At 44.0% G+C, this 57,671-nt stretch carries 50 protein-coding genes (1 of these 50 running past the window's edge); 16 read left to right on the forward strand and 34 right to left on the reverse strand.

Translation table 11 applies throughout. The annotated features are described in order from the left end of the window. Positions 1-134 precede the first annotated feature (134 nt). Positions 135-740 carry a peroxiredoxin gene (locus tag LHL20_RS14165; protein ID WP_159623246.1) on the reverse strand — a complete coding sequence of 202 codons (606 nt, stop codon included), beginning with the start codon at positions 738-740 and terminating at the stop codon, positions 135-137. Between the two features lie 291 nt (positions 741-1,031). Here LHL20_RS14165 and LHL20_RS14170 point away from each other — a divergent pair, with 291 nt between their 5' ends. Then, a complete protein-coding gene (locus LHL20_RS14170; RefSeq protein ID WP_159623248.1) occupies positions 1,032-1,226 on the forward strand; it encodes a bacterioferritin-associated ferredoxin in 195 nt (64 codons plus the stop codon). Between the two features lie 95 nt (positions 1,227-1,321). Here the strand turns inward: LHL20_RS14170 and LHL20_RS14175 are convergent, their stop codons facing one another. The 5 genes from LHL20_RS14175 to LHL20_RS14195 form a co-directional block, all read right to left on the reverse strand. After that, positions 1,322-4,168: a TonB-dependent receptor domain-containing protein gene (locus LHL20_RS14175; protein WP_226433798.1), complete on the reverse strand. Its 2,847-nt coding sequence runs from the start codon at positions 4,166-4,168 to the stop codon at positions 1,322-1,324. A gap of 328 nt (positions 4,169-4,496) precedes the next feature. Then, the gene (locus LHL20_RS14180; protein ID WP_202264409.1) at positions 4,497-5,549 is read right to left on the reverse strand and encodes a FecR family protein; all 1,053 of its coding nucleotides are present in this window, start codon (positions 5,547-5,549) and stop codon (positions 4,497-4,499) included. 1 nt (position 5,550) lies between these two features. Then, positions 5,551-6,156 (reverse strand): RNA polymerase sigma factor, encoded by a 606-nt coding sequence (locus LHL20_RS14185; protein WP_159623252.1) that lies wholly within the window; start codon positions 6,154-6,156, stop codon positions 5,551-5,553. A 98-nt stretch (positions 6,157-6,254) separates the two neighbouring features. Next, positions 6,255-8,843 (reverse strand): TonB-dependent receptor plug domain-containing protein, encoded by a 2,589-nt coding sequence (locus tag LHL20_RS14190; RefSeq protein WP_202264406.1) that lies wholly within the window; start codon positions 8,841-8,843, stop codon positions 6,255-6,257. A 308-nt stretch (positions 8,844-9,151) separates the two neighbouring features. Beyond that, entirely contained in the window at positions 9,152-9,502 is a 351-nt protein-coding gene (locus tag LHL20_RS14195) for a Grx4 family monothiol glutaredoxin (RefSeq protein WP_202264405.1), read from the reverse strand. 341 nt (positions 9,503-9,843) lie between these two features. On the opposite strand from LHL20_RS14195, the gene sodB reads away from it, so the two are divergent. The 4 genes from sodB (at position 9,844) to LHL20_RS14215 (ending at position 15,574) form a co-directional block, all read left to right on the forward strand. After that, on the forward strand, positions 9,844-10,425 hold the full coding sequence (gene sodB, locus LHL20_RS14200; RefSeq protein WP_159623258.1) for a superoxide dismutase [Fe]: 582 nt from the start codon (positions 9,844-9,846) through the stop codon (positions 10,423-10,425). 278 nt (positions 10,426-10,703) lie between these two features. Further along, entirely contained in the window at positions 10,704-12,626 is a 1,923-nt protein-coding gene (locus LHL20_RS14205; RefSeq protein ID WP_226433761.1) for a PrkA family serine protein kinase, read from the forward strand. Positions 12,627-12,722: 96 nt separating this feature from the next. Next, the gene (locus LHL20_RS14210) at positions 12,723-14,003 is read left to right on the forward strand and encodes a YeaH/YhbH family protein (protein WP_226433762.1); all 1,281 of its coding nucleotides are present in this window, start codon (positions 12,723-12,725) and stop codon (positions 14,001-14,003) included. A gap of 20 nt (positions 14,004-14,023) precedes the next feature. Continuing rightward, positions 14,024-15,574, forward strand: coding sequence for a SpoVR family protein (locus tag LHL20_RS14215; RefSeq protein WP_226433763.1), 1,551 nt, complete (start codon positions 14,024-14,026; stop codon positions 15,572-15,574). A 39-nt stretch (positions 15,575-15,613) separates the two neighbouring features. On the opposite strand, the gene LHL20_RS14220 is transcribed toward LHL20_RS14215, so the two are convergent. From LHL20_RS14220 to prmB, 3 genes are all read right to left on the reverse strand, one after another. Continuing rightward, positions 15,614-16,789: an MFS transporter gene (locus LHL20_RS14220; protein WP_226433764.1), complete on the reverse strand. Its 1,176-nt coding sequence runs from the start codon at positions 16,787-16,789 to the stop codon at positions 15,614-15,616. 152 nt (positions 16,790-16,941) lie between these two features. Further along, on the reverse strand, positions 16,942-18,039 hold the full coding sequence (gene aroC, locus LHL20_RS14225) for a chorismate synthase (protein WP_226433765.1): 1,098 nt from the start codon (positions 18,037-18,039) through the stop codon (positions 16,942-16,944). Positions 18,040-18,048: 9 nt separating this feature from the next. After that, on the reverse strand, positions 18,049-18,984 hold the full coding sequence (gene prmB, locus LHL20_RS14230) for a 50S ribosomal protein L3 N(5)-glutamine methyltransferase (protein ID WP_159623268.1): 936 nt from the start codon (positions 18,982-18,984) through the stop codon (positions 18,049-18,051). 87 nt (positions 18,985-19,071) lie between these two features. Here prmB and smrB point away from each other — a divergent pair, with 87 nt between their 5' ends. Further along, entirely contained in the window at positions 19,072-19,692 is a 621-nt protein-coding gene (gene smrB, locus LHL20_RS14235; RefSeq protein WP_226433766.1) for an endonuclease SmrB, read from the forward strand. Between the two features lie 28 nt (positions 19,693-19,720). Here the strand turns inward: smrB and LHL20_RS14240 are convergent, their stop codons facing one another. The 12 genes from LHL20_RS14240 to LHL20_RS14295 form a co-directional block, all read right to left on the reverse strand. After that, positions 19,721-19,846: a DUF3149 domain-containing protein gene (locus LHL20_RS14240; protein ID WP_159623272.1), complete on the reverse strand. Its 126-nt coding sequence runs from the start codon at positions 19,844-19,846 to the stop codon at positions 19,721-19,723. Between the two features lie 303 nt (positions 19,847-20,149). Then, the gene (locus LHL20_RS14245; RefSeq protein WP_264180946.1) at positions 20,150-21,412 is read right to left on the reverse strand and encodes a sensor histidine kinase; all 1,263 of its coding nucleotides are present in this window, start codon (positions 21,410-21,412) and stop codon (positions 20,150-20,152) included. A gap of 32 nt (positions 21,413-21,444) precedes the next feature. Then, positions 21,445-22,785: a sigma-54-dependent transcriptional regulator gene (locus LHL20_RS14250; protein WP_226433768.1), complete on the reverse strand. Its 1,341-nt coding sequence runs from the start codon at positions 22,783-22,785 to the stop codon at positions 21,445-21,447. Between the two features lie 85 nt (positions 22,786-22,870). Then, positions 22,871-24,079: an ABC transporter permease gene (locus LHL20_RS14255; RefSeq protein WP_226433769.1), complete on the reverse strand. Its 1,209-nt coding sequence runs from the start codon at positions 24,077-24,079 to the stop codon at positions 22,871-22,873. 11 nt (positions 24,080-24,090) lie between these two features. Further along, positions 24,091-25,404: an ABC transporter permease gene (locus tag LHL20_RS14260; protein ID WP_226433770.1), complete on the reverse strand. Its 1,314-nt coding sequence runs from the start codon at positions 25,402-25,404 to the stop codon at positions 24,091-24,093. Between the two features lies 1 nt (position 25,405). Further along, positions 25,406-26,140, reverse strand: coding sequence for an ABC transporter ATP-binding protein (locus LHL20_RS14265; RefSeq protein WP_159623284.1), 735 nt, complete (start codon positions 26,138-26,140; stop codon positions 25,406-25,408). A 16-nt stretch (positions 26,141-26,156) separates the two neighbouring features. Further along, a complete protein-coding gene (locus tag LHL20_RS14270) occupies positions 26,157-27,410 on the reverse strand; it encodes an efflux RND transporter periplasmic adaptor subunit (RefSeq protein ID WP_226433771.1) in 1,254 nt (417 codons plus the stop codon). A gap of 349 nt (positions 27,411-27,759) precedes the next feature. Continuing rightward, positions 27,760-30,177 (reverse strand): PAS domain-containing hybrid sensor histidine kinase/response regulator, encoded by a 2,418-nt coding sequence (locus LHL20_RS14275; protein ID WP_226433772.1) that lies wholly within the window; start codon positions 30,175-30,177, stop codon positions 27,760-27,762. A gap of 96 nt (positions 30,178-30,273) precedes the next feature. Further along, positions 30,274-31,752, reverse strand: a complete 1,479-nt coding sequence (locus LHL20_RS14280) for a M20 family peptidase (RefSeq protein WP_226433773.1) — start codon at positions 31,750-31,752, stop codon at positions 30,274-30,276. Positions 31,753-31,793: 41 nt separating this feature from the next. Beyond that, complete coding sequence (locus LHL20_RS14285; protein WP_159623292.1) at positions 31,794-32,432, reverse strand: transglycosylase SLT domain-containing protein; 639 nt, start codon at positions 32,430-32,432, stop codon at positions 31,794-31,796. Positions 32,433-32,499: 67 nt separating this feature from the next. Further along, positions 32,500-34,098, reverse strand: coding sequence for a glutamate--cysteine ligase (gene gshA / locus LHL20_RS14290; protein ID WP_226433774.1), 1,599 nt, complete (start codon positions 34,096-34,098; stop codon positions 32,500-32,502). Between the two features lie 74 nt (positions 34,099-34,172). Next, complete coding sequence (locus LHL20_RS14295) at positions 34,173-37,025, reverse strand: M16 family metallopeptidase (RefSeq protein WP_226433775.1); 2,853 nt, start codon at positions 37,023-37,025, stop codon at positions 34,173-34,175. A gap of 258 nt (positions 37,026-37,283) precedes the next feature. Here LHL20_RS14295 and LHL20_RS14300 point away from each other — a divergent pair, with 258 nt between their 5' ends. The 3 genes from LHL20_RS14300 to LHL20_RS14310 are packed head-to-tail and all read left to right on the forward strand — an operon-like array spanning position 37,284 to position 39,592. Further along, positions 37,284-37,856: an Hpt domain-containing protein gene (locus LHL20_RS14300; RefSeq protein ID WP_226433776.1), complete on the forward strand. Its 573-nt coding sequence runs from the start codon at positions 37,284-37,286 to the stop codon at positions 37,854-37,856. 9 nt (positions 37,857-37,865) lie between these two features. Beyond that, positions 37,866-38,654, forward strand: coding sequence for a pseudouridine synthase (locus LHL20_RS14305; protein ID WP_226433777.1), 789 nt, complete (start codon positions 37,866-37,868; stop codon positions 38,652-38,654). A 5-nt stretch (positions 38,655-38,659) separates the two neighbouring features. Continuing rightward, on the forward strand, positions 38,660-39,592 hold the full coding sequence (locus tag LHL20_RS14310) for a ketopantoate reductase family protein (RefSeq protein WP_226433778.1): 933 nt from the start codon (positions 38,660-38,662) through the stop codon (positions 39,590-39,592). Positions 39,593-39,612: 20 nt separating this feature from the next. Here LHL20_RS14310 and lysS read toward each other — a convergent pair whose 3' ends face one another. Both lysS and prfB read right to left on the reverse strand, forming a co-directional pair. After that, complete coding sequence (gene lysS / locus LHL20_RS14315) at positions 39,613-41,175, reverse strand: lysine--tRNA ligase (RefSeq protein WP_226433779.1); 1,563 nt, start codon at positions 41,173-41,175, stop codon at positions 39,613-39,615. Positions 41,176-41,199: 24 nt separating this feature from the next. Next, a protein-coding gene (gene prfB, locus LHL20_RS14320) for a peptide chain release factor 2 (protein ID WP_226433780.1) occupies positions 41,200-42,298 on the reverse strand; the annotation gives its coding sequence in 2 pieces (ribosomal slippage) (positions 41,200-42,222 and positions 42,224-42,298; 1,098 coding nt in all). 296 nt (positions 42,299-42,594) lie between these two features. On the opposite strand from prfB, the gene LHL20_RS14325 reads away from it, so the two are divergent. After that, positions 42,595-42,813, forward strand: a complete 219-nt coding sequence (locus tag LHL20_RS14325; RefSeq protein ID WP_159623308.1) for a hypothetical protein — start codon at positions 42,595-42,597, stop codon at positions 42,811-42,813. Positions 42,814-42,850: 37 nt separating this feature from the next. Here the strand turns inward: LHL20_RS14325 and cdd are convergent, their stop codons facing one another. Then, the gene (gene cdd / locus LHL20_RS14330) at positions 42,851-43,267 is read right to left on the reverse strand and encodes a cytidine deaminase (protein WP_226433781.1); all 417 of its coding nucleotides are present in this window, start codon (positions 43,265-43,267) and stop codon (positions 42,851-42,853) included. Positions 43,268-43,480: 213 nt separating this feature from the next. Here cdd and LHL20_RS14335 point away from each other — a divergent pair, with 213 nt between their 5' ends. Both LHL20_RS14335 and LHL20_RS14340 read left to right on the forward strand, forming a co-directional pair. After that, a complete protein-coding gene (locus LHL20_RS14335; RefSeq protein ID WP_226433782.1) occupies positions 43,481-44,545 on the forward strand; it encodes a flavin reductase family protein in 1,065 nt (354 codons plus the stop codon). Between the two features lie 77 nt (positions 44,546-44,622). Further along, on the forward strand, positions 44,623-45,678 hold the full coding sequence (locus tag LHL20_RS14340) for a fatty acid desaturase family protein (RefSeq protein WP_226433799.1): 1,056 nt from the start codon (positions 44,623-44,625) through the stop codon (positions 45,676-45,678). Between the two features lie 90 nt (positions 45,679-45,768). Here LHL20_RS14340 and LHL20_RS14345 read toward each other — a convergent pair whose 3' ends face one another. Together LHL20_RS14345 and LHL20_RS14350 are read right to left on the reverse strand one after the other, a co-directional pair. Next, positions 45,769-46,209 (reverse strand): DUF2177 family protein, encoded by a 441-nt coding sequence (locus LHL20_RS14345; protein WP_226433783.1) that lies wholly within the window; start codon positions 46,207-46,209, stop codon positions 45,769-45,771. 97 nt (positions 46,210-46,306) lie between these two features. Further along, positions 46,307-46,717 (reverse strand): hypothetical protein, encoded by a 411-nt coding sequence (locus LHL20_RS14350; protein ID WP_226433784.1) that lies wholly within the window; start codon positions 46,715-46,717, stop codon positions 46,307-46,309. A 183-nt stretch (positions 46,718-46,900) separates the two neighbouring features. On the opposite strand from LHL20_RS14350, the gene LHL20_RS14355 reads away from it, so the two are divergent. Next, complete coding sequence (locus LHL20_RS14355; protein WP_226433800.1) at positions 46,901-47,752, forward strand: DUF417 family protein; 852 nt, start codon at positions 46,901-46,903, stop codon at positions 47,750-47,752. Between the two features lie 65 nt (positions 47,753-47,817). On the opposite strand, the gene LHL20_RS14360 is transcribed toward LHL20_RS14355, so the two are convergent. Further along, positions 47,818-49,002 carry an endonuclease/exonuclease/phosphatase family protein gene (locus tag LHL20_RS14360; RefSeq protein ID WP_226433785.1) on the reverse strand — a complete coding sequence of 395 codons (1,185 nt, stop codon included), beginning with the start codon at positions 49,000-49,002 and terminating at the stop codon, positions 47,818-47,820. 60 nt (positions 49,003-49,062) lie between these two features. Then, entirely contained in the window at positions 49,063-49,332 is a 270-nt protein-coding gene (locus LHL20_RS14365) for a hypothetical protein (protein ID WP_226433786.1), read from the reverse strand. Positions 49,333-49,591: 259 nt separating this feature from the next. Between LHL20_RS14365 and LHL20_RS14370 the strand changes: the two genes are divergently transcribed. Beyond that, a complete protein-coding gene (locus LHL20_RS14370) occupies positions 49,592-50,638 on the forward strand; it encodes a PLP-dependent cysteine synthase family protein (protein WP_226433787.1) in 1,047 nt (348 codons plus the stop codon). A gap of 43 nt (positions 50,639-50,681) precedes the next feature. On the opposite strand, the gene LHL20_RS14375 is transcribed toward LHL20_RS14370, so the two are convergent. Continuing rightward, a complete protein-coding gene (locus LHL20_RS14375) occupies positions 50,682-51,170 on the reverse strand; it encodes a DUF2167 domain-containing protein (protein ID WP_226433788.1) in 489 nt (162 codons plus the stop codon). Between the two features lie 197 nt (positions 51,171-51,367). On the opposite strand from LHL20_RS14375, the gene LHL20_RS14380 reads away from it, so the two are divergent. Then, positions 51,368-51,940: a hypothetical protein gene (locus LHL20_RS14380; protein WP_226433789.1), complete on the forward strand. Its 573-nt coding sequence runs from the start codon at positions 51,368-51,370 to the stop codon at positions 51,938-51,940. Positions 51,941-52,009: 69 nt separating this feature from the next. Here the strand turns inward: LHL20_RS14380 and LHL20_RS14385 are convergent, their stop codons facing one another. Beyond that, positions 52,010-52,684, reverse strand: coding sequence for an FMN-dependent NADH-azoreductase (locus tag LHL20_RS14385; protein WP_226433790.1), 675 nt, complete (start codon positions 52,682-52,684; stop codon positions 52,010-52,012). Between the two features lie 138 nt (positions 52,685-52,822). On the opposite strand from LHL20_RS14385, the gene LHL20_RS14390 reads away from it, so the two are divergent. Continuing rightward, positions 52,823-53,677, forward strand: a complete 855-nt coding sequence (locus LHL20_RS14390) for a LysR family transcriptional regulator (protein WP_226433791.1) — start codon at positions 52,823-52,825, stop codon at positions 53,675-53,677. Positions 53,678-53,684: 7 nt separating this feature from the next. Here LHL20_RS14390 and LHL20_RS14395 read toward each other — a convergent pair whose 3' ends face one another. From LHL20_RS14395 to argS, 4 genes are all read right to left on the reverse strand, one after another. After that, on the reverse strand, positions 53,685-54,680 hold the full coding sequence (locus LHL20_RS14395) for a GGDEF domain-containing protein (protein ID WP_226433792.1): 996 nt from the start codon (positions 54,678-54,680) through the stop codon (positions 53,685-53,687). Positions 54,681-54,845: 165 nt separating this feature from the next. Continuing rightward, positions 54,846-56,384, reverse strand: coding sequence for an acyl-CoA carboxylase subunit beta (locus LHL20_RS14400; RefSeq protein ID WP_226433793.1), 1,539 nt, complete (start codon positions 56,382-56,384; stop codon positions 54,846-54,848). A 72-nt stretch (positions 56,385-56,456) separates the two neighbouring features. After that, positions 56,457-57,026, reverse strand: coding sequence for an NADPH-dependent FMN reductase (locus LHL20_RS14405; RefSeq protein ID WP_159623334.1), 570 nt, complete (start codon positions 57,024-57,026; stop codon positions 56,457-56,459). Positions 57,027-57,200: 174 nt separating this feature from the next. Then, positions 57,201-57,671 carry the final stretch of an arginine--tRNA ligase gene (argS, locus tag LHL20_RS14410; protein ID WP_226433794.1) on the reverse strand. 1,260 nt of this gene lie beyond the right edge of the window, so only the last 471 of its 1,731 coding nucleotides appear in the window; the start codon falls outside the window, past its right edge — the gene reads right to left on this strand; the stop codon is at positions 57,201-57,203.

Here is a 57,671-nt window from a genome sequence, read left to right on the forward strand (position 1 = left end):
CATAAAAAAATCCGATATCAGTTACCTGATACCGGATTTTGAAGCCTTGAAAAGATCGGTCAACCGATCATTAAATTCTTAACTGATCGGCATTAGCCCGTAGGCGCTGTTTTTTTATCTTTGCAAAAGCTGTCTTATAGTTTATCAGCTTCTTCAGACAAGTACTTAGCTACACCTTCAGGTGATGCATCCATACCCGCTTTACCTTCAGTCCAACCCGCTGGACATACTTCACCGTGCTCTTGGTGGAACGCTAATGCATCAACCATGCGTAGCATTTCGTCAACGTTACGACCAAGTGGAAGATCGTTCACAACTTGATGACGTACAAGACCATCTTCGTCAATTAGGAAAGAGCCGCGGAATGCTACGCCATCTTCTGGGTGCTCTACGTCATATGCTTGACAGATTTCGTGCTTAACATCAGCAACCAATGTGTATTTAACTGGACCAATACCACCTTGATTTACTGGTGTATTTCTCCACGCATTGTGAGAGAACTGAGAATCGATTGATACACCAATCACTTCAACACCGCGCTTTTTGAATTCGTCAAAACGCTTATCGAAAGCAATAAGTTCAGATGGGCATACAAACGTAAAATCTAGTGGGTAAAAGAAAACAACCGCTTTTTTACCTTTGATAGCTTCACTTAGCGTGAATGAGTCAACGATTTCACCACTTCCCAACACTGCTGCAGCAGTAAAATCTGGCGCTTGACGGCCTACTAGTACACTCATGAGTCTCTCCATTTAAATTGGATTGTAATAATAAGAAGCGGCCAAATAGCGTGGCCACTTTTTGAAATAAAATTTTGATGATTGGGTTATAGGTCCGAAACCTAAAATAACAACATGAAAACGTATCTTTTTTTACTGATCGTACCAATTTCAATCAAATAAGCGTTATGTACCAGAATGACTGTACACTTCTCACTCAAAAATTAAATTTATCTCGGCCCACAAACTTTACTTGCCAAACAGATGAATAACAATTATTATCATTTACAGATTCATTTGGAGTACGTTTTAATGTTTGTTTGTATGTGTTATGGGGTAACTGATAAAAGCATTCGCGCAGCTGTTGAAGAGAATGGCGTGGGAAATATGCGTGAGTTACGTCAGCACTTAGAGCTTGGTTCACAATGTGGAAAGTGTATTCAAATGGCACAACAGATTATCGACCAGACAATCATCGATGAATCTCTTTTCAAAGATGTGGGTTAATTACCACCTTATTCCGCGCTACTTTTTCAAACGGTTTCATTTCTATCAAAAGCCAAAATTCTAATGGCGCTGCTAGCGCTTGCGACTATTTGTAACTACTTAAAGTTATATTCCAACCCTAAATAGTAAAACGCACCATTGATGCCACTTGGCGACGTAGGTGGATACAAAGCACCAACTTCACCGCTAAACGGATTTACATCTGGAAGCGAATCAAATAAATTCTGTGCCCCCAATGTTGCACGTACGCTTTCACTGAGCTGCCAAGCGACTTGAGCATCGAACGTAGTAAGTGCGCCACCTATAATATCCATACCCGCCGATGCATCTAGGTGGTCTTCGTAAAACTCGCCATAATAATTGAAACGCCACGTAAAGGCCCATTTGCCTCTAATCTGTTCAAGCGTAATGTTACCTCGATGCGCGGGTAAGTTATCTTCTAACATGCGAATGCGCGCGCCGGTAAGGTTGGGTTGCATTGAAATAACCCCGTCGATTAGCGCAGGGTACAGTGTAACGCGCTCTACCTGAGTGTCAGTCCAGTTGTAGGCTAAAAGTAGTGTATTTTGCCAATCATTTAGCGCAAATCCGTAGTTCACTACAACGTCAATACCTTGGGTGCGCGTGTCAAAATCGTTAGTGAAATACTTTGCGGCGTTGTATTTCACAGCATCAGGACGACCTTGCGCAATCAAGGCGTTGATGTCCTGCTCTGTCAGAGGAATAGCAGATGTTGTACTGATGCGATCGGTCAAGCGAATATTGAAGTAGTCGATAGTGGCAAAGAATTGCTCATTAAATTGCATTACACCACCTAAACTAAAATTAACTGACTCCTCAGGCGTTAGAGGTGTCGCACCAAGCTGAATAGATATCAGATCGGTTGGTGGAAGAGTAGCTTGGTCCTCTAAGCCATTTAATCCATAAGCGGTGGTCACATTAATTACATTACTTTGCCCCACAGTAGGTGCTTTGAAACCAGTGTTTATTGACCCACGTAGTGCAAACCTATCGTCGATTTTGTAGCGCGTACTAAACTTGCCATCAAACGTTGACCCAAAATCACTAAAGTGCTCGACACGGGTTGCCACAGCGAACTGCCATGCTTCTGTTAAATAGAACTCCAGATCCGCATATAGGGCCCAATTATTTCGACTCCAATGCCCTGCCGATTGTGGTTGGTATCCTGGGAAGCCATTGGAGCCAATAGAAAATCCTTGAACAAGACCAAGTGGTGGCTCTAGCGCGAAGGGCCCAGCAATATAACTAGCCTCATCACCTGCTTTTTGAAAATACGTTTCTTTGCGCCACTCTAAGCCCACCGCGATACTGACAGGATCTTCAAAAATAGTTTGAATAAGCTTGGCAAAATCTAGGTTTACCGTTCGCTCCACTTGCGACACACTGCCAGGAGAAAACTCAGTAGGAGACTGAGGACCCAGTGACGGATTTACGGTATTTGCAATTGTATATTCTATATCGCTGTAACCCAGTGTCGCACTTGCGTCCATTGCCCAGCCTTGGGACAGTTCTTTACGCACACCAAACACAAGTGCGCCGTCAGTTATCGTTCCGCCAAAGCGCGGGGTAAACCCACCTGGAAACCATTCGTTAAAGGCGAAACAATTGGCGCCAAGTGCTGTTGAATTGTCGGCAATGAGTAAATAGTTAGGGTCGCTCAACACATTGGCATTGCCTAACGTAATTGATGGGCAGGTAATACCATTATCAAGCCCATCTAAATCAGCCACAATGAGTCGTCTTTCGCCTGTGGTGCTATCGGTACGGCTAAATACCCCTTCTCGCGTTTGTGGGTTTCTAAAGTAAAAGCCTCCCTCAATATCGCGCTGAGCCCCTGTGGCAAAACTGTACAGTTCGCTTCCAGACGCAAGTGTTACACCTGAGTTGACGGCAAACTTAATATCTTCATTAACATCAAGCGCCCCCCATATTTGGGAAGGACTTGAGATAAAATTGTTGCCCTGAGCAATGAGTTCAGCAGCATCACCCCGTTGAACGGAGCGAGATGTACCTTTTTGTTGACGGTATTCAACAGTAGCGTTAATAAAGCCATTATCACCTAGAGCAAAACCTTTGTTGCCTTGGAATTGAACCAGTTCACCGTCGCCTTCGCTATAAAGTCCGCTACGAAGTGCAATGCTGCCGCCGTGATTATCATCTTTTAATACAAAGTTGATTACACCAGCGATGGCATCAGAACCGTATTGTGCTGACGCGCCATCTCTTAATACTTCCACTTGCTGTAACGCATAAGCTGGAATGACCGATATGTCTGGTCCCTGTGCACCATCTGATAGGCCACCGCCAAGAAACGTGATAACCGCAGAGCGATGACGCCGCTTTCCGTTTAGCAACAATAAGGTGTGATCAGACGACATGCCTCTTAAATTAGCCGGTCTAACCAAACTACTTGCATCGTTGATAGGCTGGTCGTTAACGTTGAGCGATGGCACCATAACACTTAACATCGCAAGCACATCCGCATTGCCCTGAGAACTCAGCGCTTGCGATCCGATAATATCGAGTGGGACAGGTGAGTCGACGACACTTCTAGGAGAACTTCTTGTTCCTACCACGGCAATTTTCTCTAGTGCGTTACCCGTGTCTTCAGGTGCTGACTCTTCTTCCTTTTTTTGGGGAGCCTTTGCAACCAATGACGCGCGAGATCGTATACTAAGTGCCCCAGACTCATCAGTTACAACAGCAAGTTCAGTACCTTCTAAAAGCTGAACGAGTGCTTCATTAAGTGTAAAAGTGCCCTCAAGTGCATTAGTTTTTACACGCTTAGCCAAATCAAACGGGAACAACAACGTGGTATTCGCTTGTTTCGCCAATTCTGTGAGCGCTTCATTAGCATCTTGCGCGGGTATAGAGAAAGAAAAAGCATTGCTCTGAGTCGAAGGTGAATCTGTGCCCTGTATTTGCTGTGAAAACGCACTATGAGCCGAGCTTAGACAAACAAGAGAAGCCAACAAAGGCAAAATGCGATTTGTTTTCCTACTCTGCTTTTGACTGTATTTTGCGGTGGTGAGCGGAATATTACGCGACGAGCACACGCTAGCCCCATTTCTTTCTGAAATCGGGCTGACAGTATGCGCTATTAATTGCTTGTATTTTGCAATATTGCTATGTCGCAAGAGTAAAATCGGTGTGCTTATTATTTTAATTATATTGTCACATTAGTCGACACTATGCCAACTAAGAATGCCAACCAAGAATGGCCAAAAAACGCCTTGTTTTCAGGCGCCTTTAACCTTTTACTGCTGTAAGCTGGATACTATTTTCAGTGATTCTCTCATGCTCAATACTAAAACTGCTTTTAAGTGCAGACAATAGACCGTCAATGTCACCCACTTTGAAGTAACCTGCAACACGGCGCTTGCGTAAGCTTTCATCTGAAATACTAAACCTCATTGGCGTATAACGACCTATTTCGGCTAGAACAGCTTCTAGAGGCTCGCCTTTGAATACGATCATGCCCTGCTGCCATGCCAAATCATCATCAATATCGTTTTGAGACAGATTCTCACGAGCCTCGACTTTGCCTTGAACCGTCGCTTTCTCTCCGGCGAACATTAAGAGGCCTTCTTCAGTAATCGACTTCTTGCCAAAAAGCAGGTCATTGGAGGAGGTACTGAAGCGATCTTTCACTAATACTTTACCCTCAGTCACAACAAGTTCGAATGCATTATCATCTACATATTGCATGTTGAACGCTGTGCCTACCGCAGTCACCGTATTGCTACCAGCCGTTACAGAGAAGGGGCGCTGCTTATCATGGGCAACCTCAAAATGCGCCTCACCCCGCAACAACACGATGTTACGTGCATTTGAGCTAAAATCGACGGTGACAATAGAATTGGTGTTTAAATGAAGTTTGGACCCATCAGCCAAAACAACATTTTTCTGCTCCCCTACTCCGGTCTGTACTTTCTCACTGATATTGGCAAACTGTGGCGCAGATTCAAACCAAGTGCGCTGAACAATAACACTTAGCGCCACAGCCATAACAAAGAATGTGGCAGCCATTCCCCACATCATTTGCTTCGCCATACCTTTGTGCTGTTTTGCTCCGCGCGTATGAGATTGTGGGAACAAACCACTCAATTCGTTTAATACCGACATATCATCCCACAGGCTTGCGGCATCTAGCAGCGCTTGACGGTGCGAGTTGCTCTCGGTTAACCACTCGTCTAACTGATTTTTCTCTTCGTCGTGCAAACCGCGGTCGAGACGACTCACCCACAAGCATGCCTGCTCTTGGATATCTTCTTTGCTGGAAAACTGGCGAATATTGTTCATGTTAACTACGGCTTATGTCCTGAGTCGCATTGGCAGTGACACGGGGAATTTCACTGTCTTTTGACAGCTCGGCAAGATACCTTGAGCACATCATTAAACCTTTGGCGACATGCTTTTCGACTGTGCTTTCACTTAGCCCCACAAGTTCAGCAATCTCTTTCTGTCGCATGCCATACACTTTTTTAAGAAGAAAGACGCGTTTTACATCCGCAGACAAGGTATCTGTGGCTCGGCAAAAGTGAATAAAGCGCTCTTTGCTCTCTACATTTTTTTCTAAACTGTGCCCTACTAATTCGTATGGCAAATTATCCATATCATCTAACGGTTGCTTATTTTTATTTTCCGCTTTAGCAATATGATTCAGCGCCAAATTGCGCGCTGTTTTGAGCATGTAAGTACGCTCGTACTGTATTTCTTGTTTTAATTCGGCCTCGTAGCTTTTTATGAAAGCTTCTTGAACGATATCTTCAATGTCGTCGGCGCCAACAATAGAACCTACCGCACGCATTAATTTCGAGCGGTATTTTAAAAAGGTTTCAGCTACTGTCGACTTTCTCGTCATAATTTTAAAATTTTTGTGTTTCGATTTGCTTACAACGGCATTCATAATGCCATGTTTTGGTTTTTTTTCACGTTTTTATCGGCGGCTATTACGCAAACATAGGCCGAAAATATATAAGGGGGCCTAAGCCCCCTTGCTATTACTTAGAAAGTGTAAACACCTCTTAGGTAATAGAACCCACCGTTAATACCGATAGGTGATGTTGTCGGATACGCTGAGCCGGCAATCTGAGCATAGGTGATACCACCTGCATCAGTATTGTTTTCGTCAGGGTATTCATCAAACGCGTTCTTCGCACCTACAGTTACTGTGAACTCTTCAGTGAAGTTATATGCCACTTCAAAGTCGAACGTGATTTCAGAACCTACTTTGTCAATTGGCAATGCAGAGTCTAGGTGATCTTCGAAGATGCTACCGTAGTAGTTCATCCGCGCAAGGAAACGCCAGTCGCCATTAGTGTGGTTAGCCGTTGCACTGTAACGTACTGCTGGAAGGTTGTCTTCTAGCATGCGAATACGGAAGTCAGAGATATTGTCCGACGCGCGGTCAACTTCTGTCGATGTCCAGTTATATGCAAGTGAGAACTTGGTTTCACCGCCCATCATATCCATCGAATAATTCGCTACAACATCAACACCTTCAGTTGTAGTGTCAAAATCGTTGGTGAAGAAGCTGATTTCAGAGAAGCTAGATGCATCGCTGATACCTTGAGCAAGTAGCGTTGCAATATCTTCTTCAGTCAGTGCAATACCCGACGCTGTACTAATACGGTCAGTTAGCTCAATGTTGTAGTAGTCAGCGGTAATGAACAGACCATTATCGAAGTCAGCAACAACACCGAATGTGATGCTCTCAGACTCTTCAGGTGTTAACTGCTCACCACCTTTAAGTTGAGACACTGGATCCGTTGGAGGAAGCGTTGCACGGTCAATCAACTGGCCGCCAGTACCGAATGCTGTAGTAACGTTACGTACGTTGCTTTGACCAAGTGTTGGCGCTTTGAAGCCTGTAGAGAACGCACCACGGAACGCGATGTTTTCAAGGGCCTGCCAGCGGAATGCAATTTTACCTTTTGTGGTGTCACCAAAGTCAGAGAAATCTTCATAACGCAATGCACCAGCAAGCATGAAGTTTTCAGTGATATAGGCTTCTGCATCGATGTAAAGCGCAATGTTGTTGCGCGACACACGGCCTTGACTATTGGCCGCTAAGCCAGGGAAACCATTTGAGCCAATGCCAAAACCTTGTGTCGCCAACGGACCTATTTCATAAGATGCAGTATCGCCCGCAAAGCTTTCGTAACTTTCGTTTCTATACTGGAAACCAGTTGCAACGAATAGCGGTTCGTACAAACCAATATCGAACGGTTTTGTAAAATCAATATCAAGCGTTTGTTCAGATTGCGTGTATCGACCAGGGCTGAACTCAAACGGTGTATCTGGACCTAACGACGGGTTGATAGTGTTGCTAATAGCAAAATCAACTTCGTTTTGGCCTAAGTTTAAGCTCACGTCATAGGTGATATCGTTGTCTAACTCGCCTCGTGTACCGAATACCAACGACATGTCAGTTACTGTCCCACCAAAACGTGGTGTGAAACCGCCAGGTAGAATTTCGTTAAACGCGAAACAGTCAGGGTTATTCTGAACTTCGTTTATGTAACGTGGGTTTTCTAAAACGTTGTCCCCTACTACGATATCTGTTGGACAGTTACCCGACATATCGCCTGTTAAGTCGCCAACAAGTAAAAGTTGTTCGCCTGCTTCGTTTGTACCACCGTCGTTTACACCGCCGCGATTGTGAGGGTTACGAAAATAGAAACCACCTTCAACTTCACGCTCAGCAAAATTACCAAACATGTAAGCTTCCGCAGTGTTAGATAGCTCTAACCCTAGGTTAGCGAATAACTTGATGTCGTGTTTAATTTCAGGAGAACCCCAGATTTGCGCAGGGTCAGCAACAAACGTGTTGCCCGCGTCAATCAGACCAGCAGCATCTGCACGCTGAACACTACGCGACGTATCGTCTGCTGTGCGGTATTCCGCAGATAAGTTAACAAAACCTTTGTCAGATAGTGGTAAGCCAATGTTACCCGCCATCTGAATCATGTCGCCGTCGCCTTCGTAATATGAGCCATAGCGAGCTTCAAATGAACCGCCTTCAGACGCATCATTTAGCACGAAGTTGATTACACCAGCGATAGCATCAGAACCGTACTGAGCCGCTGCACCGTCACGTAGTACTTCTACTTGCTTTAATGCTGCTGCTGGAATAACTGAAATATCAGGGCCTTGAGCACCATCAGACAAACCACCACCCAAGAATGTAATTACCGCAGAACGGTGGCGACGTTTACCATTTACCAATACCAACGTGTGGTCCGACGCCATACCGCGAAGGTTAGCTGGACGAACTAGTGTTGATGCATCGTTGATTGGCTGGTCATTAACGTTGAACGAAGGAACAACGGTTTGCATCATAGATACCATATCAGTGGCACCCTGCTGCTTAAACTCTTCGTCTGAAATGATGTCAATTGGCACTGCTGAATCAGCAACTGAACGAGGCGCTGCACGAGAGCCTACTACAGCGATTTGCTCATAATCTTCAGCTTTAGCACTGTCTTCTGCTTCTTGCGCGTAGACTGGTGCCGTAGCCATTACTGAAAACGCAGCTGATGCAGCTAGTACGCCGCGCACGTTTTTGGTCAATAAAGACAAGGATGTATTCATGGTGGTTTCCCGAATTTTCTCTTTTACCTTGTTTGTTTTTTTGTGTGCCAAACATAGGTTGAGAGTGGTTGTTATTTTGTACCTTCAACACTGACTGATACGTCGTCAGTTGACTTTTTATAGAACGCAAGATGCTAAAAAACAAACCTTTTTTGATAAAATAAAAATATTTTTTCATTACATAGAGGATTTGTTTTTGTGACCTGTCTATATAGTTTTACGGGAATTTATGTGCGGTATTTTCGGGGCGTTTTAACCAAAAAAGCCGACTAAAAGCCGGCTTTTCAATCAAGTAATTAGAACTTCACTTATTCTGCTTCTTTGTACTTTGCAGCGGTCTCTTTAATAAGAGGTTGAAGTTCATTTTGCTGGAACATTTCGATAATAATATCGCAACCACCAACAAGCTCACCTTCTACCCACAACTGTGGAAAAGTAGGCCAATTAGCATATTTTGGTAGTTCAGCGCGGATATCTGGGTTCTGCAGAATATCCACATAGGCGAATGGTTCACCACATGACATTAGTGCCTGTGACGCTTGTGATGAGAAGCCACAACTTGGCAGCTTAGGAGAGCCTTTCATATAAAGAAGAATCGGATTTTCTTCAATTTGCTGCTTAATTCTATCTAACGTTGATTGGCTTTCAGTATTATCCATCGGATCCTCTCAGCGGAAAAAGTGTGTTCCCTAGAAGTGGGAATGCTAAAACAATTTATCAAGTGCACAATACCATAATTTTGCTATGCACACGTTTAACTTTCGTTAACTGGTGAGTCATTCGCTCACAAGGTACAAGTGATCTAATTGTGTGAATTTGAGTAATGTATATCTAAGAACGAAAAAATTCACATTTTTGTCATTGAGTTATAGGACTTTATCCCCACATCTGCGTTATGCTAATAACGTATTAATTCGGGCTTATCCCCTAAACGCATGGGACGAACAGGCATCGCACATGCGTGAGTAATTAAGAATACTAAACCAACATGGAGACCGTCATGGCTTTTGAATTACCAGCATTACCATACGAACAAAATGCACTAGAACCGCATATTTCTGCTGAAACGCTTGAGTACCACTATGGCAAGCACCACGCTACTTATGTAACTAAGCTTAACGGCCTAGTTGAAGGTACTGACATGGAAAACAAAAGCCTAGAAGAAATCATCAAATCTTCTGAAGGCGGTGTTTTCAACAATGCAGCACAAATCTGGAACCACACCTTCTACTGGCACAGCCTAAGCCCAAATGGTGGCGGTGAGCCAACTGGCGCACTTGCTGATGCAATCAATGCAAAGTGGGGTTCTTTCGCAGACTTCCAAGCTGCATTTAACGACAAAGCAGTGAACAACTTTGGTTCAAGCTGGACGTGGCTTGTTAAGACTGCTGATGGCAGCTTAGACATCGTAAACACTAGCAACGCGGAAACGCCAATCTCTGGCGACGAGTTAACGCCAATCCTAACGGTTGACCTTTGGGAACACGCTTACTACATCGACTACCGCAATGCGCGTCCTAAGTACCTAGAAAACTTCTGGGCACTAGTAAACTGGGAATTTGCGAACAGCAACTTCGCATAATCTAGCGCGTTAGTTACTTAACGATTTGAAAGCCTCGCAACTGCGAGGCTTTTTTGTTTTTTACGCTCGTATGTCAAGGCTCAATATTTATGCAGCCACGCACACCCTACTAAACACCCTACTAAACACCCTAGCTGAGACATTAAATTCTTCAAAAAGTTGCCTTTTTCGTTAGACGAAATCGGATAAGCCTATGCGAAAGTCTACTAATAATTACTAACGTTTTTGTGAATTCCTACTAAGCTGAAAATACGGGGTTCCGTATTTAAGGGGTATTCATGGGTATTTTTGAACACTATCAGAATCGCTACGAAGAGCGAAAACAGGAAGAGTTCACCATTGGGGAGTTCCTTGATATATGTAAAGAGGATCAACTCGCTTACGCAAACGCAGCTGAACGCTTGCTCAAAGCTATTGGTGAACCACAACTTATCGACACAGCAAACGACCCGGCATTAAGCCGTATTTTTTCCAACCGCGTTATTTCTCGTTATCCTGCATTCTCAGAATTCTATGGCATGGAAGAAGCTATTGAACAAATCGTTTCTTATCTCAAGCATGCTGCCCAAGGTCTGGAGGAGAAGAAACAGATTCTCTATCTCTTAGGGCCAGTCGGTGGAGGCAAATCATCCTTGGCAGAGCGGCTCAAAGAGTTAATGCAAAACGTGCCAATTTACATGTTAAAGGGCTCACCTGTTAACGATCACCCTTTTTGTTTGTTCGACGCCAAAGAAGACGGTGAAATTTTAGAAAAAGAATACGGTATTCCAAAGCGCTATCTAAAAACCATCATGTCACCTTGGGCGCGTAAGCGCCTTCACGAATTCAATGGTGATATTACGCAGTTCAAAGTAGTGAGAGTATATCCTTCTGTACTTGATCAGGTCGGTATTGCTAAAACCGAACCGGGCGATGAGAACAACCAAGATATTTCTTCGTTAGTAGGTAAAGTAGACATTAGACGCCTTGAGCAGTTTGCACAAAACGATCCTGACGCATACAGCTATTCAGGTTCGCTTTGTAAAGCCAATCAAGGGTTAATGGAGTTTGTCGAGATGTTTAAAGCGCCAATAAAGGTGCTGCACCCTTTGCTTACTGCGACACAAGAGGGCAATTACAATCCGACTGAAGGTTTTTCTGCTCTTCCCTTCGATGGCCTTATCTTAGCGCATTCTAATGAGTCGGAGTGGCAATCGTTTAGAAATAACAAAAACAACGAGGCATTTCTTGACCGCGTTTATATTGTGAAAGTCCCCTACTGTTTGCGGGTTAGTGAAGAAATTCGCATCTACAAAAAGCTGCTTGATAGCAGTGAGTTAAACGGTGCACCTTGCGCACCAGACACGCTAGAGTGTTTAGCGCAGTTCAGCGTACTTTCTCGACTTAAAGAGCCTGAAAATTCAAGCCTGTTTTCTAAGATGCGAGTGTATGACGGCGAGAGCTTAAAGGATACCGATCCTAAAGCGAAATCGTATCAAGAGTATCGCGACTATGCTGGCGTTGATGAGGGCATGGAGGGGTTATCCACACGCTTTGCTTTCAAGATTTTGTCTCGTGTATTTAATTTTGATCATCAAGAGGTTGCCGCAAACCCCGTACATTTGTTCTATGTGTTAGAGAGACAAATAGAACGGGAGCAATTTCCACAAGACACCGCAGACAGATATTTAGAGTTTTTGAAAGGCTATCTTATTCCGCGTTATGTAGAGTTTATTGGCAAAGAAATTCAAACCGCATATCTCGAATCATACTCTGAGTATGGACAGAATTTGTTTGACCGCTACGTCACCTATGCTGACTTCTGGATACAGGATCAAGAATATCGAGACCCTGAAACCGGTCAGTTATTTGACCGGGCCTCGCTTAACGCTGAACTCGAAAAAACAGAGAAGCCAGCGGGCATCAGTAATCCTAAGGATTTCCGCAATGAAATTGTTAACTTTGTACTTCGAGCACGCGCCAGCAATGCAGGCAAAAACCCTGCATGGACAAGCTATGAGAAGCTACGCACTGTTATCGAGAAAAAGATGTTCTCGAATACAGAGGATTTGCTACCTGTTATTTCATTTAATACAAAAGGTTCTGCAGAAGAACAGAAAAAGCACGATGACTTTGTCAATCGCATGACAGAGAAAGGCTATACACAGAAACAAGTTCGACTGCTGTGCGAGTGGTATCTGCGTGTTCGCAAGGCGTCTTAGCGCAATTGCTAAAAATGCGAACGGGACAAGTGTAGAGAGTGCATCTGCGCTCTTTGCACTTGTAGGTGTTATGTAAAACCTAACAAGCAGGTGAATATGGCCCATTTTATTGACCGAAGGCTGAATAGCAAAGGAAAAAGCACTGTTAACCGACAGCGTTTTATCAAACGCTATAAACAACAAATAAAGCGCGCCGTTTCAGACGCGGTGGGAAAACGTTCGGTAACCGATCTGGATTCTGGCGAACAAATAAGTATTCCTACTAGAGATATTTCTGAACCCATTTTCCATACTGGGCGTGGTGGTAGTCGAGATATTGTTCACCCTGGCAATGACCAGTTTACTGCAGGAGACAAAATTGAGCGGCCTCCTGGAGGCGGCGGCCGCGGTGCAGGCAGCGGCGACGCAAGTAACGAAGGAGAAGGCCAAGACGAGTTTGTTTTCTCAATTTCAAAGGACGAGTACTTAGACTTATTGTTTGATGATCTGGCCTTACCGAACCTCAAAAAAAATCAATTTGATAAAGTCACCCAATACGAAACATACCGAGCCGGATATCAAACTGACGGTGTGCCGAGTAATTTAGATGTTGTACGTTCTCTAAAGGGGTCAGTTGCCAGACGTATTGCACTGAGCGCAACTGATAAACGAAAGCTTCGTGAGTGTGAAGAAAAGCTAGAAGCGTTGCTTAACGATAAACATGACAACACGTTAGAAGTGCTCGCGCTTGAAGAGGAAATCGAAGCGCTAAAGGCTAAAATAGCCCGCGTACCTTTTATTGATACGTTCGATCTGCGCTTTAAAAATTACGACAAGCGTCCGCTTCCCTCGAGCAAAGCGGTAATGTTCTGCTTAATGGACGTGTCAGGCTCTATGGACCAAGCCACCAAGGATATGGCAAAACGCTTCTATATTCTGTTGTATCTTTTTCTTACCCGCACCTACGAAAACGTTGAAGTCGTCTATATTCGTCATCACACTCAGGCTAAAGAAGTAGACGAACAAGAATTTTTTTATAGCCAAGAGACCGGTGGCACCATTGTGTCGAGCGCCTTAAAGTTAATGGACGAAGTTGTCACAGAGCGATACCGCGATGGAAATTGGAATATATACGCGGCACAAGCTTCTGATGGCGATAACTGGGCAGATGATTCACCGCAATGCCGCGACCTTTTAGTTCAAAAATTACTACCTGCTACCCGTTACTATGCGTACATAGAAATTACCGAGAGGCAACATCAGAGTTTATGGCGCGAGTACGAGAAGGTAGCAGAAACCCACGACAACTTTGTGTGTAAGCATATTCAGTCTCAAGCGGACATCTATCCCGTATTTAGGGAGCTTTTCAAACGTTCAGAGCAAGATGCTAACGCGTAATACAAGGATAAGGGCTATTTATGACGACAGATACTACTGCTAGTGAAGTCAAAACATCGTCAGATACAACTCGCCATTTGTTGAGTGATGGTCCCGATTGGACCTTTCCACTTATTGAGGAATATGAACATCATATTGATCGCATTGCGAGAAAATTCAAACTTGATACCTACCCTAACCAAATAGAAGTGATCACTGCTGAACAAATGATGGATGCCTACGCCAGCATTGGCATGCCACTGAATTATAGCCATTGGTCTTTTGGTAAAAAATTCATTCAAACTGAGCAACAATACCGCCGTGGTCAAATGGGATTAGCCTATGAAATAGTCATTAATTCGGACCCCTGCATTGCCTATTTGATGGAAGAGAACACCATTACTATGCAGGCGCTTGTAATGGCACACGCGTGCTATGGTCATAATTCATTTTTCAAAGGTAACTATTTATTTAAAACCTGGACTGATGCGAGTTCGATTATCGATTACTTAGTATTTGCCAAGAATTATATTGCCAAATGCGAACAAAAGTTTGGCTTTGATGAAGTTGAGAATATGCTGGACTCCTGCCACGCTCTGATGAATTACGGTGTCGACCGATACAAACGTCCTCAGAAAATCTCATTGCAAGAAGAGAAAAATCGTCAAGAAGAACGAGAAGCCTATCTTCAATCGCAAGTTAATGAACTTTGGCGTACTTTGCCAGAAAGCAGTGCTCATAAAAACAAGGAGCAAATTCGATTCCCTCGTGAGCCACAAGAGAACTTACTTTACTTCATCGAAAAAAATGCCCCTCTGCTTGAGCCGTGGCAACGCGAGATAGTGCGCATTGTGCGGAAGATTTCTCAATATTTTTACCCCCAAAAACAAACCCAAGTGATGAACGAAGGCTGGGCGTGCTTCTGGCATTATCACATACTGAACCAAATGTATGACGAAGGTTTAGTAAGCGACAGGTTTATGATGGAGTTTTTGCACAGTCATTCCAGTGTGGTTATGCAACCGGAATACAACAGCCCCTATTACTCGGGTATTAACCCCTACGCACTGGGCTTTTCCATGTTTATGGATATCAAGCGAGTGTGTCAGTCGCCCACCGAAGAAGATTATAAATACTTACCTAGCATAGCCGGTAAAGACTGGCTTGAAACAGTACATTTTGCAATGCAGAATTTTAAAGATGAAAGCTTCATTAGCCAGTTTTTATCCCCTAAAGTGATTCGCGATTTTAAGTTGTTTGCATTGGAAGACGACACAGAAAAGCCGTTTATAAGCGTAAGTGCTATTCACGATGAGCTTGGTTACCAGACGATAAAAGAAAAACTTTCGGCACAATACAATTTAAGTAATCTAGAGCCGAATATCCAGGTGCATAACGTGGATGTACGAGGCGATCGCTCGCTTACGTTACGCTATATTCCTCAGCGAAAAATCCCGTTGGGAGACTCAAAAGACGAGGTAATGCGTCATCTCCATCGTCTATGGAAGTTCGATGTCCGATTAGAGCAAGACAATGGCGACGACGGTATTGAATTAATAGCAGAATGCAGACGAACACCGCAGGCTGAATAAGCCTCGCGGTGAACGATGAAACATGTACATCGCCAAACATTAATGTTCTGGCGCAGTATCAAAACGCTTTTTGGCGCAAAGCAATAATGACATTGCGCCTAAAGCGGCAAATACCGCTGCCGTCACAAACGTAGCGTAGGCATTGGTACCTTGTGACCATTGCTGTCCGGCCATGTAATTACCAAAAGCACCGCCAAGACCAAATGCAATACTGATGTATACCGCTTGTCCTCGACTCTGGTACGCCTTTGGTAGATATAAGTGGATGAAATGAACCGACACCGCGTGGGTTAGCCCAAAACTTAAAGCGTGGATAAGCTGGCTTAACATAATCACTGCCCAATACTCAGCAAATGCCGCCATGGCATACCACCTAAGCGCAGTGAGTGCGAGGCTGGCAAACAGTAAGTTCCATACACCAAAGTGACTGATGAGTCGCCGTGCGAGTATAAATATTCCGACCTCGGCAAGCACGCCTAGCGCAATAAAAAAGCCCGTTTGTTGACCGCTGTAGCCTAAGTCACGCATGTACAAGGCAAAAAATCCATAATAGGCGCCAAAGCTTATTTGCAAACACGCAGATGCAAAAATAAAGACAGCAAACGGTTTTTGTTTAGCAAAAGCCCAGATAGAACCAACGGCGCTCTCATGCGAAACCGTTTGAGCCGGCGCACGAATAAACAGCGTACTAACAAACAAAAGTGCGAGTACCCCAATGCTGACATGAACAGGCGTTTCTGTTGAAAAACTATCTAAAGCCTTACCCACCATTACCGTCAAACAAATAAAACCAACACTGCCCCACAGTCTTACCTGACCGTAAGTGGCCTTAGTATTGGCGACGCTATTCATGGTGATCACTTCAAGTTGGGGAAGTACCGCCGTCCAAAACATCATCATTAAACCAAATGACAAGGTCAGCCCCCAGAAGCTGTCAAAATACAGCACTGAACTGAAGGTTAGTACGGTTAGCAAGCAACCCAGCCGCATTACTCCAATGGCATTGCCAGTTTTATCTGCTACACCAGCCCATAAACCAGGGCCCAAAATACGTGCAAGGGTAATGACCGCAAACAACTCACCGATGTCAGCCGAAGAAAAACCGCGCCCATCTAGAAAGATCCCTAAATACGGAACAAGAACGCCTAGCTGGCCAAAGTACAGCCAATATGTAATAGCTAAAATAATAAGTGATGAATTAGCACGAAATGCCAATAGAAATCTCCATATACAAAAACGCCATCAACGCTTTAGCATCGCGCTTAGACAAGCGTTAAAACTAGCTAAAAAGTTAATGGCGATGCACCTAGCACATGCCGGTTACCTTTGAGCGCGTTTACTCAAAGCTAACTAGCTAAAAATAGTCGCTACGCTTTACCTGCGATAGGTGCAGTGGTTGAAGCAATACCCTGATTCTGTGCGCGGTGGCGAAGCAAGTGATCCATCAAAACAAGGGCTAACATCGCCTCTGCAATTGGTACTGCACGAATGCCCACGCACGGGTCGTGACGGCCTTTCGTCACAATATCTATTTCTTCGTTATCTTTATTGATTGTCTTACCGGGTACTGAAATGCTTGATGTTGGCTTAAGCGCCATATGAACTTCAATGTCTTGTCCGGTAGAAATGCCCCCTAGCACACCGCCAGAGTGATTTGATGTAAAACCATCAGGCGTCAGTGTGTCGCGATGCTCACTACCTTTTTGATTAATCACGTCAAACCCATCACCAATTTCTACGCCTTTAACCGCGTTTATTCCCATCATAGCATGGGCAATTTCAGCATCTAAGCGATCAAAAACCGGTTCTCCTAATCCAACAGGCACGTTTTTAGCTACGACTGACACTTTAGCACCAATGCTGTCGCCCGACTTTTTGAGGTCGCGCATGTATTCATCAAGCGCTTCAAGTTTTGATTCATCCGGGCAGAAAAATGGGTTTGTATTTGTGACGTTATGGTCAACCGTTTCAACACCGATAGGGCCAAGCTGAGATAAATAACCCAGTACTTCAATACCATGCACTTCTTTAAGGTATTTCTTAGCAATACCACCAGCGGCAACCCGAATTGCCGTCTCACGTGCAGAGGAGCGACCACCGCCTCGATAATCGCGACTTCCATACTTTTGGTCGTAAGTGTAGTCTGCATGACCTGGACGGAAGCGGTCTTTAATATTACCGTAGTCTTGGCTGCGCTGGTCTTTGTTTTTAATTAAAAGGCCAATGCTAGTGCCGGTGGTTTTACCTTCAAATACGCCAGATAAAATTTGTACTTCATCATCTTCACGGCGCGCTGTGGTGTAACGAGATGTGCCTGGTTTACGTCTATCAAGGTCAACCTGAAGGTCGTCTTCAGTAATACTTAAACCTGGGGGGCAACCATCTACTACGCCGCCAATTGCTATACCATGGCTTTCGCCAAATGTGGTTACAGTGAAGAGTTTTCCGAAGCTGTTACCTGACATAATTAACTATTAATCCTTACTACCAAAGTGTTCTACCAGTGTCTCTTTTCGCACAGCAAAAATGCCAGAGCCGCCGTTTTCAAATTCAAGCCAGATAACTTCTAGGCCAGGAAAACGCGTATTCATGTGCACTTCACTATTTCCCACTTCCACAAATAACCACCCACCATCATTGAGGTACGTGGGCGCTTGCTTCAACATTATGTCAACCAGTTCAAGGCCATCTTCACCTGCCGCAAGCGCAAGCTCAGGCTCATGGTGATATTCCTCAGGTAAATCCGCCATATCTTCGGCGTCGACATAAGGTGGGTTAGACACAATAAGGTCGTATCGTTGACCTTCTAAACTTGAAAACAAGTCTGATTGAATGGGGTAAACACGGTGACTTAATCCGTGCTCCTGAATATTGATATCCGCCACTTCCAACGCGTCGGTGCTGATATCCACTGCATCAACTTGCGCTTCAGGATAGGCGTGCGCCAACGCAATGGCGATACAGCCCCCGCCCGTGCACATATCGAGAATACTCGAAGGTGCGGTTTCCACAAACGGCGCAAATTCATTTTGAATCAGCTCAGCAAAAGGCGAACGCGGAATAAGTACACGCTCATCGACATAAAATGGCATGCCACAAAACCACGCCTCATTGGTGATATAAGGCAGCGGCATACGGGTTTGTACGCGCTTAAGTACAAGCTCTGCAATTTTCTCGCGTTCACTTTTGGTTAACCGAGATGTCAGTACACTTTCACCGACTTGCTCTAAAATAGGGTGTGGCAAATGCAACGCCTGCATAACCAAGCTTGTCGCTTCGTCCCATGCATTGTCGGTACCATGACCAAAATACAACGCCGCATCATTAAATCGGCTGGTTGCCCATCGTGTCATATCTAACAAAGTATGCAGATCTTCAATGGCTTCTTCTAGGTAAAACTTATCGGTCATGGTGTTTGGGTACATCAACAATTACAAAGCTGGTATCATACTAACATTTAGTGTGTTCGCCCATGTTAATTTGCATATTGATTCATAATGAAAGCGTTTAAAAAAGAACTAAAAGCCTTAAAGAAACAAACTTTAGCTTCTAAACTGAACAATGCAGGTAGTATCGACCGTGTTGAAGAAGAGACCTTTTCATTTGCCGATGCAATGCAAGGCGTAAAACCCCTTCAACAAGACAAAATTGAACCTGATAAACAAGTCGCTCTATTTAACAAACGCCAACAGGCTTCAACAGCACACCTCACTCATAGCAAACAACTTGCTGCCTCATTTAGTTTTTCAGACATGTATCAGGCTGCTTTGCCGCAAGAAGGTCCAATGCGTTATTGCAGAGACGGCGAGTCTACCCACATTGTTAAGCAACTAAGACGCGGTGATTATTCACCTGAGATGATGCTAGATTTGCATGGTTTAACAAGAGAAATGGCAAAAGCGGAACTAGCAGCACTTATTCACTCTGCTAGAAAATCGTCAATTGACTGTGTAAGCATTATGCATGGTTTCGGGCAAGGCGTTCTTAAAGCCGCCCTGCCACATTACCTTGTACAGCACCCTCACGTAAGAGCATTTCATCAAGCACCACTGGAATACGGCGGACAAGCGGCACTGTTGGTATTAATTGATATTCCGTTGCAAAATAATAAACGTTAGAAAATTCACTGTAGCAAGTGATAAACGTTTATTTTTCCTCGTCAGCACTATTGTGCATAAACAGGTATGTGTAATACATCATCATGCCAACAATAATACCTATACCTAAAAGTGAACCCCACACTACTGGGTCTTTAATCATTGTCCACAACATAATCGTTCTCCTCTTTAACTGCATTAATCATAGAGAAAGAACAGCAGCCTAAACCTGATCTAGATCAATGCTGAGATAGCAATGAACCTGCATACACAGCATTTTTGATCTAAATCAAAACGCTGGGAAAGACGTGCTAATTACATTGTGAGTTGCTGAAATCAAAACTAAGTTAGCCACAGGAAAACAATTTTAAAAAAAAGTTATTGCAAATAATTATCATTTAGATTATCTTGTAAATGCCTGTTCGACGTTGGGTAAAAAACGGTCTTGGCTTAGCGTCGCTAAGGGATAGACGCCCGTCTATCCCTTATTTTTTTCAAACACGACGCGAACACATAACCCGTCATCTTGTCTATTTTGTATCACCAAATGTCCACGATGCGCATCAGTAATCTCGCGGCATAATGCTAACCCTAATCCACTTCCTGTCGCTTTAGTCGAATAAAATGGCACTAAGGCATTCGCCATTACGCTCTCAGACATACCTTTGCCTTTATCCAACACTTCAATCACGACTTGCGATGTGTTCTGTGTAATTACTAATTCCACATCGTCAGGTGCACTCCCCGATTCATGGGCATTTTTTAGCAAGTTAATGAGCAACTGCTCTAATTGGATGGCGTCGGCTTTTAAATCAACGGGTTCTGGCATAGACAACTTAAATGGATACTGCTGCGCTAATTGCGCTAAGACATCATCCCAGCTAATGGTGTCAAATACTGGTACCGGAAGTTTGGCGAATTTGCCGTATCCCTGCACAAATTGGTTTAGGTGGGCAATACGCTCTTCAATAGTGTCAAACACCCGAACCAAACGCGGATCACTATTTTGGTTACTCACTATCTTCCCACTGTGTAGCAGACTAGAGATTGGACCGAGTGAGTTATTGAGCTCATGGCTTATTACGCGAATAACCTTCTTCCAAACCGATACCTCTTGTCGATTCAACTCCCGTGTCATTTGTTTCAAAATAAAGAGCTTATGTGATTGGTTATTCAGTAAGAATGTCCCCTTTGCGATATGCCACGTTTCAACACCTTTGTCTTCAAGCGGTAGTGTAAATAGCCCTTCCTGACGGTTGTTCATCATATCGCCAAGTGCGCTTGGCTTTTGTATCAAAAGCGTGTCAATCAACTCACCTTCTAAGCGATGGGACGCGTTGAAAAAGTGCCTCGCTTGGTAATTACTAAACACTATTCGATTATCACTATTTACAAGTAACAACACATCAGGAGACGTTTGTAGTACTTTGTCTAACATAAGTTCCCGCTGATGAAGCCACTGCTTTTCTTTTCTTAGCGTTTCTGCAGTTGCGTTGAATAAGGCGCAAAGCTCGCCAAACTCATCAGAAGAGGTACGCGCCAATGTTGATGAATACTCACCGTCTTTAAAATTAAGTAGCCCTACATTAAGCGCTTGCAAGTTCTTATCAATAGGCTTTGTAAGTGTGTAAAAACAAAAACCGCTCAACACAAGTACACCACTTGTAATCAAAATTTTGGTTTCAACCGGCAAAGCAACGAAATACAGCAAAGGCGCAATACCAAGGGCGGTAGATGCCATTGCTGAAGCAATCAGTTTATTTCTAATGGTATTCACGATTTGTAATCTATCGCGTACTTGTCTAAACGACGATAAAGTGCCTGACGAGACAGACCAAAATGTTTAGCGACCTTAGCGATTACGCCATTGTAAGTCACCAAAGCTGCCTCTATTTCTACTTGCGTTGGCTCTGTTGTATTTGCTCTAGGCACTGTGCTTTTTGTCTCGCTTGACAATCCGAATGCGTCTGCTCCTAGCACGCCTTCAGGGTACAGAATGTCAACTCTACGACAGGCGTTTTCTAACTCTCTTACATTGCCTGGCCACATATGCTGCGTGATAGCTTGTTGGGCGGTAAGACTCAGTTCCCGACCGGGTAGAAAATGTTTTACCAAGGCTAATGCATCATCCCCACGCTCACAAAGAGGAGGAACATTTATCTCGATAACGTTGAGCCGATAAAATAAATCTTCTCGAAATGTGCCTTTCGCAATATCTGCCACAAGATCAGCGTTGGTTGCGGAGATAATCCTCACGGTAGTGCGCTGAGTTTTCACCGAACCCAACTTTTCGAATTCACCGGTTTGTAAGACGCGAAGTAATTTCACCTGACCAGATAGTGGTAAGTTTCCAATTTCATCTAGAAATAAAGTTCCACCATTAGCTGCTTCAAATCTGCCAATTCGGCTTTTATTGGCGCTTGTAAACGCCCCTGCCTCTGCACCGAACAATTCTGCTTCTATGAGCTCTTGAGGTAGTGCACCTGCGTTCACTTTAACGAAAGGCGCTTGATTTAACGGTGATTGTCGCTGAATGAGCTCTGCAATTTTCTCTTTTCCGCTACCATTAGGGCCAGTGATCAAAACTGGTACGTCAGACTTTGCCACTTGAAGTGCCATATCAACAACGCGCTGCATTGCGGCACTATCGTAAACCAGCCCGACACTTTGGGCCGCTTGCTTGGCGGTATCAAATACGTTGGCGTGCTGTTGTAGCGCCTTGTTCTTTGTATTGGCTTGCCCTAACGCGATTAGATTGTTTACTGTCGTCACTAATTTTGTATCGTCCCAAGGTTTTGGGATGTAATCTGCCGCCCCCGCTTTTACAAGTTCGACAGCCTGCTCAAGCTCAGTCCATGCGGTTATCAAGATAATCGGAAGCAATGGATTTAAGCTACGTAGGTCACTAAACAGCACTCTGCCCTCTTCGCCTGACGTAGTATCCGCACTAAAATTCATATCTTGAATCACTAACGCTATAGATTGGTAGTTAACTATTTGAAGTGCCTCTTTAGGCGAGGTGGCAGTGACTATTTGATATCCGTGGATCTCTAGTAGTAGCGACAACGCTTCTAGCACTGCAGTGTTGTCATCTACTATTAAAATCTTCGTCATTGAAATACGTATCCATTCTACTGTTTGTTTTTATTGTCATAAGCGCTGCTTACCCACAATAGGTAAGCAGCAATATTAGCGCATATTAAATACTTCTTGTTGCTATGCTAGGTGAAATGTTTGCGGCACGCATAGCGGGCAACACTACTGCCAATAAACTCATTATCAGAATACATAAAGCAGTAACCAGCACATACTCTAACTCCAGCGCTTCAATGGAGTAGGCTTTCATTAGTCCTCGACCTAAGAAAATAGCGGCGATGCTACCTATCACTAGGCCTACTGTACATATCATGGCATTTTCAACCAAGAAATAACGCACAATAGCAGATTTTCGTGCACCTAAAGCTCGACGCGTTCCAATTTGTTTAGTGCGTTTGCTGATATTGAATTGGGTCAACCCAAAAATGCCCAGCGCGGTAACCAAAACCAGTATAACCACCAGCACAATTAACATACGCATCATGAGTACGTCAGTAGCATCATAGGCTTCTTTACTCTCGTCAAGCCCGTCCACATTGATGATAACGCGCTTGTCATAGGCTGATAACATCTTGTCTTCTATGATCTTCATGACATTAGCACGCTCATTCGCATCGGTTCTTACAAGAAAATGCTGATAACTTTGCGCATTAATATAGGGAATAATACCCGTGGTATTACTATCTTCTGCACGAGGCCATGCACTTTCCATTAAGGCGACAACACCGATTATTTCAAGGGCTCTTCCATCAACGTAAATCGATTTACCCAGTGCAGACTCATCATCAAACATGCTCTTAGCGAGTGCCTGCGAAACGATAATAGTAGTAGGCCCATTGTCGTGATAGCTATCACTAATCATGATTTCCTCAGGCCTGAAATTTCTGCCTTCGATGAGTTCTACACCAAAGGTGTCAAGTGCATGTTCATCGCCGTAGAAGTACATCAAGCGACCTTCTCTCGATTGCTCTGGAAGGGGTTTTAACCTAATTGAGGTAGACGAGCCACCGCCTGATAGCGGCACGGCCTGGGTAAGTGTGGCGTTAATAACACCCGGAATTTGGCGCAACATGGCCTCGTCTAATTCAGTCTGCTGTCTTAAATCAATGTCCTTTCCGAAGGTCATTACAGTAAAGCTAAAGATCTCTTGCTGAGGATAGCCAGTGTCTTCGCGCAAGTAAGATAAATTATCGTTAATCATAAAGGCCGCATTACTGACAATTGCGGTTGTCAGTGCAATTTGTAAAAACAGTAAAACAGCACCTACTTTGGAGCGCAGCAGTGCGCTAAATATTGGTTTTATATCAAGCATGATACGCCCTCCTATTGGCTCCTAAGGTAAATAGCTGGCTGAGTCTTACACACCAACCACGCAGGGTATAAGCCTGCTATAAAACTCGCGAGTAGTGAGATGGTCGGCGCAGCAAGTAGCATCGACCAATCCATCGTCGCAAGGGCATTGTAATAGTTGTTTGTCGTGCGCACTCCCCACAAACCTAACTGCGCAACAGCAATACCTAGTAGGCCACCTGCAACACCAATGACAGAGACTTCGACAATGTGCTGCAAAAATATCTGACGCTTGCTCGCGCCAAGTGCACGCCTTACCCCCACTTCAGGTGCTCTTTTCAAAAACTTCGCTAACAGAAGCCCAAGAATATTTGCTACACAAACCATTAAGAACATAAAACTAAGTGCGACGAGAATACGATTATCTTCAGATACCACTTCGGTATATTCCATCCACTCATTAACGTTGCGTAGCTTGTATTCTAAATTGTCACGTTGAAAGCGCCCCCGGGCTTTCTGGTCTTCCATGTAAGCCATTAAAAACTGGCCATAAGCCTCTTTTTGTTGTTCGTTCTCCAACAATACCCAAAACTGGGTCCAGAGCTTTTCAGAGGCCAGCAAATCTTGATACCCTCTCATCGCTTCTTGTTTCCAGCCGTTCATGTTGCCCCACGTGCCAACTTCTTCTAGTGGCGCTATGGTGAATGGAATGTAAATCGACTCTGATGAGTTAAAAGCACCGTTGTTTACATCATAGTACTTTACATGGTGGTCCCAATTTTCAGTTACCCCCACAATCCGATAGCTCTTGTTATCTAAGAATATTTCCTTGCCGACAGAGTTCTCTTCATTGAAAAAACGGTCGTTAATCTCCTTAGTGATAACGGCAACATAAGGTTTGTTCTCTTGCGCGTCACGCGACCAAGCTTGACCATAGATGAAAGGCCTATCAAAAATGTCAAAAAACTCTCTATTGACGAGTCGCGCCGGTTCCATACGAGGCTTAACATCTGGCGTATTAAGGTGCACTGAAAACCCGCTGCGAAAGCTAGGGCTGCTCAGTACATCAATGTCCGCGTTGTAAAGGTTTGTGGCATCTTGGTAAGTCAGCTGGCGAGGCAAGTTGTCAGAAGAATTCCATTCATTACCCTCATCCATTAACTGCAATTGTGGGTAATGAATTTTGCTACTCTTGTGAGGAATTGGATCCATTGACATCATGTGGAACACCGACAGACTCGTCATGGTAATGCCAATTCCAATGGCGATTGCAAATACCATCAAGAAACTAATAATGGGCGTACTCTTAATGCTCCGCCAGCTTAAATCAATATAGTGAAGTAGCATATTACACCCCAGCCGCTTTCAAGCGTTCAATATCACCAACCGATTCAGAATCAGGGTTGCCTTGATATAGCGTAAAATCTGCCAGCTGCCCATCAACCACTTGAATGTTACGAGGTGCTCTACGGGCTAGTTCTGGGTCGTGCGTCACCATAACGATAGTTGCGCCATTGCGGTTAATCTCTTCGAGTAACTCCATAACCTGACGAGCCATCAAGGTATCTAGGTTTCCGGTAGGTTCATCGGCAAGCAAAAAGCGAGGATTACCTGCAAGTGCTCTAGCAATGGCAACGCGCTGTTGTTGGCCACCTGAAAGCTGCTGTGGAAGGTGTTTAGCTCGGCTCGCGAGTCCAACTTGCTCTAAGCATTCATCAATTCTGCGTTTTCGCTCTTTCGACGACACACCACGATAACGTAAAGGTACTTCGACGTTTTCAAAAATATTGAGGTCGGGAATTAGGTTAAAGCCTTGGAAGATAAAACCAATTTTTTGATTGCGCAAATCAGCTCGTTGATTGTCAGACAATCCTCCCACATCAATGCCATCAAGGGTATATTGCCCTGAGGTGAAGGGCTCTAATAAACCAGCCATGTTGAGGAACGTAGTTTTTCCTGAACCGGACGGGCCAGTAACTGCAATAAATTCACCTTCGTTTACTTCAAGCGAAAAGTCTCTTAATGCATGGGTTTGAACACTATCCGTTTGATACACCTTGCTAATGTTGTGCATTTTTAACATTTTATTATTCCTTGTCTTATCGAAGTAGCACCGAAGGCGCCTGTTTAAATTTGTCGTAGTTTGATGTAATGATTTGATCGCCTTCTTGAAGGCCTTCAAGAATCTCCACTTCACGCATACTGGTAGCACCTATTTGAATAGCCACTTTTTCTGCGATATCTCCGCGTACGATATAAGCGGTATGCCCACCAGATTGAAGAAAGCTTCCTCGTGCCACTTTCAGCACATCACTTTTGTTTTCTAATAAAATACGCGCTGACACTTGTTGATTCTGACGGATAGATTGCACACTGTTTTCAGGAAAACGAACACGCGCAGTAACTTGGCGCTCGACGACTTCAGGCGATATGGACACCAGCTTGCCCAGTACAGTTTCTCCACCCATGGTTAGCTCTACATCCATTCCAATGCCGAGTTCGCCAGCATAACTTTCTGCTACATTGAGTTGTGCTTCATAGGCAGACAAGTCGACTAGCGTCATCAGCAATTCATTTTTGGCCACCAGCGCATTTGGCTGAATAAGCACATTACCCACAATGCCAGAAACGCTTGCTCTAATGCGTAAGTTAGCCAATTGACGCTCAAGCTCTTTTACAATGAGAGCTTGCCTTGCCACTTTGTCTTCACTGGTTTTAAGCTCAAAGGCTAAGGTATCCGCCGCTAGCGCTATTTCACCCATAGCGTGTTTATGTGTAACCCGAGCGCGTGCTAAATCGTCCTGCGCTTTTTCAAAATCAATCTGGCTGATGAGATGATTCTCAATTGATAACGCTGCACGCTTGTCTTCGCGCATAGCGGCATCAAGTTCGACTTTGGCCAAATCAGCTTGCTTATTTAGCAGAAGTGTTTGACGTCTGACATCAAGCTCCTGACGAGCTAGGTCACTTTGTAAACTGGCGAGTACCAACTGCTCTTGCTTCAATGTACTTTGCAACTCCGGAGAGTCCACAACCGCTATGGTGTCACCGGCCTTGATAAAGTCACCTGGCATAACATTGAGCATGACATAGCCTTGCTCTGGGCTATAAACTTGAGGGGCATTTGCGGCGATGATTTTGCCCGTGGTAATGATATCGCGCACCAAATCACCTTTAGAAACGGTATGCACTTTTAACGACTCTTTGGCTAGAGAAACATCAGCCGTCGGCGCAGACACTAGCATGTACCCTAATACACCCGCTGCAACGACCCCACTTAATGACAGAATCCAATTCTTTTTATGTGTTTTGCGCTGTACAACGCTATCTTGGTTGCTTGTATCTTTAATCATCGAGTTTCCCTACCGAATAGCGTTTCTATGTTGGCCAGCACTATGCTGAATACACAGACCAACAAGGGTGCAGAAATATAATGAAGTAACATCATAATGGCCTTAAATCCTTAGTGACATATACCGATTTAGTAGCGGTATGCGTTGTAATTGATATTGCTACTGAAGCTAATACCAATTGCATGCCAAAACTTAAGACATTGAATTTAATGAAATTTAAAAAGATAGGCATAAAAAAAGTGTCCGCAGCGGACACTTTTGACTGTCCGGCAGTTTACCGCGGACAGACACATTGGAAATGAATGACTACTCGTATAAATACAAGAAATAAAACTGAAATAGAAGAGATCTAGCTTATGAGCGTATTGAGCAGTCTGAAGAGTTTATTCATGTCTATTGGCTTACTGAGGTGTTCGTCGAACCCTTCTTGCAAGTAATGCTTTACATCACTGACCATTGCATTAGCTGTAAGGGCCACAATAGGGATTGTAGGGTTTACTGCCTTAATCTTAAGCATTGCCTCTACACCATCCATCTCTGGCATTTGAATATCCATTAAAATAATGTCGAAATATTTTTGTGTTGCGGCCTCTACCGCTAGTTTGCCATTTGTCACGGTGAGCATTTTTGCGCTCGTTTTTTCCAGCATTGAGCGCACAATCATACGATTTATTTCATTGTCTTCTGCTATCAAAATGCGCTTGCCACTTAACTGTGGTGTGTTATAGATGTTATCCGACAACGGTTTAATTACCTTTGTCGCTTTAGGTAATGGCAAATGCACCGTAAATGTGGTTCCGACGCCTGTTTGACTTTGAACATCGATAGTTCCCCCCATCATTTTCACCAAGCTCAGCGTGATAGACATGCCAAGCCCGGTTCCTCCAAACCTGCGTGTGGTCGAACTGTCCGCTTGCGAGAATCGCTCAAATACGCGTTTCAAAGCTTCTTCGCTCATGCCAATACCAGTATCAATTACCGTTAGACCTATCGCTGCTCGGCTTTCTAACATGGTAGGGTAAAGGTTTAGCGTTACATTGCCATGCTCAGTAAACTTAACTGCGTTTGATACCAAATTTAGGCAAATCTGCTTTACTCTGACCATATCGCCAAGCCAGCCATCAGAAAAGGCCTCATCAATATTCGTAATAAGTTCAATACCTTTCTGACTCAAAATGCCGTCCACTTCGAAGCGCACCGACTTAAGCACTTCGGTCATCAAAAATGGAGCCTGCTCAAGGTCGAGTTTGTTATCTTCTATCTTTGAGTAGTCAAGAATATCATTGATAATGGTCAATAAAGATTGCGCAGAAGACGTAGCATTTTCCAACATGATTTGTGACCGCTTATCTAAGCTGCGCTGGTCAACCATTTGCAATCCGCCCAAAATGGCATTCATTGGCGTTCGAATTTCGTGACTCATATTGGCCAAAAATTCACTCTTAGTTTTACTCGCCTTCTCAGCTTCGTTTCTTGCCCACTCTAGCGCATTTATCGCTTCATTTTTTTCGGTAACATCATAATTAACACCGATAACCCGCAACGCTTTTCCTTTGTCATTGCGAATAATTTCGGCACTCGCTTTGATGGTTCTAATGTTACCGTTAGGGTGGACTACACGAAACTCTGGTTCAAATCGCACACCTCCTTTTACCGCTTCGGTAAGCAAATTATGACAGTAAGCAATATCATCAGGGTGTACACTGTTTTGCCATGCCTCATAAGCGCCAGAGAAACAACATTCAGTTATTCCATAAAGCTTGTACATCCATTTATCCCAGATGAGTTCGTCTTTTTCGACATCCCATTCCCATACACCAATTTCAGCAGAATCGTTAGCCAGCTTTAGCCGTAGTGCATTGCTTTCCGCGTGCTCTTTGGCCGACTGCAACTGCGATTCAATCGCTTTTTGTTCCGAGATATCTTGCACAACAGAGCAGATAAACTCTTCTTCTGTTGCGCTTTTAATTTGTACACCTGACAATTGAACGGGATAAACATGCCCATCTTTATGAATGTACTCTTTGACATAAGGGCCATAACGGCCTGTTTTAGAAAGTGAAGTTAGCTGCTCTTGTTCTTGCTTATCATATTTCTTGGGTGTTAGCTGCCAATAATCCATCTGATTTAGTTCATCAACATCGTACCCGCTAAAACGGCTAAACTCTTTATTCACATAGTCAAATTCCCCACTACTCATTTTATTTATGGCAATGCCTACTGGAGCGAGGTTTACGAATAGTTCAAACTTTTCCTTTTCTTTCAAATAAGCCGTTTTAACACTTTCGAAATCAGAAACCACATCATCCAGCTTGCCCTTTGTTTCCAAAAGCTCGGAAATATCCCTCCCAATTGCAAGTACAAGCTGCTTGTCTTTAAGAGGAAGCGAAGTAAGAGACACTAAACACTGAAAGGTTGAGCCATCAAGGCGACTGTGCACCCATTGAAAAAGTTGAGGGCCGTGAACAAGGGTATCTTCAATATATGTTTTTGCTAGTTCATCTGAACGCCGACCGCATGGCTGATACTCAGGTGACAAATCGGAAGGTGAAAGGCTTAGAAAATATTGAGCACTGCCAACGCCGTGAAGATCAATGGCAGCTTGATTACATTCGATGAACTTGCCCGACGCTAGATCAATTATTGAAAGTGCGTCACCAGAGACATCAAAGAGTGTTTTATATTTTGTGTTTTCGGCCTCAGCACGTTTCAGCGCTCGTTTTAGCGCTTCTACTTCTTGTTCTAACGCGCGTAATCGCTCACTCATATTTCCACTTTGCCCCTACCATTACAACTACATCAAACTATAGCAGTATTTGTGCAAGGCTCTACATGCACACATAGATAAAAGTAAAAATATAGCCTATTGGTTATGCACTGAGCCTTGTGCACTTTGCTTGATGAGCTCACCATAAAATTGAATTGCACTAATATAATCTGTAATAGGAATTTGCTCATTTACACCATGAAACTGTTTAAGGGTTTCGGGGTTAAGCTCTACCATCATAAATCGATAAATACTGTCTGACAGTGCGGTGAAGTGTTTTGCATCTGTACCGCCTTGAACTAAGTATGGCGCGACCAACGTTTCGTTTTGCATAGTCCGGATAGTGCTCTCAATTAAACGATATCCCATACTATCCAAGGTAGACACATTACTGGCTTCATTTGCCATGTAGGCTTCAATCCCCACACGAGGATCATCAATAGTTCTGTTTACATGCGCCACCAAGTCATCGATAGTCATGCCTGGCATAAGCCGGTAATTGATTACGCCAACTGCCTGAGTTGGCAATATATTAGACTTTGAACTTCCTTCAACCATAGTCGCGGCGGTCGTGGTGCGAATGCTGGCAGCAGAGCTTGGTTTGCTCAACATCGCGCCTTCGATAAGCGGGGAAAGCAACCACAAATTAGCCATAGCCATACGGGTTGGAAAATCGGTGTAGTACCCCATTTTTTCGAACGTTTTGTTGATGAATTGAAAATCTGTAGGCAATTGGTTATTTTCAAGCTTTACAATGGCCTGACTGAGAACACCAACTGCGGTATGTTCAGGAGGTTGCGATGAGTGCCCGCCATCATCATTCACTGTTAAACGAATATTTGCATAGCCTTTTTCTGCAATACCGACCACTGCAACTGTGCGCTCTGTTCCCACCATCAGGCCACGTGTAATCGCGCCGCCTTCATCAAGCACAAATTCAAATTCAATATTCTGCGCTGCAAACCAGTCAGCAACTTTTGCAGCGCCTTGCTCACCGCCAATCTCTTCATCGTGCCCAAACGCAAAGTAAATAGTACGTTTAGGGGTCAGTCCTTTGGCTAACAAATGTTCCATTGCTTCTAGTAATGCAAACACCGTCACTTTATCATCTAGAGTGCCTCGCCCCCATATAGCCCCGTCACTTATATCCCCACTAAAAGGAGCGTGAAGCCATTGTGATTCAGTCGCAGAATCTACAGGCACTACATCCATATGCCCCATAAACAAGGCTGGCTTTAGCGTCGAATCGGAGCCTGCTAGTTTATAGACCAAACTGTATTCACTGATGACAGTTTTGCTCATTTTGTTGTGAACAAGGGGGTAGGAAGATTCTATGAATGCATGCAAACCTGAGAACGCTTGGTGGTCGAACTTAGTAGCGTCTTCATGCGAAATTGTTGGAAAACGAATAGCCTTGGCAAAACGCTCTACCACGAGTGACTCATCAATAATAAGTGGTGAAAATGACGCATTGGGGGAAACTTGATTATCGCTAAACACGGTGAGCGCGCGGACAACCAGTAGAGACACCAACACTAACAACGCTAAAGCCGCTATGCCAATCACTTTTTTCATTTTCACATCCCTTATTATTGTTATTGGTAGATAAACAGGCGCTAGCTAAATAACTTCATGAACCAACCTTTTTGAAGGTCTTCTTCACAGGTTTTTAATTGCGTGGCATAACGCAATGATCGCGCTTTTACTTTAGAGGCCACTTTCTTCAGCCAAGGTTTGCGGTCATAACTTCTGCGCTTATACCCTCCCCACCCTTCGTGGTAGTTCAGGTACTGTGCATACGCATCCCACTTAGACACGCCATTAACTTTTTGTGATTTATAAATAAACCACCCCATGAAATCGATGGCATCGTCAAAATCATCCCTATCTGCGCCACTATTGCCGGTTTCGCGAATATAGTCTGACCACGTTGGCGTTTTAGCCTGAGAATAGCCGTATGCAGAACTTACACGTCCCCATGGGATCAACCCGAAAAACACGTAATCTCTCGGAGGGAGGGCATCGTGCCTAAACGAGCTTTCTTGATACATCATTGCCATTGGCACGTGAATGGGAACACCCCATTTGTCTCTCGCATCAGCAGCTGCATCATACCAATCGTCCTTTTCGTAGAATATTTCGCATAAATTACTGATGTCTTTAGGAGGCGTAGTTGCACACCCCGCGATAAACAGCGGAAAAAGAACGATGAAAGTTGATAAAAAAATAACCAATTTTTTGAACTTTTGGTTCATAACTTGTCTTAATTAATGTTCTAGTAAAATGTGTGTTTCCCTGGAACCCTTTAATGCCTGACCCTTGTCAGGCATTTTTTTTTGCTGGAGGTTCTGAAAAATAATCGCGTATGAAGCTGTCAAAGTCTTTGGTATCAGCCTCTTCAACCTCTTTTTGCGCCTTCAAAGACACTTCCGCCTGCGCCATAAAACCAGCGGCGTCGGTATACTGATAGTTAAACGCTTTCATCTCACCTTGGTACATTTTTGCGAGTTCAAGGCCAAACACACCGTTATCTTTATCATTCTCTAACAACGTGTTTAGCAACATACCTGAAGGCGTAAGGTCAGGGTTTCCTACTTTCTCAAATTCGCTGGCCACGGCCTGAGAATAGCGTTCGGTTTCATTCGCTTTATCAAGTAAATCAGCGGCTTGTTTGAAATAGCCAAATAAAGACTCACTCCACGCTCGCAATGACACGGCTTTGCCGTTATTGCTTAACATTAATTCAGGATCACGTCCTTGAAGCACGACCTTGTTCATATTCTCTTTGGCTTCATTAAGCTGAGCCTCGTCTAACTCGCCACTGGGTATCAACAGACAGGCAAGCAAAAAGACATCTAAGAAGTCGAATTGGGTCTGCGTTATTCCCAGCGCAGAGAACGGATTCACATCCAATGCTCTCACCTCAATGTAGTTAATACCTCGACGCACAAGTGCATCAGTAGGTTTCTCCATTGACTGTGTTGGCTGCTTGGGTCGTATGGGTGAATAAAGCTCGTTCTCAATTTGAATAATGTTGCGACTTAATTGCTGATAATTGCCCTCTTCGCCCGCAGCAAATTGGCTAAATCGTGCAGACGGTGTTGTCATTGCGCCTCGCAACAAGCGGACATAGTTATCAAGTTGGTTGTAACAAATCTTAAGTGAAGACTGCTCGGCGCTGGTATACCCTAAGTCGCTCATGCGCAACGACGTGGCATAAGGCATATAAACCGTACCTTTACCTACTTTTTTAAATGGCAACGCATGTTCTTTGCCTCTTAGGAATGAACCACACAACGCTGGAGATGCGCCATATAAATAGGGAATCAACCAACAAAAACGTCGATAGTTTCGAATAAGTCCAAAATAATCTGCTGAAGTTTGATCTTGTGAGTGCGTGTTGCCATTAAGTTCAGCCCACAATTTCCAGAAACTCTCGGGCAGAGAAAAATTGAAATGCACGCCCGCTATTGCTTGCATCATGCTGCCATATCGGTTTTTAAGCCCAATGCGATAAACGCGCTTCATTTTGCCCACATTTGACTCGCCAAAATAAGCAATAGGTATGTGAGTTTCATCATCAATGAAACACGGCATACTTAACGGCCAAATAAATTCATCGCCAATGTTATCGATAACAAACTTGTGAATATCCTTTAACTGGGCAACCGTTTTCGCTGCACTGTTCTCAGGTGGCGTAATGAATTCAAGCAACGATTCTGAAAAATCAGTGGTGATTGATTCATGTGTTAAGGCAGAACCCAATGGCAAAGGATGCGGTGTCTGAGACAAAGTACCATTGGGGTTAATGCGAAGCGCTTCGCGTTCTACGCCACGCTTTATATCTTTTAGCGCCGTTAAAAACTCGGGAGACTTAAGCGCTTCAATTCGCGCGTCGAAACGGTTTGAGTTTGCAGTCAAAATGATGGTCCGTTATGTCATTATTGCCCCTTGTTATGGGGGGCAATAAGGTAAATTCAACAATGATCAATTTATCAGTTTAACGTTTCTCTGGTGTTACTCTCTACTGATAACTCGACAATTGGCATTGATAACGCGTTCAATTGAGGCAGAACCTTCGTTTTATCGCCTACTACAATAATTTGCATTTTATCTATATTCAAATATTGCTTCGCGAGCATGTCGAGGGTGGCTTTGTCGATGTTATTGATTATCTCAAGTTGCGCTTTGCGATACCCTTGAGTTAAATCGTAACTAAGCAACTGCCTTAAGAATCGGGCTTTGCTGGTTGGCGTTTCAAACTCTAGCGCATCGCTTAGTGTAAATGCATTGCGCATAAAGTCTATTTCTTGCTGGGTTACCCCTTCTTTGCGATAGCGTTTTATTTCGCCAAAAATTTCTTGAATGCCCTGCGCAGTGTTCACCATATTAAGGTCGGCGCTTGCTTCAAACCACCCCAGTGTTTTTCCGCCTATGAAGCCACTGTTTGCGCCATAGGTGTACCCTTTATCTTCTCTTAAATTAAGATTTATTCGGCTGTTAAATGCGCCACCTAATGGGAAGTTCATTAAACGCGTTTTAAAGTGTTCACCCGTTGCATCGAAAGGAAGACTTCTATCCACAATATAAACGACCGATTGCACTGCTTCAGGACTATCAACTAAATAAATGGTGTTTTCGTTATAAGAAGGAAATGCATGGTAATCGCCAATCGCATAATCTTCTCCTTGCCACTTACCGATAAAGTCGATGGTATTAAGCATTTGTGCCTTGGGAAGATTGCCAACAACTACAATGCTGGCCTTTGACGGTGAGTAATATCGTTCGTAAAACGCTTTTACATCGTCAAGCGTTATGTTTTGAACTGTTGCCAACGTACCTTCATCTGGCAGACTTACACGGTTTTCAGCGCCAAACAATACCAAATCTCGTGCGCGGCGCGCCAAGCTAGACGGCGTTTTTGCTTGCTGCTGCAGTCCTTGAAGCACTCGCTCCTTCATTCTATTAAAATCATCTTCGTTAAACGCAGGGTTAAACAATTTTTCTTGTAGTAGCGCCAGTGTTTGATCGAGATTCTTCGTCAACGTAGACACATAAACTTGTGAATAACGTCCCGCTGCACTGAAACGAATACTACTCCCCAACTTGGCAAGTTCGCTCGCTAACGCTTCATTGGTGTAGTTCTTTGTTGTTTCGTTCATCAACAGTGCGGTGAGATAGGCTGTTCCTGCTTTTTCTTTGCTCTCAAGTAGTACGCCACCGTCCATACCTAGCGTCAGAGTGACCGTTGGCGTTTCACTGCTAGTAACGCCCAGCACTTTAATACCATTTGATAAGCGTGCTTCCCAGTATGCTGGCACCTCTACCACTGGCGCTTTACCCGCTTGAGGCACTATGCTGCGATCAAAGCTGGTTGGCGCGCTTTCGAAGTGCTCATCGTTAACGTCGGTATTGTCATTCCCATAGTCAGGGATGGTGCGACGCGGACGCTCAAAGGTTTGTTCTGCTGCCGCAAGTTCAGGCTGCCCTTTGGGCACAACACTCAGTACAATACGATTGGCACCTTTAATATACTTGTTATATACGCGCATTACGTCTTCACCGGTTACTGCATTATAGCGCGCGATATCTTCAGCAATTAAATCTGGGGTTCGATGGAAGGTTTCATTTGCCGCTAGCGCTGATACTTTTCCAGACACACTCTGTAGTCCAAAAACTGTTCGCGCTTCAATTTCGCCTTTAGTGCGAGCCAGATCATCTTCAGTAACCCCACGAGTTTCAAACTCTTTCAGCGTCGTATCTAATACCTCTTGAAGCGTGGCTAAAGACGTAACTTTTGCAGGGTTCGCCAATGCAAGAAGCTGGAACTCACATGCGAGTTCTCGGCACGGGTGAGACACTACAGCCTGTACTGCCATACCTTGCTTCACCAAATTCTTGTAAAACAGTGACGTCTTTCCGCCGCCCAAGATATCGGAAAGTACGTCAAGTGGCGCTTCATCTTCGTGTCGCGCATACACCGTTGGATAAGTAATTTGTAGCAGTGGAAGATGCACTTTATCTTCAAGCGTCATGTAGCGCGTTTCATCGAGGGTAACTAGCGAAGGAACAGGCTGCTCAACCTCTGGGCCCCTTGGAATTTCACCAAAGTATTTTTTAATCCACGCCTTGGTTTTAGCTACATCAATGTCCCCACCAATTGTTAGCACAGCATTGTTTGGGCCATACCAGCGCTTAAAAAATGCTTTTAAGTCATTGACGTTAACACGGTCTAAATCTTCTACATAGCCAATGGTTAACCAAGAATACGGGTGCCCTTCAGGAAATAACGCTTCACCGTTTAACTCAAATCGCAATCCGTAAGGCTGATTATCAACCCGTTGTGCACGTTCGTTTTTAACGGTTTCTCGCTGGTTTTCAAATTTCTCCTGATCAACAGCCTCGAGTAAATAGCCCATTCTATCTGACTCAAGCCACAAGACTTTTTCAAGTTGGTTGGCGGGTACAGTTTGGAAGTAGTTAGTTCTATCAGTATTCGTGGTACCGTTGAGGTTGCCACCTGCCTCGGTAATCACCTTAAAATGCTGCTCGTCAGCCACGTGCTTTGAGCCTTGAAACATCATGTGTTCAAAAAAGTGTGCAAAGCCAGATTTACCCACTTCTTCACGCGCAGAGCCTACATGATAAGTTACATCGACATGCACTAACGGGTCGGAATGGTCTTCGTGAAGAATAACAGTAAGACCGTTGGGTAACGTGTATTTTTCGTAAGGGATAGATATCGAAGTATCATCTAAAGCTGGTTCAATTTGCGTGCGCTGACACGCCGAAACCGAAATAATCGTCATTAAAACAACTAAGGTACGAAAAGTCAGTTTTCCTGACATGCTTATTCCTTTTTAGTTACAACATTTATCAAAGGACCACCCTTTGTCTGATCTTCGAAAGATTACCAGACTTTTTAGCGCTTTACCTGCTCTGACTTTGCTATGATTGTATTAATTTGTGTATTTCTGAAATACACTTACGCTTATAATCTACAGATTCACTCGAATACCCAAGCGCGATGCGCTGAGTAATCGAAAACAGCTGGCGAAACCTCTCATCGTGATAAATAGAGGCACTGCAGTTAAAAGGATGGTTGCATGGAACAGTCAACGACAGTAATTGATATCGATTTTGGGATGTCTCAGCTAAGTGGTAATGAAAAGCTACTGTTCACCTTGTTAGGTAAATTTACTGATGAGTATCAGTCTACGGATACGGAACTTCAGGCGTTGGTAGAAAAGGGCGAATTTGATGAAGCCTATTCACTCGTTCATACCCTTAAGGGCGTAACGGGTAACTTGGGACTTTTTGCACTTCACAATGCCAGCAAGCCTGTTGAAAGTAGTATAAGAAATGATAAGCGCATACCTGACGATTTTGACCAATTTGCCAACTGTCTTCATGAAACTATTACTGCGGTAAAGGTGCTTACAGCGGCCCCCTCTGAGCAAGCTAGCACAGGTAGCAATACTGAAAATGAAAGCGCTGCAGCGCAGCAAGCCAAAAAGCAACTATTAGCTGCGCTTAAAGCCAGTGAATTTATTTCACAAGATAGACTCGACACTTGGCTCGACACGATAGGTTTTGACAACGCCAAGCGCACCGCTATTGTAGATGCGGTTGATGAGTTGGACTACGAACAAGCCATTGAGAAATTGGAAAGTAACTAGGTTCAAGCATTGCGCGACATTCCCATACTTTACGAAGATGACAATCTGTTGGTTGTTAACAAGCCTTCAGGCGTCAGCATGCATGATGACGCCAAAAATAACGCAAGCTCTCAACAGTCAAACAACAGCGGCGATTTAGGTGCAGGCGTAGTTACTTTATTAAAAGCGCAACTGGGTATCACCCAACTACACCTATGCCATCGATTAGATACGGGGACTTCTGGTTGTTTGTGTCTTGCCAAAACTGACAACATGGCGCGGGAAATTGGTGAATTATTCGCTTCGCGACAGGTCAACAAATATTATCTTGCGCTAAGTGCGCAAAAGCCTAAGAAAAAACAAGGGATTGTTATTGGCGATATGAAAAACCGTCGAGGTGGCCAGCGTATCTTGCTTAAAAGTACGCAGAACCCAGCGATTACCCAATTTTTTAGTCAATCAGCCAGCCCAGGAATTAGAGGCTTTATCGTTAAACCTTATTCGGGCAAGACTCATCAAATTCGTGTAGCTCTCAAAAGTATTGGCGCGCCAATATTGGGGGATACATTATATGGTGGTCAAGATGCAGACAGACTGCATCTTCATGCCTGGAAACTGGTACTTCCTCTATCGCACGATACTGTATCAGTGACCGCTCAAATGCAAAGTGGCGAGATGTTTCTACGCGAGGATGTCCAAACGTGGTTTGCATCACTGGATCAACCTGAAGCATTTCCATGGCCAAACGTACCTGCTCGCTATCAACAACAAAGCGTTTCAATACGCGATAATAGTGAACTAAACGAAAACAGGGATTAGCGATTATGAGTAAGCTTCATATCGTAGGTGCAGGTGCCGTAGGCAGCTTGGTTGCCGCAGGCGCGCATAGAGCTAACATTATTTGCGCGCGATATCCTCGAACGCTTGATACTGCACCTAGCATTGCAAGGTGGTTGGATGGAACTCAGTTTCCACTGCCTCCAGCACAATCTTCTCTTGAAGTGTTAGGCGAGGATGACGTGTTACTTTTACCGTTAAAAGTCTATCAGCTTAGCGAGGCGCTCACTGAATGGCTTCCTTTCCTTAAGAATAAGCCCACGGTTGTGTTACTGCACAATGGCATGGGTGGACTTGAAGTTGCACAGCAGGTGTTGCCCCTCAACTATCCCTTATTACTTGCCACTACTAGCCATGGGGCGTTTAAGCGACAAGATGAAAACAATAACAATGTGGTGGTATACAGTGGTGCAGGTACAACACAAATTGGCGTCCCTGTTTCATCCGCTGAATTAGATCATACAAAAGAGATGGATGTGCTCACACCCAAACTGCGTAAGGCAATAGCCTTACTTAATAATACTTTACCTGATGTTACCTACACGCCAAATATATTGCGGGCGTTGTGGCACAAGCTAAGTGTGAATGCAGTTATCAACCCTCTTACCGCCCTTAACAATATTCAGAATAAATGCATTGTTCACGACCAGTTTAGCTATCTACGTCACGCGGTTTGCCAAGAATTTGTCGATGTTGCCAGTGCATACGGCTTCAAGTTTTGTGCACAAGATGTTCATCAGAATGTCATCAAGGTGGCAAAGGCAACGGGAAATAACTTTTCAAGTATGCATCAAGATGTAAAGTTGGGGAGAAAAACAGAAATATCAGCGATCAATGGCTACATTGTAGACATGGGCACAAAAAAGGGCATCGACGTTCCCGTCAATGCCCTCTTGGTAGACAAGGTAAACGCGCTTTAATCTGCACGCTTGTCCTTACTTTATTCCTCTGCGTCTTGAGCGTCTTTAGACACTTGCGGCTTCATGTGAGGGAATAAGATAACGTCTTTAATTGTTGAGCTATCAGTAAATAGCATCGCTAGACGGTCAATTCCGATACCTTCACCCGCCGTTGGCGGCAAGCCGTACTCAAGCGCGCGAATGTAATCGTCGTCAAAGTGCATAGCTTCATCGTCGCCCGCATCTTTCTCTTCAACCTGCTTAGCGAAGCGCTCTGCCTGATCTTCTGGGTCGTTTAGCTCGCTAAAGCCGTTCGCTAGCTCGCGTCCACCAACAAAGAATTCGAAACGGTCAGTAATGAACGGGTTATTGTCATTACGACGCGCAAGCGGCGATACTTCCCACGGGTATTCAGTAATAAACGTAGGTTGAATAAGCTTCTCTTCCGCTGTCGCTTCAAAGATTTCGCAAAGGTACTTACCCGCGCCCCAAATACCATCAACTTCAGGCTCCTTAATGTGCAGCTGTTTTGCCATTGCTTTAAGGGCGTCTAGATTCGCCTCAGGGTCGCGAATTGCAGCTTCATTGGCTTCTGGCCAATATTTCAGAATAGCTTCGCCCATGCTTAAGCGGTCAAACGGCTTACCGAAGTCATATTCAACTTCACTCGTCACATTACCTTCAGCATCTTTCGTGGTATTGGTAATAATAGTCGTACCAAGAATATCTTCTGCTAATGTACGAAGCATGTCTTCAGTTAGATTCATCAAGTCGTTGTAGTCTGCGTAAGCTTGATAGAACTCAAGCATAGTAAACTCTGGGTTGTGACGAGTTGATAAACCTTCGTTACGGAAGTTACGGTTAATTTCGAACACGCGCTCAAAACCACCCACTACAAGACGCTTAAGATAAAGCTCTGGCGCAATACGCAAGTACATATCGATATCAAGTGCATTGTGGTGTGTAACGAAAGGCTTCGCCGTTGCACCGCCCGGAATGACTTGCAGCATTGGCGTTTCGACTTCTAGGTAATCACGCTCTGTAAGGTACTTGCGAATACCATTTACGATTTTACTGCGGATCATAAAGGTTTTGCGCGTTTGCTCACTGGTGATCAAATCTACATAACGCTGACGGTACTTAGTTTCTTGGTCACTCAAGCCATGGAATTTTTCAGGCAATGGGCGAAGTGCTTTAGTCAGCAATTCGTATTGCTCCATATTCACATACAAATCGCCCTTACCTGACTTGTGTAGGTCACCGGCAACACCAATGATGTCACCAATATCTAGCGCACCATATTTGGCCTTAAGGTCTTTTTGGGTTTCTTTGTCGGCGTATGCCTGAATACGACCAGTCATATCTTGTAATAGCAAGAATGGGCCACGTTTAGCCATAATACGGCCAGCAATGCTTACCTTGTTGCCTTGCTCTTGCAATGTCTCTTTGTCGAATTCACCGAACTTAGCTTGAAGTTCATCAGCGTAGTTTTCACGACGGAAGCTGTTTGGGAAGCCATTTGCACGGCACTGTTCGCGAATAGCGCTTAACTTTGAGCGGCGCTCTGCAATCAATTTGTTATCGTCAGTTTGTTGGTCAGTCATAACCTTGTCACTTCGTTGTTCGGTTTACAGCCCAGATTTCAGGCTGGCTTGAATGAATTTGTCCAAGTCGCCATCTAGAACGGCTTGAGTGTTACGTGTTTCCACGCCTGTTCGCAAATCTTTAATGCGAGAGTCGTCTAGTACGTAAGAACGTATCTGACTACCCCAGCCAATGTCTGATTTGCTGTCTTCCATCGCTTGTTTTTCGGCGTTTTGCTTTTGCAGTTCAAACTCATAAAGTTTGGCTTTTAACTGCTTCATCGCCTGATCTTTATTTTTGTGCTGTGAGCGGTCATTTTGACACTGCACCACAATGCCTGTCGGTTCGTGAGTAATTCGCACCGCAGAGTCTGTTCTATTTACGTGCTGACCACCTGCACCTGACGCGCGGTAGGTATCTATACGTAAATCAGACGGATTAATCTCAATATCGATATCGTCATCAATTTCAGGGTATACAAACGCTGAAGAGAACGAAGTATGACGACGGTTTCCAGAGTCAAATGGTGATTTTCGTACCAAGCGATGTACGCCAGTTTCAGTGCGCAACCACCCAAATGCATACTCGCCCTGAACGCGAAGTGTGGCACTTTTAATACCTGCTACTTCGCCTTCCGATACTTCTATCAGTTCGGTTTTAAAACCATGAGCTTCACCCCAGCGCAAGTACATACGCAATAGCATGTTTGCCCAATCCTGCGCTTCTGTACCGCCTGACCCCGACTGAATGTCAATATAGCAGTCGTTCTCGTCATTAGGGCCAGAAAACATGCGGCGAAATTCAAGCACTTCTAGTTGCTCAATTAAACCTTCAAGCTCACTTTGGGCCTCAACGAAGGTATCTTCGTCTTCAGCTTCAACCGCAAGCTCAACCAAACCTTCTACGTCTTCCGTACCTCGGTCAAGTTTGTGAATAGTTTCTACTATTTGCTCTAAAGCCACTTTTTCTTTGCCAAGTGCCTGCGCTCTGTCTGGCTCGTTCCAAACATCGGGGCTTTCTAACTCTCGGCTAACTTCTTCTAAACGCTCTGACTTTGCATCAAAGTCAAAGATACCCCCTAAGCGCTTGTGTGCGCTCGCGGATATCTTTTATCGCATTAGTAACGGGGTTTATTTCAAACATAGTCCGCTTATTTCATTAAAAATTTAAGACCGCGGATAGTACCGAATTTACGTTAAATTTGATAGTGGTTAACGCAAATAAGGTACATTTGTTATGTGATAATTTAGGCCTCGTGCCTTCACGTTGACATGAGGCGTAAAGGGCAGCGAGATATGACCTTATCGATGCGTTAATCAAAGTCGTTCAACAGTAAAATCTTACCGATGAATTGCGGCCGTTAAGGGTTGTATACCAACCGTTAATGCCTATATCTTTAACATACTCAGAAAAAACGGACTGTTTCAGTTTTTACACCAATGTCTCTAAATAATTTATCTTCAGCCATTATTGGTGTGCTTATTGGGCTGCTGCTATTGGCAATCGGTCCAATGGTGGAGTGCGATAATCTCGCTGGCTCTGCAATGACTTTGCAATGTCCCGACGGCGTGCCAGTGTCATCAGTATGGCCTACTCTATCCGTTTTAGTGGCGGGTATTGGCATTGCAAGCTGGCTTTATCGCAACAGAAGTAAATAGTATTTTTACCCACCTATTTGCGCGATACTCCACCAAATCACGCCACAAAACTATTAAATGGCACAGGTAATATCTCTTCTAGTAGATAACACTTTTGAATACCATTTAAGTTGCCTAAGTAGATAGGCATTTTGGGATCGTAAAACTCAGAAATTACCTGTAAGCACAATGCACACGGCGGAACTGGCTCGTCTTGGTCGGCAACCACAATGAGATATTCCATATCGCGCTTACCCACCGCCGCTACGCCGCTCCAAATCGCATTACGTTCTGCACAAATAGTGGCGCCGTAACTCGCGTTTTCCACATTACAGCCAACAAAAACATCGTCACAATCTTTAAATTTAACCGCAGCACCTACCTTAAAATGCGAATAGGGAGAATATGAATTGTCCCTCGCGATTAGGGCTTTTTTATAGGCGGTTTGAACCTCTGGGGCTAGTTTATTTGTCAATTTTTTGTACCACTTTTTCAAAGGGGGTATGAAGACTAAAGACATTTAAAAAGCGATGCAACACTCTCTCATTCGTTTGCACACTATCTACACAGCATGAACACAAAACAATTCACTTGATCTTTTTTCATTCAAGCTTACACTTGTTCGCTCAATCAGCGTACACATGTGCGCTCAAATTTAATTTTCGTCTTTTTAGGTTTGACAGACGCCGTGAATGCTATTTTCAACAAAATTACTCATCAGCTTTTTCATCACACAACGTGGAAGGGGTATTGGGAGCCCATCATTCAATTATTCCTTCCAGCGTGGCGCGATAGCTATTACCGGGCAAAAGTAGTAGCGATTAAAAGTCTAAGAGCAGATGTCGTTCAGTTAACGCTGTCGCCAGAAAAAAAATGGCCAATACATAAGGCTGGGCAGCACATAGCGTTGACCGTTGAAGTTGATGGGAAACTAATCACACGCATTTTTACCATCGCATGCGGTACAACGACACGAAAGAATCAAGGCGTTATTCGTCTTATTATTAAGGTAAAAGATAATGGAGCACTCACGCCTTTTCTGAGCAATTTTGGCAAGGGCAATTGGGTAAACATTTCGCCCCCGATGGGTTCGTTTTTACTTCCACATAGTGAATCAGTACTGATGATTGCTGGCGGGTCTGGCATAACCCCATTTCTCGCGATGCTAGAGGACTATCAAGCCAATAAAAAAGGTAGCCTAGAGGATAAACAGCCCATTCATCTTATTTACTATGCCAAACCACATGAGCACCTTTTGGTTGAAGAGTTAACCGAATTTGCAAACCACAATGAATCTTTCAGCTTTCAATTGCTAAGCCGGATGCATGACGGCGATATAGAACCTTATCTTGTTCAACATGGCACTTCGCACTGGATGGTTTGTGGTCCTTTCGAGCTGCATCAACAAGTGGCACAGACCGCCAAGTTAATTAACGTGCCGGTTGATAGTGAGCATTTTGTCGCATTCCCGCATCTAACTGACAACACTAATTCGCCGAAACAACAGCTTATTGTTAAACACAACAAGACCACGCTGACTGTGAGTAATAAGGAAACACTGCTAACACAACTACAAAAAGCAGATGTCCCCGTTAGTTATGGCTGTGGCATGGGTATTTGTCACCAATGTCAGTGTATTAAGAAAAGCGGTGTTGTGCGCGACGTTCGCACAGGTGAATTATCAGACAGCGCAGAGCAGCTTATTCAACTTTGTGTATCGCAAGCTGCTACCGATTTGGAGTTACAAGCATGAGCACGACCGTCCTTCGAGAACAACCACAACCGGACCACTCGGTGGCCTCTACTTCAACAACAATTTGTGAAAAGAGGATGTCAACTCAGCCCAATTTTGATCTACTCGCCGTGCAGCTTGATGAGTTGAAAGCTGACGTAAAGCGCAAAGTTGGCCAAGAAGATGCCAACTATATCCGTCGAATCATTCGCATTCAGAGGCTTTGTGAATGGACGGGACGTATTCTATTAATGCTCGGTTTTTTACAGCCTGCTTTATGGGTCATTGGCGTATTGTCCCTAGCCGCTGCAAAAATACTCGACAACATGGAAATTGGTCACAATGTTATGCATGGTCAATATGACTGGATGAATGACAAGCATATCAACTCAAAGTCCTATGAGTGGGATATTGCCTGCGATGGTTCAAGTTGGAATAGAGTCCACAATTATGAGCACCACACGTACACCAATATTATTGGTAAAGACCGTGATTTTGGCTACGGCCTATTACGCCTTTCCAATGATTTTCGCTGGCGAGTAAAAAACCTATGGCAACTGGCGACTTACGCCGTGTTAAGCATAATGTTTCAGTGGGGCGTGTCTTATCACGAAATGGCCGCTGAGCGCGTATTTTTTGGTAAGAAAAAGGAGAATCGAAAAAACACGCTCACGCACGAAGAATTAAAGAGGCGTTTTTTTAGTAAAGGCGCTCGCCAACTAGCCAAAGATTATGTGCTCTTCCCACTTCTAGCTGGCCCTTTATTTTTATGGGTACTAACGGGTAATCTCGTAGCAAATCTACTTCGTAATCTATGGACATCAACCATCATATTCTGTGGCCACTTCACGGGCGATGTGGAAACCTTTAGCGAGGCAGATTGTAAAAATGAAACACAGGGTCAATGGTATTATCGACAAGCACTGGGGTCGTCAAACATTAAAGGTGGTAACCTATTTCACGTGCTAACGGGTCATTTAAGCTTTCAGATTGAGCACCACCTCTTTCCAGATATTCCTGCTAAACGCTATAGAGAAATGGCACCAAAGGTACGGGCAATTTTCAAGCAACATGGCATGCATTACAATACTGGCAGCTTTATGCGCCAGTACGCCAGTGTAGTGAAAAGAATAATACGCTATTCTTTTCCTTAGGCATTTTTAATAAGCATGCCAACGTTTTAGCAAAGTCACTTAAGAAAAGTTACTTGAAAAAAGTTACTTGAGAAAAATTACTTGAGCAAACTACGATGGGCGGGCATCGTGGCGAAGCAGTTGGAATCCAAGCCATCCCGCCATTGCACTAGCACTGGTTAGAAAGGTACCCCACCCCCAATCTATCGCCATGATAAAGAGTGTAAACCCGTCTATTATGCTGTAGGCAGTAAGGTTGTATGCGCCATAACTCGCCAGTCCTAACAAAGCCCCATCTATGCCCGCATAAAGCAGTGACTTATCTCTATTTGCAACCACAGCTAAGACAAATACTACAAAACCATACATCAGATAAAAGACTAACCAAGGCCAGGTAATAAACTCACTGCGAAGCAATGGCGCCATTTCAGCTTGGTACCAACTGTCAGCAAGAACGCCAAGCCATAGAAAATCAAGCACAGCAAAACAAACAAAAATCGCCAATAACGACGCAAAAATACTCTTCGCATAGAGCATAATTTTAGACAACATCTAACATCTCCCTGTTGCAACCTTAGTAATTGGAATACGTTAGTGTGTCACGATAGGACTATTTACAACAATAGCGCCGACCAAAATTTCAGTATCGTTAGTCGACGCACAGAGTCGGTTCTACCACGCCGTTAGATACATACGCACGACAACCAAATAGGTCTGTATTTTCAAGGCATATCCCTGTTGTGTGCTCACCGGCAACGGCCTCACTATTGGCCACAACACAGCCAACCTCACACTCTTTATTACTTGAACAGGCTTTGCCGCCATCACGAGTGTCGAGAATGCACGCATACTGCTGTTGCCTGCCTACTCTTTGCCATCGTCCATTATGCTTTTCACAGACTGACTCACTTTCTATTGAGTAAGCTTGTTGAACTAGCGGCAGCGATGTGTCCACTTCAAACTCAAGCTTTTCGATTTCTAGAGGACTGGGTATATCGACAGGTGCTTGTGCCCCACATCCTCCTAATAAAAACAGGCCCAATAAATATAATCGTCGCACAACAAAATCCTTTAGTGATTTAGGGGGGTATAAGAGTATGACCACGCAATCTGAACAAGTTCTTGTATCACATGAATAATAACGCAAAGCAAATGGCTTTTTACGATGCTTTTGAGCAAATAATTGAAAGATGAATGCATTGAGCAAGGTCTATATTTGCCTGATGTACTACGCGGAATAATGATGACACTTAAACAGACAGAAAATCTCGTCACTTTCTTACTGGTGTTTAGCCTAGGCTTATTAGGGCTGACATTTTTGCTTGGCGCCAATTCTGGCTCAGTAAAAGCGACACTCCATTTTTACGGACTATCAAGTGCGTTTTCAGACGCCACAATGGGTGTTATTGCAGGTATAGCGTTTTTGATGATCGCTCTTTTAACGGTAGCCGCTAGGCTCAAGCTCGTCTCAATAAAACTCGCTACCTTATTTACATTTATCATCGTAAGCATACTACTATTAACCCTACTTTCGCCGAGTAGATGGATGGCAGACCTTGGAGGGTTCCCGATTATTGGCAGCGGTCAGGGCATTATCAAATACGGTGCTGTTTTCCCGTTATTTTTCTTTCTTTTTTATCGACATAAGTTTACCGATAAGCAACTGGCGTGGGCAAATTATGCCCCCGTGGCTATGGTACTTTTGTGGATTGGTGGTATGAAATTTTATGAATTTGAAGCAAACGGCATAGTGGGACTTATCGAAACATCACCCTTCATGTCATGGTTGTATACACTATTTAGTGTTCAAGGTGCCTCAAATGTTATTGGTATATTCGATGTCTTTTTTGCCCTCGCATTAGGTATTGGTTTATTGCTCAATCAGAAAACTATCATCAAAGTAAGTGGACTTGCTGCCCTGTCAGTTTTCTTAATGACGCAAACCTTTATATTTACGGTTCCAGATACGCTTAGCAGCGAGACAATTTTTAATCGCCTAGGACAATTTGTCATTAAAGATCTTTGGTTTATAGCAAATTTAATTGTGGTGGGATATTACACGCTTTGGACCAGCGCGACTAAAAGTCGCAACTAACAAACACGCTTTCTGCGGGCGAAAGGCGCTAAACCGCCGCTCGCGCTTTCGTGTGTTGTAACAGTCTATTGTGACAGCGAAAGTGTTGTCCAAACTAATCGGTGATCTGAACTTGCTTGCCTATCTTTAACTAGCCTATGTAGATCACTTGTTTTCGCGGGCCAAAACACACCGGCGTCAACAACCTCAAAACCGTATGAAGAAGGTAGCACATAATCCGCTCTAGCCCCCCAATAGGCGGTGTAACGTTCACTGTAGGTTTCTGCAGATGATTGAGCACCGCCGGCACTTTTCGGGATCACGCTATTGTTGACGTACGGGCTATTAGTTAGCTGCTCAATCACTCCTTCACGGTATTTATCGCCAATATCTGCGGCATTAAAATCACCAACAAGAACAAAACGCGAGTCCGCTTCTAAAGTGACTTTGTTGCTATTATCATCGTAAATATAGATTCCTTTATCGGGCGTTAGATAATCGGCCATCAACCTTATTTCATCGGCATTGCGCTTGCCGTTTCTGTCTTCTTCACCATCGAAGTTAGGTGGGGTTGGGTGCATCGCCAATATATGTACAACGTGATCACCTACGTTAATGGGCACATCCCAATGAGACTTAGAGCTAAGTCGAAAAGCTTCCCATTCTTCTTCGTCATACCACGACTCACTCTCTTCCATCTCGCCGCTTGCGCTAGGTAAAAATGGCTTTTGCGGGTGCGGCATATGGTGCCATTTGAAAAATTGAAAGGTGCGCACGTGAGTTTCATCTATTGGGTATTTCGACAGCAGTGCCATTCCATATTGCCCTTCGTACAAGCCGTAGCCAAAGGCATCGCCGCCAAACCGCTCGACTTTACCATTATTGTCGAGGTCAAAGGATGTCGGTGCGCCCGTGTTGACAGGCGCTATGTACGTATACGGATAGTCAATGGGTTGCTGCTGCGCCTGAGACACATTCAAGTAGTTCTTCACAAACGCATTAACGCCCTTATTCTTGTCTTTAATGTAATCAAATTCATTGAGTAAAATAATGTCAGGCCGAACGCGTTGAATAATTTCAGCTATATTTCTAACTTGGGGGGGTTCGCCATTGCTTAGTATGTGCGCCAGTACTTTATCGCTTGGCGCCATGCCCAATGACTTGTAATTAGTCGACTCCATACTTACGTTGAATGTAGCTACCTTGAGCGTTTGGGCAAAAAGCATAAACGGCATTATTGAGAAGAGCATAAAAAATGCTTTTGTTTTCATAAGATGACCAGTGCAGTGAAGGAACATTTAAGATATCAGGGTCGTCAAATCTGTTCTAGTTTAAGATTTCCATTCCTCTGTGTCCCCTTCATTTGAGGTGTTATCAGTTTCTCGCTCACCACTCACTTCTTTTTTCGACTCAACCACCATCTCTATGGTTTGCTCTACTTTAGGATCGGGTAAAAACATTTGAACTAACATGCCAAAGGCCACTGCCGCTCCTTTTTGCTTTTTTGCCCATTTGTACATCAGTGCAAAGAAGCCAAGACTAAGAAGTGTGCCCAGACATACCAATAAACTCATCAAAATTGTATACGTTTCTAAACTCATGTTGCTCCCAGCACCCGCAGCTTTCCGTGATATATGTAATGGGTTTATTTTCAGAAAAGACAATGAACAAAAAACACACACCAAAAAAAATTACTACACTTTTAGCCATACGAAGAAATTTTTACCTTAAAACATCCTTAAAACTATAATTTTTTAGGCGTTTTTACTCATCCAACATTGATATTGTAACTAGGACCTGTTGATGTTTGTTGCACAGTAAAGACCAACAGGCCTTAGACAAAAACGCAGGGGAGAAATAATGTCAGACTGGGTAACGAAAGCCATAAAAACCATAAATGCAGATTACCAACGCTCTGCGGACACGCATTTAATCAAGCTAGAACAACTTACGCTTCAGGGTGTAGATATCTATTTGAAAGATGAAAGCACCCACCCTACCGGCAGCTTAAAGCACCGTTTGGCTCGCTCGCTTTTTCTGTATGCCTTGTGTAACGGAAAAATTAATCAAAATACCACGGTAATAGAGGCGTCATCTGGCAGTACCGCCGTATCAGAAGCGTACTTTGCCAAAATGATTGGTGTTCCATTTGTCGCCGTTATGCCCCGTTCGACGGCGCAAAGTAAAATTGCGCTTATTGAAAAGTATGGTGGCACATGCCATTTTGTTGAGTGTCCAACGCAAATGCACTGTGAAGCTCAGCGCATTGCACAGCAGCTAAACGGGTACTTCATGGACCAATTTTTGTACGCAGAGCGCGCGACAGACTGGCGAGGAAATAACAATATTGCCGAGTCAATATTTGAACAAATGAAAGCAGAACCTCACCCTATTCCTCACACAGTCGTGATGAGTGCAGGTACTGGTGGTACGTCTGCGACTATAGGCCGTTATATTCGTTACAAGGGCTTACCCTCTAAGCTTATGGTTGTTGACCCAGAACACAGTGTCTTTTTTGATAGCTATCAGCAAAGAGATTCAACGCTTACCGCCAGCAGAGGAAGCCGAATTGAAGGCATAGGACGCCCAAAGGTAGAGGCTTCATTCCAGCACGACGTTATTGATTCTATGATGCGAGTACCAGATACAGCCAGTATCGCTACGATGCACTGGCTCAACAACACGATGGGGATTAAAGCTGGCCCTTCGACGGGGACTAATTTGTGGGGCGCATTACAGGTTGCCGCCTCGATGATAGAAAAAGGGGAATCTGGATCTATCGTTACGCTCATGTGTGACAGTGGAGAGCGCTATTCAAATACCTATTACAACGCCGATTGGGTTAGTAGCGAAATAGGTCCAACCGAAGAGTATGATGAGCACTTACAAAAAATAAAGGTGGCATAGCCCACCCAACTAACTCAATGCTGGGGTAGCCCTGCTCCAAGCGCTATTCAGACTCTTCAGCAGTATCACTTTTCATTTCTTTTAGGAGATCATCATAATCTATATCTTCTGCATCTTCGTCAGAAACATAGCCATCTTCTGCATATTCTATGGTGACGCCCCATGATGCACTATCGAGTACCCGATATTCCTGCGGAAATAACATTCCAAGCATAGGCTCCCCTTCCGGGTTACCCCATGCTTCTTCTAGTACACGCTTTGTGTCTTGCGGTGACAGATAGTAGTAATCTTCGGGTACGCTAAGTGTTGCCTTACCGCCTGGCAGTGTAATTTTCCCAGTTTGATAAGTGAGCGACGCTTCAAACTCTTCTGCCCACTTCAGGTATTCTTGCTGTTTGATTTCATCTTCGGATAGCGCGGTGATAGGCTCTACAACGTCATTCGGCGTTTCAGTTACTAATGCTTGCCCATATAGTGCGGTTGATAAAAAGAGCATTGAGCCAAGCCCGAGTGCAATAAAGGACTTTTTCATAGGACATCCCTGTTATTCTTATAAGTATTAGACAATTCAGGCACAACAACACAAAAATCACTATTGCCTCTACTCGCTAATGTCTATTAGATAACCTACCTTGTCAGTTTTTTGTTTAGCGTCTTTTAAGAGTATGGCTTGGAAAACGGTTGAGCTGATTGCTACACTGATGAGGGCAATGGAAATAAGGTATCAGGATGATGATCAAGACAACGGGCACAGTACTCATCAGTGTATTAGGTTCACTTTCGGCACTAGCAAATAACCTACCTACTAAGCCTGACACTCAGGTTGAAGTGATAGAAGTAACAACGTCAAAACCACTTACACTTCTGCGTGAACAATACGAAGCCGCAACATTTGCTGTATTTGACACGTTTAACACGTTAGTTGGCGACTCTGATTTACATTATGTCTGTGAGAAAAAGAAGCGTCCGAATTCACGTTTAACGTATACTGTCTGCCAAAATGCCTTTGAAATTAGAATTAGAAATACGCTTTTCAAGCAAAAAATGGTGTCTAATCGCTCAAACTCGTTTATGGAAAGAGCATCACTTGCTCAAGCTTCAGCGGAAATGGGAACTGCTGAAATTGGAGAACTTGAAAAGTTAAAAGCAACGTTAGTCTATGAACTTGCGCAAAAAAACAGTGTATTCAAGGAGGCCTTAGTTAACTTAAACGCTGCCAAACGGAAGTACGAAGAAGCGCATGTCGCAACCTACGGCGAATTAAGTTCTTTTACGTCAGAAAACGAACCGAGCGAGAAGTAAATTCACATAACGAGTAGTTTCACTTCTCACCCCATTTTACGACCTTTTCCATGGCGACGATTATTTCAGTTACAAACCAACATGTTTAGCTAACCGCAACGCGATGTCGCCCACTTTAATTCTGGCATTATTCAAAGACGCTTGATGTCGTGCATCACCAAACTCTTGATATTCCGAGGCAACTTCATAAATATTTTCTACGCCTAAATAACGGCTTAACGTGCGAAGATGAGGAACCAAATGGCTGGCCTCTTCGTTAACTCCTCCTTTCTCAAATCCGAACTCTCCACTTGATGTCACTATCACGAGGGTTTTACCAGAAAAGAGAGGAGCCAGAGGTTTATCGCCACGAGATAGATCGAAATCAAAAGTTTTATTAATACGAATAATTTGATCAAACCATGCCTTTAACTGAGCAGGCATACCGTAATTGTACATGGGTGAAGAGATGACGATGATATCGGCCCTTTCCACTTCGTCTATTAAGGTATTCGATTGAAGCAACAATTCGCGCTGCTGTGGCGTTTGCTGTAGCTCTGGTGTAAATACGGCACCAATCCATTCTTGGGTAATAAAACCCGGAGGGTTCACACCAACATCACGATAAATATACTCATCTATAGCATTATGTTCTTGAAGTGCTGAAACTAACTGCTTAGCTAGACTTTTAGAAATAGAATTATGATCGGGGTTGGCGTTCGAAATATTTCTGACGCTTGAATCAACATGTAATAAAACACTCATTTTAGGCTTCCTCAGCTATTAAATATGTGTTTTATTTTTGCGCTTACGCTACTAGCTGACAAACGACTAACACGCATTTACAGATGAGTAAAAATCACCTATCTTTTAGCATTCATGTAGCACGAGTAGAGAAAACCTATGCAAGTGTCCTTACCTGCCCTTAAAGCCTTTGAAGCAGCTGCTAGGCTCGGCAGTTTTAAGCGTGCTGCTGAAGAGTTATCGCTAACCCCCACGGCGGTATCTCACCACATAACTAATCTTGAACAACGATTAGGCACAACGTTATTTGTCAGGCGTGCTAGACAGATAGCATTAACCGACAACGGCAAAGTGCTGTCATCAGCGACCACTCAAGGGTTTGCTACCATTACTACTGCGCTAGAAACGGTTGTTGCCAGCGAAAAAGACATTAATGTTGCCACTACCTCTTCATTTGCGGCACTTGTTCTTATTCCTGCACTACAGCAGTTCTACACTGAACACCCTGAAATCAAGGTAAACATAACCAGTGGCGAAAGTATTGAAGCCAGTAAATTTACGTTGCCAATAAGACTAGGTGATCTTGATAAACAGATACCTTCGGACATGCTTAAGCGTGAACGATTTAATCTGTTTTGCGGCCCTAACGCAGAGCTAGACTTCAGCCACAGACGCCATTTACCTATCTATACAACAGAATGGAAAAACAGCGCGCTGCCTAAAGTCCCTTTACAAGAGTGGATCCTCACTAATAACCTTGATCATCAACAATTAAGCGTAAAGTACTTCGACCAAGAACTTTTCGGGATTCAGCAAGCACTACTAGAAAATGCCTACGTTTTTTGTTCACAAACGCTCGCCCAGAACTATCTCGCATCTGGCGTACTTCGCGAGGCGCACACCACTGCTGTAAACTCGTCGCTTTGCTACTATATCGCAAACAAAGAAGCGCTCACTTCACGGCACAATGTAAAGTTTATTGAATGGTTAGAGAGCGTGCTTGAAGTGCGCTAATTCACATTTACGTTGCACTGCTGTTTTGTAGGCCTTCAGACATACCTTCTTTGAATACAACAACCTGATTTCGGCCTGAACGTTTAGCTGTGTATAAGGCGTGATCTGCCTGGCTTACTAAACCATCATCTGACATACCATGTGTCATAGTCGACACACCAACACTACAGGTGACTTCTATTTCAAAGGGTAAAGACAGTTTTTCAACACCTATTCGTATGCGCTCAGCGAGATCGATAGCGATGCTCTGTGGCGTTTCTGGCAATATAACGAGAAACTCTTCACCGCCATAACGGCCAATGGCGTCAACTGAGCGGATATTATTTGAAATACATTCTGCCATTAGCGATAGCACCTCATCACCTGCTTGGTGGCCATGGGTATCGTTTACATCCTTAAAGTGGTCTACGTCTATCATCAGAATTGAAAAAGGACGGCCGTACCGTTCGAAAAGCCCGCAGTTGTGATTAAGCGTTTCCATAATGCAAAAGCGACTTGCTACACCGGTCACTGCGTCAGTGTTAGCTTGCTGTTCCAATTCTAATGTTCTCTCTTTTACCTTTTCTTCAAGAGAGTGGTTAGCTTCTTCTAGTTGTGCTCTAAGTTCTTCTAACGCTTTATTGCGTTCTTCCAACATAGTAATGCTTGGTATGTTGATAAAAACAGGCATCAGTTTCCACAAATAGTAGGCCGTTACTATTGACACAAAACCCGTAGCAAACTTAATTGCTCCTTCTATAAAATAGTAGCCATTCCAGATATTGACGATACCAGCTAAATGCGACAAGCCACAAAATGCGATAAAGCAAGCGAATAAGGCTGCTAAACCATCAAATTTGATGTCTTTTCGTTTATATAGGAAATAGAAAATACCAAGGGGGATTACTGAATATGCGACAACTGTCATCAAATCGCCACCGAGATGCAGAAACAACAAATCCCACCGCCAAAGTAAGCAATGACCATGTGGCATTAGACTACCGTCAAATAGTCTGTCGAACATCAAAGCCTCCGTTCTATCGAATCAGGTACTACGAAAGTTTAAAGTCTAAAGTTTTTTATTTTAGATTAGTCACATAACGGTATTTCAGCCAATTAAAAAGCATGTATTTTGTTTGGCTGAATGCGATCGATAGCAAAAAAGTGGAGAACCTATTTTGGAATCATTTTACTTAACAGTTTGCGATGCGAAAAAGTCAGCAATAATGTCTCGTGTTTTGACTGGGTCGATAACGGCATCTATTTCTAATACTGACGCAACCTCACTCGCCTGCCCTTTTGCATAAGCCTGTTTCAATAAGGTGTCAAAACGTGCATGTCGTTCTTCATCGTCAGATATTTGTTCTAGTTCAGCCTTAAATCCAAGCTTTACTGCGCCTTCCAGGCCCATTGCTCCGAATTCACCACTTGGCCAAGACACCGTATAATCAGGTTGTGATGTGCTGCCTCCTAACATGGCTTGCGCCCCAAGCCCATAGCACTTCCTTAAAACAACGGCGATAAAATGCACATTCAAACTAGCCCCAACTGAGAACATACGATTCAGGCGTCGCACTGCCCCCAGCTTTTCGTGCTCAGGCCCTACCATAAATCCAGGCGTGTCACACAAACTGACAACGGGCAGCGAAAAACGCTGGCAAAGCGTAAGAAAATCAGCGCATTTCTCGGCGGCATCAACATCTATTGCCCCGCCTAACACTTTGCAGTTACTCGCGATCATGCCCACCGCTTTACCTTTAAAGCGACAAAAACCAGTAATAATTGCGCCACCGTATTGTGCTTTTAGTTCAATAAAACTGTTGGTGTCCACCAATGTATTAATGATCTGTCGAACGTCATAAGCAAAACGGCGATCATCCGGTAACAACGAAAAAATGTTCTCTTGCGATGATGCTTGCCAATGCTCAACATCACCCTGAAAGAAGGATAAACAAAACTTGGCAATATCAATGGCATGGTTTTCGTCATTAGCGACAATATCGACAACACCGTTTTTGGCTTGGGTTTCAATAGGGCCAATTTGTTCTGGTGAAAACACACCGAGCCCACCGCCTTCAATCATGGCGGGACCAGCCATACCAATACTTGACGATAAAGTGGCAATAGTGATATCCGCAGAGCCAAAAAGCGCCGCGTTGCCTGCAAAGCAATAGCCGTTATTTACCGCTATTCTAGGCACAACGCCCGATAGGGCCGCCCAATTTGAGAACGACTGGCACTGAAGCCCCGAATTAACGGTAGTAATATCAGTATCGCCAGGCCTTCCTCCCCCACCTTCGGTAAACATGATGACAGGTAGGTTTCGTTGTTTGGCAACGTCTATCATTCTGTCTAATTTTAAGTGGTGAAAATACCCCTGCGTACCTGCAAGCACGCTGTAATCGTTTATCACCAATGCCGTTGTGGTTTGTCCGGAGGGAAAAGCCCCTGCATTAACATGACCGATGCCCGTAATCACGCCGTCGGCGGCGGTATCAGACTTTAGCTTTTCATAGTCTTTGCGTTGCCTTTGTGCAGCAACGGCGAATTGCCCGTACTCTTGAAATGTTTGCGTGTCACAAAGCAAAGCCAGGTTTTCTCTAGCGCTGTTAAAACCTTTACTTTTTCGCTTTTCGATATGATGTTGACGGCCTTCGTCAGAGGTTTGGTGGATACGCGCATTAAGCGCTAAAAGCATGTTTTGCTTTACGTTATCATTTTCTTCCATGGCTTTGGTAGCTCCGCATATAACGCGCAAGGTAGATTTCTACCCTACGCGTTTTTTGCGTAATTACCAGTATTAGCTAAGTTTAGCCGCCATTTCAGCAGTTTCTTTACCTAGATTTTTCAGCTGTTTAATGGTTTTTTCGTCAGATATTTCGCCATCATCATTCATTAACGTGTTCACTTTGGCGATAGCTTTTTGATTAGGAATAACCATAGTGCCCAGGTTTTCCAACAGCATTCTTAGCACGACTAGAACGCGCATGCCGCCTAATCCACCAGCAGATGCAGCCATAATACCAGCGACTTTGCCGCGATAAGCTTGTAGCGGCTTTTCACCTTCACTCATACGCGATGCCCAGTCGATAGCATTTTTGAGAAGAGCGGGATAGCTTGAATTGTATTCAGGAGAAGCGATAAGGAAGCCATCATGGCTCATTAGCAGCTCTTTGAAGGCCTGCGCTTTTTCAGGTGTGCCAAATTCAGCTTCTTCATCTTCGTTGAATAGTGGCATTTGATAATCGGCTAAATCGATGACAGTGACTTCAGCGCCAGCTTCGCGCGCACCTTCTGCTGCGACTTTCATGATAGCTTGGTTAAATGAGCCTTTTCGGGTACTGCCTGCAAATGCAAGGATCTTGGTCATGTGGGATTCCTGTCGTTATTTTTAATGTTTTTCTTTATAGGTAACATTAGTACTAATGGTTCTGTGAAATAGCATATATTTACGCCACAGACACTATTAATAGCTAAGCATAAAAAAAGCTGACAATAATTGTCAGCCTTTTTCGATATCACCGTACGTGTTGTACCGCGAACACTACATTTTTTCTAGTGTTTCAATACCAAGTAGCGTTAATCCTTGCTCAAGTGTTTTGGCAACCAACGCTGACAGAGCCAGACGGCTATCACGAACCTGAGGCTCAATCCCGTCTTTTAACATAGGGCATGCTTCGTAGAAAGTCATAAACGCAGAGGCCACATCATAAAGATATGTACACAACACATGCGGTGTTGCTTCACGAGAGACCATACCAATCACTTCTTCAAATTGAAGTAGTAATACTGCAAGGGCATGCTCTTGCTTTTCAGCGACAGTGATGTCCACTGGCATGCTTGCCATATCCACACCCGCTTTTCTGAATAAGCTCTTCACACGAGTGTAAGCATATTGAAGGTAAGGTGCGGTATTACCCTCGAAGCTCAGCATCGAGTCCCAGTTGAACATGTAGTCTGTGGTGCGGTTTTTAGATAGGTCTGCGTATTTAACCGCGCCAATACCCACTTTACG

Source organism: Alteromonas sp. McT4-15 (assembly GCF_020515205.1).
Taxonomy (GTDB): Bacteria; Pseudomonadota; Gammaproteobacteria; order Enterobacterales; family Alteromonadaceae; genus Alteromonas.

Bases quoted from the DNA above. Each gene is read 5' to 3' on its own strand.
- LHL20_RS14165 (WP_159623246.1), bottom strand. From the start codon at position 740: ATGAGTGTACTAGTAGGCCGTCAAGCGCCAGATTTTACTGCTGCAGCA.
- LHL20_RS14170 (WP_159623248.1), top strand. From the start codon at position 1,032: ATGTTTGTTTGTATGTGTTATGGGGTAACTGATAAAAGCATTCGCGCA.
- LHL20_RS14180 (WP_202264409.1), bottom strand. From the start codon at position 5,549: ATGAACAATATTCGCCAGTTTTCCAGCAAAGAAGATATCCAAGAGCAG.
- LHL20_RS14185 (WP_159623252.1), bottom strand. From the start codon at position 6,156: ATGAATGCCGTTGTAAGCAAATCGAAACACAAAAATTTTAAAATTATG.
- LHL20_RS14190 (WP_202264406.1), bottom strand. From the start codon at position 8,843: ATGAATACATCCTTGTCTTTATTGACCAAAAACGTGCGCGGCGTACTA.
- LHL20_RS14195 (WP_202264405.1), bottom strand. From the start codon at position 9,502: ATGGATAATACTGAAAGCCAATCAACGTTAGATAGAATTAAGCAGCAA.
- sodB (WP_159623258.1), top strand. From the start codon at position 9,844: ATGGCTTTTGAATTACCAGCATTACCATACGAACAAAATGCACTAGAA.
- LHL20_RS14205 (WP_226433761.1), top strand. From the start codon at position 10,704: ATGGGTATTTTTGAACACTATCAGAATCGCTACGAAGAGCGAAAACAG.
- LHL20_RS14210 (WP_226433762.1), top strand. From the start codon at position 12,723: ATGGCCCATTTTATTGACCGAAGGCTGAATAGCAAAGGAAAAAGCACT.
- LHL20_RS14215 (WP_226433763.1), top strand. From the start codon at position 14,024: ATGACGACAGATACTACTGCTAGTGAAGTCAAAACATCGTCAGATACA.
- aroC (WP_226433765.1), bottom strand. From the start codon at position 18,039: ATGTCAGGTAACAGCTTCGGAAAACTCTTCACTGTAACCACATTTGGC.
- prmB (WP_159623268.1), bottom strand. From the start codon at position 18,984: ATGACCGATAAGTTTTACCTAGAAGAAGCCATTGAAGATCTGCATACT.
- smrB (WP_226433766.1), top strand. From the start codon at position 19,072: ATGAAAGCGTTTAAAAAAGAACTAAAAGCCTTAAAGAAACAAACTTTA.
- LHL20_RS14240 (WP_159623272.1), bottom strand. From the start codon at position 19,846: ATGTTGTGGACAATGATTAAAGACCCAGTAGTGTGGGGTTCACTTTTA.
- LHL20_RS14245 (WP_264180946.1), bottom strand. From the start codon at position 21,412: ATGGCATCTACCGCCCTTGGTATTGCGCCTTTGCTGTATTTCGTTGCT.
- LHL20_RS14250 (WP_226433768.1), bottom strand. From the start codon at position 22,785: ATGACGAAGATTTTAATAGTAGATGACAACACTGCAGTGCTAGAAGCG.
- LHL20_RS14255 (WP_226433769.1), bottom strand. From the start codon at position 24,079: ATGCTTGATATAAAACCAATATTTAGCGCACTGCTGCGCTCCAAAGTA.
- LHL20_RS14260 (WP_226433770.1), bottom strand. From the start codon at position 25,404: ATGCTACTTCACTATATTGATTTAAGCTGGCGGAGCATTAAGAGTACG.
- LHL20_RS14265 (WP_159623284.1), bottom strand. From the start codon at position 26,140: ATGTTAAAAATGCACAACATTAGCAAGGTGTATCAAACGGATAGTGTT.
- LHL20_RS14270 (WP_226433771.1), bottom strand. From the start codon at position 27,410: ATGATTAAAGATACAAGCAACCAAGATAGCGTTGTACAGCGCAAAACA.
- LHL20_RS14275 (WP_226433772.1), bottom strand. From the start codon at position 30,177: ATGAGTGAGCGATTACGCGCGTTAGAACAAGAAGTAGAAGCGCTAAAA.
- LHL20_RS14280 (WP_226433773.1), bottom strand. From the start codon at position 31,752: ATGAAAAAAGTGATTGGCATAGCGGCTTTAGCGTTGTTAGTGTTGGTG.
- LHL20_RS14285 (WP_159623292.1), bottom strand. From the start codon at position 32,432: ATGAACCAAAAGTTCAAAAAATTGGTTATTTTTTTATCAACTTTCATC.
- LHL20_RS14295 (WP_226433775.1), bottom strand. From the start codon at position 37,025: ATGTCAGGAAAACTGACTTTTCGTACCTTAGTTGTTTTAATGACGATT.
- LHL20_RS14300 (WP_226433776.1), top strand. From the start codon at position 37,284: ATGGAACAGTCAACGACAGTAATTGATATCGATTTTGGGATGTCTCAG.
- LHL20_RS14310 (WP_226433778.1), top strand. From the start codon at position 38,660: ATGAGTAAGCTTCATATCGTAGGTGCAGGTGCCGTAGGCAGCTTGGTT.
- lysS (WP_226433779.1), bottom strand. From the start codon at position 41,175: ATGACTGACCAACAAACTGACGATAACAAATTGATTGCAGAGCGCCGC.
- LHL20_RS14325 (WP_159623308.1), top strand. From the start codon at position 42,595: ATGTCTCTAAATAATTTATCTTCAGCCATTATTGGTGTGCTTATTGGG.
- LHL20_RS14340 (WP_226433799.1), top strand. From the start codon at position 44,623: ATGTCAACTCAGCCCAATTTTGATCTACTCGCCGTGCAGCTTGATGAG.
- LHL20_RS14345 (WP_226433783.1), bottom strand. From the start codon at position 46,209: ATGTTGTCTAAAATTATGCTCTATGCGAAGAGTATTTTTGCGTCGTTA.
- LHL20_RS14355 (WP_226433800.1), top strand. From the start codon at position 46,901: ATGACACTTAAACAGACAGAAAATCTCGTCACTTTCTTACTGGTGTTT.
- LHL20_RS14360 (WP_226433785.1), bottom strand. From the start codon at position 49,002: ATGAAAACAAAAGCATTTTTTATGCTCTTCTCAATAATGCCGTTTATG.
- LHL20_RS14365 (WP_226433786.1), bottom strand. From the start codon at position 49,332: ATGAGTTTAGAAACGTATACAATTTTGATGAGTTTATTGGTATGTCTG.
- LHL20_RS14370 (WP_226433787.1), top strand. From the start codon at position 49,592: ATGTCAGACTGGGTAACGAAAGCCATAAAAACCATAAATGCAGATTAC.
- LHL20_RS14375 (WP_226433788.1), bottom strand. From the start codon at position 51,170: ATGAAAAAGTCCTTTATTGCACTCGGGCTTGGCTCAATGCTCTTTTTA.
- LHL20_RS14380 (WP_226433789.1), top strand. From the start codon at position 51,368: ATGATGATCAAGACAACGGGCACAGTACTCATCAGTGTATTAGGTTCA.
- LHL20_RS14385 (WP_226433790.1), bottom strand. From the start codon at position 52,684: ATGAGTGTTTTATTACATGTTGATTCAAGCGTCAGAAATATTTCGAAC.
- LHL20_RS14390 (WP_226433791.1), top strand. From the start codon at position 52,823: ATGCAAGTGTCCTTACCTGCCCTTAAAGCCTTTGAAGCAGCTGCTAGG.
- LHL20_RS14395 (WP_226433792.1), bottom strand. From the start codon at position 54,680: ATGTTCGACAGACTATTTGACGGTAGTCTAATGCCACATGGTCATTGC.
- LHL20_RS14400 (WP_226433793.1), bottom strand. From the start codon at position 56,384: ATGGAAGAAAATGATAACGTAAAGCAAAACATGCTTTTAGCGCTTAAT.
- LHL20_RS14405 (WP_159623334.1), bottom strand. From the start codon at position 57,026: ATGACCAAGATCCTTGCATTTGCAGGCAGTACCCGAAAAGGCTCATTT.